The organism is Curvibacter lanceolatus ATCC 14669 (assembly GCF_000381265.1).
Lineage (GTDB): Bacteria > Pseudomonadota > Gammaproteobacteria > Burkholderiales > Burkholderiaceae_C > Curvibacter > Curvibacter lanceolatus.
This window is the reverse complement of record NZ_KB906259.1, coordinates 168,389-225,398: the sequence shown is the minus strand read 5'-3', so window position 1 is coordinate 225,398 and position 57,010 is coordinate 168,389. Positions and strand designations below refer to the sequence as shown.

49 protein-coding genes and 1 pseudogene (2 of these 50 cut by a window edge) are annotated in these 57,010 nt (G+C 67.4%); 38 read left to right on the top strand and 12 right to left on the bottom strand.

Annotated features, from left to right (window positions below; all coding sequences use genetic code 11):
• A protein-coding gene (locus F624_RS0114650) for an ATP-binding protein (RefSeq protein WP_019575068.1) crosses the window boundary here: on the top strand, positions 1-1,105 show its 3' portion. The gene continues 254 nt to the left of window position 1, outside the view; only the last 1,105 of its 1,359 coding nucleotides appear in the window; the start codon falls outside the window, past its left edge; the stop codon is at positions 1,103-1,105.
• Between the two features lie 17 nt (positions 1,106-1,122).
• Here the strand turns inward: F624_RS0114650 and F624_RS0114645 are convergent, their stop codons facing one another.
• Entirely contained in the window at positions 1,123-2,004 is an 882-nt protein-coding gene (locus F624_RS0114645) for an alpha/beta fold hydrolase (RefSeq protein ID WP_019575067.1), read from the bottom strand.
• 264 nt (positions 2,005-2,268) lie between these two features.
• Between F624_RS0114645 and F624_RS0114640 the strand changes: the two genes are divergently transcribed.
• The 3 genes and pseudogenes from F624_RS0114640 (at position 2,269) to pbpC (ending at position 12,297) form a co-directional block, all read left to right on the top strand.
• On the top strand, positions 2,269-3,783 hold the full coding sequence (locus F624_RS0114640) for a DegQ family serine endoprotease (RefSeq protein ID WP_019575066.1): 1,515 nt from the start codon (positions 2,269-2,271) through the stop codon (positions 3,781-3,783).
• A gap of 141 nt (positions 3,784-3,924) precedes the next feature.
• The gene (locus F624_RS0114635; RefSeq protein ID WP_019575065.1) at positions 3,925-9,900 is read left to right on the top strand and encodes an alpha-2-macroglobulin family protein; all 5,976 of its coding nucleotides are present in this window, start codon (positions 3,925-3,927) and stop codon (positions 9,898-9,900) included.
• Positions 9,901-9,908: 8 nt separating this feature from the next.
• Positions 9,909-12,297, top strand: a pseudogene (gene pbpC / locus F624_RS32535) (penicillin-binding protein 1C).
• A 2-nt stretch (positions 12,298-12,299) separates the two neighbouring features.
• Here pbpC and F624_RS0114625 read toward each other — a convergent pair.
• A complete protein-coding gene (locus F624_RS0114625) occupies positions 12,300-12,692 on the bottom strand; it encodes a hypothetical protein (RefSeq protein WP_169426601.1) in 393 nt (130 codons plus the stop codon).
• Between the two features lie 521 nt (positions 12,693-13,213).
• On the opposite strand from F624_RS0114625, the gene F624_RS0114620 reads away from it, so the two are divergent.
• The gene (locus tag F624_RS0114620; protein ID WP_019575063.1) at positions 13,214-14,350 is read left to right on the top strand and encodes a LysR family transcriptional regulator; all 1,137 of its coding nucleotides are present in this window, start codon (positions 13,214-13,216) and stop codon (positions 14,348-14,350) included.
• 9 nt (positions 14,351-14,359) lie between these two features.
• Here F624_RS0114620 and F624_RS0114615 read toward each other — a convergent pair whose 3' ends face one another.
• Entirely contained in the window at positions 14,360-15,727 is a 1,368-nt protein-coding gene (locus tag F624_RS0114615) for an MFS transporter (protein WP_019575062.1), read from the bottom strand.
• Positions 15,728-16,014: 287 nt separating this feature from the next.
• A complete protein-coding gene (locus F624_RS0114610; RefSeq protein ID WP_019575061.1) occupies positions 16,015-16,635 on the bottom strand; it encodes a phenylacetic acid degradation protein PaaY in 621 nt (206 codons plus the stop codon).
• A gap of 204 nt (positions 16,636-16,839) precedes the next feature.
• Here F624_RS0114610 and F624_RS0114605 point away from each other — a divergent pair, with 204 nt between their 5' ends.
• The 18 genes from F624_RS0114605 (at position 16,840) to F624_RS0114520 (ending at position 34,023) form a co-directional block, all read left to right on the top strand.
• A complete protein-coding gene (locus F624_RS0114605; RefSeq protein ID WP_019575060.1) occupies positions 16,840-17,643 on the top strand; it encodes an enoyl-CoA hydratase-related protein in 804 nt (267 codons plus the stop codon).
• Between the two features lie 8 nt (positions 17,644-17,651).
• The gene (gene paaI / locus F624_RS0114600; protein ID WP_019575059.1) at positions 17,652-18,089 is read left to right on the top strand and encodes a hydroxyphenylacetyl-CoA thioesterase PaaI; all 438 of its coding nucleotides are present in this window, start codon (positions 17,652-17,654) and stop codon (positions 18,087-18,089) included.
• A 19-nt stretch (positions 18,090-18,108) separates the two neighbouring features.
• Positions 18,109-19,425, top strand: coding sequence for a phenylacetate--CoA ligase PaaK (gene paaK, locus F624_RS0114595; protein ID WP_019575058.1), 1,317 nt, complete (start codon positions 18,109-18,111; stop codon positions 19,423-19,425).
• 27 nt (positions 19,426-19,452) lie between these two features.
• On the top strand, positions 19,453-20,463 hold the full coding sequence (gene paaA, locus F624_RS0114590) for a 1,2-phenylacetyl-CoA epoxidase subunit PaaA (RefSeq protein WP_031255065.1): 1,011 nt from the start codon (positions 19,453-19,455) through the stop codon (positions 20,461-20,463).
• A gap of 24 nt (positions 20,464-20,487) precedes the next feature.
• The gene (gene paaB / locus F624_RS0114585) at positions 20,488-20,778 is read left to right on the top strand and encodes a 1,2-phenylacetyl-CoA epoxidase subunit PaaB (RefSeq protein WP_019575056.1); all 291 of its coding nucleotides are present in this window, start codon (positions 20,488-20,490) and stop codon (positions 20,776-20,778) included.
• Positions 20,779-20,786: 8 nt separating this feature from the next.
• On the top strand, positions 20,787-21,560 hold the full coding sequence (gene paaC / locus F624_RS0114580; protein ID WP_031255063.1) for a 1,2-phenylacetyl-CoA epoxidase subunit PaaC: 774 nt from the start codon (positions 20,787-20,789) through the stop codon (positions 21,558-21,560).
• Positions 21,554-22,096, top strand: coding sequence for a 1,2-phenylacetyl-CoA epoxidase subunit PaaD (paaD, locus tag F624_RS0114575; protein ID WP_019575054.1), 543 nt, complete (start codon positions 21,554-21,556; stop codon positions 22,094-22,096). Before paaC ends, paaD begins: the two co-directional genes overlap by 7 nt.
• 45 nt (positions 22,097-22,141) lie before the next feature.
• A complete protein-coding gene (gene paaE / locus F624_RS0114570) occupies positions 22,142-23,224 on the top strand; it encodes a 1,2-phenylacetyl-CoA epoxidase subunit PaaE (RefSeq protein WP_019575053.1) in 1,083 nt (360 codons plus the stop codon).
• Positions 23,225-23,250: 26 nt separating this feature from the next.
• On the top strand, positions 23,251-23,868 hold the full coding sequence (locus F624_RS0114565) for a TetR/AcrR family transcriptional regulator (RefSeq protein ID WP_019575052.1): 618 nt from the start codon (positions 23,251-23,253) through the stop codon (positions 23,866-23,868).
• Positions 23,869-23,938: 70 nt separating this feature from the next.
• Positions 23,939-25,084, top strand: coding sequence for an ABC transporter substrate-binding protein (locus tag F624_RS0114560; protein ID WP_019575051.1), 1,146 nt, complete (start codon positions 23,939-23,941; stop codon positions 25,082-25,084).
• A 104-nt stretch (positions 25,085-25,188) separates the two neighbouring features.
• On the top strand, positions 25,189-26,217 hold the full coding sequence (locus tag F624_RS0114555) for a branched-chain amino acid ABC transporter permease (protein WP_019575050.1): 1,029 nt from the start codon (positions 25,189-25,191) through the stop codon (positions 26,215-26,217).
• Positions 26,214-28,037, top strand: coding sequence for a branched-chain amino acid ABC transporter ATP-binding protein/permease (locus F624_RS0114550; protein WP_019575049.1), 1,824 nt, complete (start codon positions 26,214-26,216; stop codon positions 28,035-28,037). Before F624_RS0114555 ends, F624_RS0114550 begins: the two co-directional genes overlap by 4 nt.
• 11 nt (positions 28,038-28,048) lie before the next feature.
• Entirely contained in the window at positions 28,049-28,780 is a 732-nt protein-coding gene (locus tag F624_RS0114545; protein WP_043426037.1) for an ABC transporter ATP-binding protein, read from the top strand.
• 39 nt (positions 28,781-28,819) lie between these two features.
• Positions 28,820-30,862 carry a phenylacetic acid degradation bifunctional protein PaaZ gene (paaZ, locus tag F624_RS0114540; RefSeq protein ID WP_019575047.1) on the top strand — a complete coding sequence of 681 codons (2,043 nt, stop codon included), beginning with the start codon at positions 28,820-28,822 and terminating at the stop codon, positions 30,860-30,862.
• Positions 30,863-30,948: 86 nt separating this feature from the next.
• Positions 30,949-31,365, top strand: a complete 417-nt coding sequence (gene mntA / locus F624_RS0114535; RefSeq protein WP_019575046.1) for a type VII toxin-antitoxin system MntA family adenylyltransferase antitoxin — start codon at positions 30,949-30,951, stop codon at positions 31,363-31,365.
• On the top strand, positions 31,355-31,783 hold the full coding sequence (gene hepT / locus F624_RS0114530; protein WP_019575045.1) for a type VII toxin-antitoxin system HepT family RNase toxin: 429 nt from the start codon (positions 31,355-31,357) through the stop codon (positions 31,781-31,783). The genes mntA and hepT overlap by 11 nt, the downstream gene beginning before the upstream one ends.
• A 226-nt stretch (positions 31,784-32,009) precedes the next feature.
• On the top strand, positions 32,010-32,768 hold the full coding sequence (locus F624_RS0114525) for a hypothetical protein (RefSeq protein ID WP_019575044.1): 759 nt from the start codon (positions 32,010-32,012) through the stop codon (positions 32,766-32,768).
• Positions 32,769-32,865: 97 nt separating this feature from the next.
• On the top strand, positions 32,866-34,023 hold the full coding sequence (locus F624_RS0114520) for an alpha-hydroxy acid oxidase (protein ID WP_019575043.1): 1,158 nt from the start codon (positions 32,866-32,868) through the stop codon (positions 34,021-34,023).
• On the opposite strand, the gene F624_RS34885 is transcribed toward F624_RS0114520, so the two are convergent.
• Entirely contained in the window at positions 34,017-35,054 is a 1,038-nt protein-coding gene (locus tag F624_RS34885; protein ID WP_019575042.1) for a BLUF domain-containing protein, read from the bottom strand. The two genes, F624_RS0114520 and F624_RS34885, sit on opposite strands and share 7 nt — an antisense overlap.
• Before the next feature lie 127 nt (positions 35,055-35,181).
• On the opposite strand from F624_RS34885, the gene dinB reads away from it, so the two are divergent.
• The 3 genes from dinB to F624_RS0114500 all read left to right on the top strand — a co-directional run bounded on the left by dinB (position 35,182) and on the right by F624_RS0114500 (position 39,170).
• Entirely contained in the window at positions 35,182-36,417 is a 1,236-nt protein-coding gene (dinB, locus tag F624_RS0114510; protein ID WP_019575041.1) for a DNA polymerase IV, read from the top strand.
• 121 nt (positions 36,418-36,538) lie between these two features.
• Positions 36,539-37,372, top strand: coding sequence for an enoyl-CoA hydratase-related protein (locus tag F624_RS0114505; RefSeq protein WP_019575040.1), 834 nt, complete (start codon positions 36,539-36,541; stop codon positions 37,370-37,372).
• Between the two features lie 238 nt (positions 37,373-37,610).
• On the top strand, positions 37,611-39,170 hold the full coding sequence (locus tag F624_RS0114500) for a methyl-accepting chemotaxis protein (protein ID WP_031255056.1): 1,560 nt from the start codon (positions 37,611-37,613) through the stop codon (positions 39,168-39,170).
• Positions 39,171-39,194: 24 nt separating this feature from the next.
• Here the strand turns inward: F624_RS0114500 and queF are convergent, their stop codons facing one another.
• From queF to F624_RS0114475, 5 genes are all read right to left on the bottom strand, one after another.
• The gene (gene queF, locus F624_RS0114495) at positions 39,195-40,043 is read right to left on the bottom strand and encodes an NADPH-dependent 7-cyano-7-deazaguanine reductase QueF (RefSeq protein ID WP_019575038.1); all 849 of its coding nucleotides are present in this window, start codon (positions 40,041-40,043) and stop codon (positions 39,195-39,197) included.
• Positions 40,044-40,048: 5 nt separating this feature from the next.
• Complete coding sequence (locus tag F624_RS0114490) at positions 40,049-40,921, bottom strand: 2OG-Fe(II) oxygenase (RefSeq protein ID WP_019575037.1); 873 nt, start codon at positions 40,919-40,921, stop codon at positions 40,049-40,051.
• Between the two features lie 66 nt (positions 40,922-40,987).
• Positions 40,988-41,770, bottom strand: coding sequence for a carbonic anhydrase (locus F624_RS0114485; protein WP_019575036.1), 783 nt, complete (start codon positions 41,768-41,770; stop codon positions 40,988-40,990).
• A gap of 121 nt (positions 41,771-41,891) precedes the next feature.
• Positions 41,892-42,668, bottom strand: coding sequence for a peroxide stress protein YaaA (gene yaaA, locus F624_RS0114480; protein WP_031255052.1), 777 nt, complete (start codon positions 42,666-42,668; stop codon positions 41,892-41,894).
• A 205-nt stretch (positions 42,669-42,873) separates the two neighbouring features.
• Positions 42,874-45,936, bottom strand: a complete 3,063-nt coding sequence (locus F624_RS0114475; protein WP_031255050.1) for an Rne/Rng family ribonuclease — start codon at positions 45,934-45,936, stop codon at positions 42,874-42,876.
• A 540-nt stretch (positions 45,937-46,476) separates the two neighbouring features.
• On the opposite strand from F624_RS0114475, the gene F624_RS0114470 reads away from it, so the two are divergent.
• From F624_RS0114470 to F624_RS0114455, 4 genes are read left to right on the top strand one after another with little or no spacing between them, the layout of a single operon-like run.
• A complete protein-coding gene (locus F624_RS0114470) occupies positions 46,477-47,502 on the top strand; it encodes an RluA family pseudouridine synthase (RefSeq protein WP_051107405.1) in 1,026 nt (341 codons plus the stop codon).
• Positions 47,499-48,170: an HAD family hydrolase gene (locus tag F624_RS0114465; RefSeq protein ID WP_019575032.1), complete on the top strand. Its 672-nt coding sequence runs from the start codon at positions 47,499-47,501 to the stop codon at positions 48,168-48,170. Before F624_RS0114470 ends, F624_RS0114465 begins: the two co-directional genes overlap by 4 nt.
• A gap of 41 nt (positions 48,171-48,211) precedes the next feature.
• Positions 48,212-48,577, top strand: coding sequence for a Rieske (2Fe-2S) protein (locus tag F624_RS0114460; protein WP_031255048.1), 366 nt, complete (start codon positions 48,212-48,214; stop codon positions 48,575-48,577).
• A 1-nt stretch (position 48,578) separates the two neighbouring features.
• On the top strand, positions 48,579-49,625 hold the full coding sequence (locus F624_RS0114455; protein ID WP_031255046.1) for a S49 family peptidase: 1,047 nt from the start codon (positions 48,579-48,581) through the stop codon (positions 49,623-49,625).
• 46 nt (positions 49,626-49,671) lie between these two features.
• On the opposite strand, the gene F624_RS0114450 is transcribed toward F624_RS0114455, so the two are convergent.
• Together F624_RS0114450 and F624_RS0114445 are read right to left on the bottom strand one after the other, a co-directional pair.
• Complete coding sequence (locus F624_RS0114450) at positions 49,672-50,484, bottom strand: SAM-dependent methyltransferase (protein WP_031255045.1); 813 nt, start codon at positions 50,482-50,484, stop codon at positions 49,672-49,674.
• Positions 50,481-51,095, bottom strand: coding sequence for a Maf family protein (locus tag F624_RS0114445; protein ID WP_019575028.1), 615 nt, complete (start codon positions 51,093-51,095; stop codon positions 50,481-50,483). The genes F624_RS0114450 and F624_RS0114445 overlap by 4 nt, the downstream gene beginning before the upstream one ends.
• A 26-nt stretch (positions 51,096-51,121) precedes the next feature.
• Between F624_RS0114445 and F624_RS0114440 the strand changes: the two genes are divergently transcribed.
• The 8 genes from F624_RS0114440 to fabF form a co-directional block, all read left to right on the top strand.
• A complete protein-coding gene (locus F624_RS0114440) occupies positions 51,122-51,664 on the top strand; it encodes a YceD family protein (protein WP_019575027.1) in 543 nt (180 codons plus the stop codon).
• 187 nt (positions 51,665-51,851) lie between these two features.
• On the top strand, positions 51,852-52,034 hold the full coding sequence (gene rpmF / locus F624_RS0114435; RefSeq protein WP_019575026.1) for a 50S ribosomal protein L32: 183 nt from the start codon (positions 51,852-51,854) through the stop codon (positions 52,032-52,034).
• A 107-nt stretch (positions 52,035-52,141) separates the two neighbouring features.
• The gene (gene plsX, locus F624_RS0114430) at positions 52,142-53,197 is read left to right on the top strand and encodes a phosphate acyltransferase PlsX (RefSeq protein WP_019575025.1); all 1,056 of its coding nucleotides are present in this window, start codon (positions 52,142-52,144) and stop codon (positions 53,195-53,197) included.
• Positions 53,194-54,171, top strand: a complete 978-nt coding sequence (locus tag F624_RS0114425) for a beta-ketoacyl-ACP synthase III (RefSeq protein WP_031255043.1) — start codon at positions 53,194-53,196, stop codon at positions 54,169-54,171. The genes plsX and F624_RS0114425 overlap by 4 nt, the downstream gene beginning before the upstream one ends.
• Positions 54,172-54,315: 144 nt before the next feature.
• Positions 54,316-55,266 carry an ACP S-malonyltransferase gene (fabD, locus tag F624_RS0114420; protein WP_031255041.1) on the top strand — a complete coding sequence of 317 codons (951 nt, stop codon included), beginning with the start codon at positions 54,316-54,318 and terminating at the stop codon, positions 55,264-55,266.
• Positions 55,263-56,006: a 3-oxoacyl-ACP reductase FabG gene (fabG, locus tag F624_RS0114415; RefSeq protein ID WP_019575022.1), complete on the top strand. Its 744-nt coding sequence runs from the start codon at positions 55,263-55,265 to the stop codon at positions 56,004-56,006. Before fabD ends, fabG begins: the two co-directional genes overlap by 4 nt.
• A 104-nt stretch (positions 56,007-56,110) precedes the next feature.
• Positions 56,111-56,350 carry an acyl carrier protein gene (gene acpP / locus F624_RS0114410; protein WP_019575021.1) on the top strand — a complete coding sequence of 80 codons (240 nt, stop codon included), beginning with the start codon at positions 56,111-56,113 and terminating at the stop codon, positions 56,348-56,350.
• A 116-nt stretch (positions 56,351-56,466) separates the two neighbouring features.
• Positions 56,467-57,010, top strand: partial view of a beta-ketoacyl-ACP synthase II gene (gene fabF / locus F624_RS0114405; RefSeq protein WP_031255039.1) — the 5' portion only. The gene runs 704 nt beyond the window's last position; only the first 544 of its 1,248 coding nucleotides appear in the window; it begins with the start codon at positions 56,467-56,469; its stop codon lies off the right edge, out of view.

The window sequence follows — 57,010 nt, the reverse complement described above, 5'->3', positions numbered from 1 at the left end:
GGCTGACGGCTTTCCGCTGTTCCGCTCACCGCGCTCGGTGCTGCCGGGCCGCGCCGTGCTGGGTTTTTCGGACCTCCAGAGCGGGGGCGTGCGCTACCGCGTCTACACCCTGCAGACCGCCTTGCAGACGGTGCAGATCGCGCAGGACATGAGCGCGCGCGATGCGCGGGCCCGGGCCCTGGCCTTCCGGGCCGTGCTGCCGCTGCTGGGCATCACTCCCATGCTGATGCTGGTGGTGGGCTGGATCATCGGCCGGGCCCTGCGCCCGGTGCAGCGCATGCAGCGCCAGGTGGCCCGGCGCAGCGCCGACGACCTGTCGCCCCTGCCCGAGCAGGGCCTGCCCGACGAGGTGCGCCCGCTGGTGGGTGAGCTCAACGCGCTGTTCGCACGCGTGCAGAGCACGCTGCAGGCGCAGCGCCACTTTGTGGCCGATGCCGCACACGAACTGCGCTCCCCCCTGACGGCGCTGCGCCTGCAGATGCAGGCCCTGCAGCGCGCGGCCGACGAGCCGGCGCGTGAGCTGGCGGCCCAGCGCCTGCGCCAGGGCATCGAGCGGGCCATTGACCTGGTCGGGCAGTTGCTGTTGCTGGCGCGTCAGGAATCGGCCCCCGAGGCCCAGGCTCAGCCGGTCGATCTGCTGGCCCTGACCCGCGAGGTGATGGCCGATTGCCTGCCGCTGGCGGGCGCGCGCGGCCTGGATCTGGGCGTGGATCAGGCCGATGCGCTGAGCGTGCCGGGTCAGGCCGAGGCCTTGCGGGTGCTGCTGCGCAACTTGGTGGACAACGCCATCAAGTACACCCCGGGCCCAGGCACCATCGATGTCTCGCTGCTGCGCCAGGCGGATGGCACGGCGGCCTGGGTGGTCGAGGACAGCGGCCCCGGCATCCCACTGGCTGAGCGGGCCCGCGTGTTCGACCGCTTCAAGCGCGGCGAGGGGGTGGCCGAGGTGCCGGGCAGCGGCCTGGGCCTGGCCATCGTGGAGGCGGTGGCGCGCCAGCACGGCGCCCGGGTCAGCCTGGGCGACTCGGAACGCCTGGGCGGGCTCAAGGTGACGGTGGCCTTCGAGGCAAAAATCGGAGCCACGACCGGAGCCACGACCGCCTGAGCACTTTCTGACCGCGCTCAGTGCATCTTCAGGTGCGGCAGCAGGGCCGCCAGCAGGGCCTGCACCACGCCGGGCGGCAGGTCGTGGCCCATGCCTTCGATGGTGAGCAGCCTGGCCCCCGGAATGCGCCGGGCGGTGTCTTCGCCGCAGGCCACCGGCAGCAGGGGGTCTTGGCGACCGTGCACCACCAGGGTGGGCACTTGCAACTGCGCCAGGGCGGCGGCGCGCTGGGTGTCGGCCAGCACGGCGGCCAGTTGCCGCACCACGCCCTCGGGGTAGACGGCCCGGTGGATGCCGGCCAGCAGCCGTTTGCGCTGGTCTTCCAGGTCTTGCGGAAAGCACGGGCTGCGCAACAGGTGGAACAAGGCCTGCTGATGGGCCAGCAGGCTGGCGGTGTCGACGCCCGCAGGCTCGCGCAGCAGGGCGGCGCGCACGGCGCGCCCGGGGCCGGGCAGGTGGCGGGCCCCGCTGCTGCTCATCACGCTGCACAGGCTGCGCACCCGGGCGGGTTCCATCAAGGCCATGTGCTGGCCGATCATGCCGCCCAGGTCCACCCCCAGCACATGGGCGCTGGCGATGTCGAGTGCGTCCAGCAGCGACAGGGTGTCGCGGGCCATGTCCTGCAGCGAGTAGGGGGGGCGGATGGGCAGGCCCACCGCATGGCGCAGCCAGGCCCAGGGCAGGTTGGGCACGCCCAGCTCCGGATAGCGCTGCGACAGGCCCGCGTCGCGGTTGTCGAAGCGGATCACCCGGTAGCCCGCGGCCAGCAAGGTGTCGACCAGGCGCGAGGGCCAGGAGATCAGTTGCATGCCCAGGCCCATGATCAACAGCACCACCGGGGCCTTGGCGGGCCCCTGGTCACGGATTTCAAGGTCGATCAGGCGGGTCTGGAGTTTCATGTCATGCAGGGCGGGCGGTGGGGCTGGGTGGGGGATGTCCGGCAATCCGGCGCGAATGTACCGGCTGGACGTGGCGAAACGGCAGCCAGAAGGCCTTTCTGAAACCATTGATGACGGGGCTTACAACACCTGTTGCGCTTGCATCGATTGGCAGCAGTTTGGGCACAGGCGGTCGCCGCCGCTGGGGCGACGGGTTTAAGACAGCGCTAAGACTGGGCGGGCACATTGCTTTCATCGCAACACCGTTTTGGTCAGGAGTCTTCGATGAAAAACACCCTTCAATGGCCCGCATCCCGTCTGGTCATGGCCCTGTTGGCGGCGGGTGCCCTGGGGGGCGCCGGCGTGTCGGCTGTGCACCTGGGCCTGGCCCACGCCCAGACCCCACCGGCCCTGGTCGCAGCCGCCAGCCCCGCCGCCAGCGCCCCGGTCGGTGGTGTGCAGGCGCCCGATTTCTCGGCGATCACCGAGCGCTACGGTCCGGCCGTGGTCAACATCAGCGTGGTGGGCACCACCCGCGTGAGCAACGAGTCCAACGACGACGATGACGACGCCGACGCCGGTGCCCAAGAGATGCCGCCGGCCATCGCCGAGTTCTTCCGCCGCTTCGGCGGCCCCATGCCCGGCCAGCGCCAGGGGCCGCGGGCTCAGGAGACCCCCACCCGGGGCCAGGGCTCGGGTTTCATCGTCAGTGCAGACGGCGTGATCCTCACCAACGCCCACGTGGTCAAGGGCGCCAAGGAGGTCACGGTCAAGCTGACCGACCGGCGCGAACTGCGCGCCAAGGTGCTGGGCTCGGACCCGCGCACCGACGTGGCCGTGATCAAGGTCGAGGCCAAGAACCTGCCCGTGGTCAAGTTCGGCCGCATGGCTGACCTCAAGGTGGGTGAGTGGGTGCTGGCCATCGGCTCGCCCTTCGGCTTTGAGAACACCGTGACGGCCGGCGTGGTCAGCGCCAAGGGCCGCACCCTGCCGGACGACAGTGCGGTGCCCTTCATCCAGACCGATGTGGCCATCAACCCCGGCAACTCGGGTGGGCCGCTGTTCAATGGTCGCGGCGAGGTGGTGGGCATCAACTCGCAGATCTACAGCCGCACCGGGGGCTACCAGGGGGTGTCGTTTGCCATTCCCGTGGACGTGGCGATCCGCATCCGCGACCAGATCGTGGCCACCGGCAAGGTCGAGCATGCCCGCCTGGGCGTGGTGGTGCAGGAGGTCAACCAGACCCTGGCCGACTCCTTCAAGCTCGACCGGCCTGAAGGGGCGCTGGTGTCCAGCGTCGAGAAGGGCGGCCCGGCCGAGCGCGCCGGCCTGCAGCCCGGTGACGTGATCCGTCAGGTCAATGGCCAGCGCATCGTGTCCTCGGGCGACCTGCCCGCCCTGATCGCCCTGGCCTCGCCAGGCGACAAGATCAGCATCGACGTCTGGCGCAAGGGCAGTTCCGAGACGCTGCAGGCCCAGTTGGTCAAGGTGGGCGACAAGTCGGCCAAGGCCGAAGGCGACAAGCCCGCGGATCAGGGCAAGCTCGGTCTGGCCTTGCGGCCCCTGCAGCCGCAGGAGCGCGAGCAGATCGGCGCCGAAAGCGGCCTGCTGGTGCAGGACGCCCGGGGCGCCGCGGCCCGGGCCGGCGTGCAGCAGGGCGACGTGCTGCTGGCCGTCAACGGCACCAACGTGCGCTCGGTGGACCAGGTGCGCGAGGCGGTGGCCAAATCCGACAAGTCGGTGGCCTTGCTGATCCAGCGTGGTGATCAGCGCATCTTTGTGCCGATCCGACTGGGTTGACCCGCGAGGGGGCTGTGCGCCCCAGGCCTTGAACATAAGCCCCCGCATTGCGGGGGCTTGTCGCATTTTTCTCATACGATGCCATCCGGAGCCCGCCTGGTGAACACTTTTGTTCCCCCAGAGCCGGTTGAGGAGGTGCGTATGAACAAGAATGTCCCGTTCCAGAAGGCCCTGCGACGCTGGCGAGTTGGCCTGTGGGCCAGCATCGGCCTGTTCGCCACCGCCGCCCAGGCGCTGCAGATCAGCACCTTGTCGCCCCAGGGCGAGGTGGCCCAGGTGCGCCAGGTGCTGGCGCGTTTTGACGAGCCTGCCGTCACCTTTGGCGACCCGGCTGCCCCCGCCCCGCTGAGCCTGGTGTGTGACGACGCCAGCGCCAGCCGGGGCAGTGGCCGCTGGCTCAGCGACCGTGAGTGGGCCTTTGATTTCGAGCGTGACCTGCCGCCCGGCGTGGCCTGCGAGCTGCAGGCCCGCACGGGCTTCACCTCGCCCAAGGGCGTGGCCCTGAGCGGGCGCAACCGTTTCCGCTTCAACACCGGCGGGCCCTTTGTTCAGAACATCCGGCCCGGGCATTACGCGCCCATCGATGAGGGGCAGTTCTTCGTGCTGCAGTTCAACGGCCCAGCCACGGCGACCAGTGTGCAGGCCCGGGTGGCCTGCGAGCTGCAGGGCCTGGGCGAGCGCATGCCCGTGAAGCCGCTGGAGCCCGCAGATCGCACGGCCTTGCTGCAGGCCCTGGGCCTGGGCAAGGCCGCCGCCGCCGAGCCCCTGCGCTACCACACGGTGCGCTGCCCGCGCCAGTTGGCGCCGGGCTCGGAGCTGGACCTGGTGGTGGGCAAAGGGGTGGCCACCCCGAGCGGTGTGCTCAGCAACCAGGACAAGCGCTGGCGCTACCAGGTGCGCGAAGCCTTTGCCGCCAGTTTCAGCTGCGAGCGCGAAAACGCCCAGGCCGCCTGCCTGCCGATCCGGCCCATGACGCTGCACTTCAACGCCGCGGTGCCGCGGCGCCTGGCCGAAGGCGTGCGCCTGCAGCACGACGGCGGCAGCCTGGCCCCCAGCCTGGACGCGGCCGACGAAGGCACGGAGGGCGCGGTGACCTCGCTCAGCTTCAAGGGGGTGTTTCCCGAGCGCAAGGCCTACCGCCTGACCCTGCCTTCGGGCTTTGCCGATGTGTCGGGCCGACCCCTGAGCAATGCCGCCACCTTTCCGCTGGCCGTGGCCACCGGGGCCATGCCACCACTGGCCAAGTTTGCCGCCGCCCCGTTTGGCGTGATCGAGCGCCTGGCCGAGCCGGGGGGCCCCGCCTTGCTGCCCGTCACGCTGCGCCAGGTCGAGCCGGCCCTGCAGGTGAAGGGCCTGAGCCCCGGCCAGGTGCGCGACCTGCAGCCCAAAGACGACGCCGACATCATCGCCTGGTACCGCAAGGTGCAGGCCTATGACGCCTTCTGGGTGCCGCGCAGCCGGGCCGCCCGCGACGTGAAGGGCCCGCTGCCCAGAGAGGTGCTGCCCGACACCCGGGGCCTGGTCGAATCGCGCATGCTGTCGCTGATCGACGGCCTGCCGGGCGTGAAGGCCCTGGACCTGCCCAAGACCGACAGCCCCGATCCACGCCCCTTCGAGGTGGTGGGCATTCCGCTGAGCCCGGGCTTCCACGTGGTCGAGATCCAGTCGCGTCGCCTGGGCGAAAAACTGCTGGCCGAAGGCTACGGGCCCGGGCGCAGCATGGTGGTGCGCACCTCGGCCCTGGTCACCAACCTGGGGGTGCATTTCAAGCTCGGCCGTGAGAACGCCCAGGCCTGGGTCACCACCCTGGACAAGGGCACGGTGGTGGCCGGTGCCCTGGTGCGCGTGTCGGACTGCGCGGGCCGCGAGTTGGCCCAGGGCCGCACCAATGCCCAGGGCCTGGTCGAATTTGGCAATCTGGCACCCAACCCGCCGGCCTGCCCGCAAAGCGGTGCCCGGCCTCGGGCCGGCGAAGACGCCGACGATGCCGACTATCGCCAAGCCTATTTCGTCAGCGCCCGCGCCAAGGGCCCCGATGGGGTGGAAGACCTGGCCTTCACCTGGAGCGACTGGAACCGCGGCATCGAATCCTGGCGCTTCAATGTGCCCACCAGCCAGGAGGCCCGCCCCGATGTGCGGGCCCACACCGTGTTCGACCGCATGCTGCTGCGCGCCGGCGAGACCGTGGCCATGAAGCACTTCCTGCGCACCGAAACCCGCCAGGGCCTGGGCCTGCCGCCCAAGGGCCCGGCCACCGTGCTCATCACCCACGAGGGCAGTGGCCAGCAGTTCAGCCTGCCCTTGCGCTGGCGCCAGACCGCCAGCGGCGGCTTCAGCGCCGAGAGCGAGTTCGCCATCCCGCCCGCGGCCAAGCTGGGCGTCTACAACGTGAGCCTGGACGGCCGGCAAAGCGGGCTGTTCCGGGTGGAAGAGTTCCGGCTGCCGGTGTTGCAGGGCCAGATCGGTCCGGTGGGCAAGGGCCCCCTGGTCCACCTGAGCAGCCTGCCGACCCAGGTGCAGGTCAGCTACGTGTCGGGCGGGCCAGCGGCCCAGTTGCCGGTGCGGGTGTCGGCCCTGGTGCGCCCGCACACCACCGCCTTTGCCGATCACGACGATTTCAGCTTCAACCCGCCCCGTGGGCCGCAGGCGGCGAGCGAGCAGGCCGACGAAGAGCAACCCCAGGCCGCGCAGGACCAGCGGGTGGTGGCCGACAAGCTGCCGCTGCTGCTGGACCGCCAGGGCAGCGGGCGGCTGACCCTGCCCGAGCTGCCCCAGTCGCGCCAGCCCCAGGACCTGTTGCTGGAGGCGCGCTACGCCGACCCCAATGGCGAGGTGCAGACCCTGCGCAGCCAGCAGGTGCTGTGGCCGGCGGCGGTGGTGCCGGGCCTCAAGACCGAGGGTTGGGTGGCCAGTGGCCAGACCCTGCGCTTCCAGGCCCTGGCGCTGAGCACGGACGGCCGGGCTCAGGCCGATGTGCCGCTGGAGGTGCGCGCCGTGGCCCGCCGCACCACCACCAGCCGCAAGCGCATGGTGGGCGGCTTTTATGCCTACGACAACCAGAGCAGTCGCCAGGAGCTGGGCACCGTGTGCAGCGGGCGCAGCGACAGCCGCGGCCTGCTGCTGTGCGAGACCACGCTGCGCGAAGCCGGCGAGGTCGAGCTGGTGGTGACCGCCAAGGACGCTCAGGGCCATGAGGCCCAGGCCGCCGGCACGGTGTGGATCACGCGCCAGGGTGAGCTGTGGTTTGGCGGTGACAACCACGACCGCATCGATGTGCTGCCCGAAAAGAAGAGCTACCAGCCCGGTGAAACCGCCCGGCTGCAGGTGCGCATGCCCTTCCGCTACGCCACGGCCCTGGTGTCGGTCGAGCGCGAGGGGGTGTTGCACTCCGAGGTGGTGCAGCTCAACGGGCAGGACCCCACGGTGCAGCTCAAGGTGCAGCCCGGCTGGGGCCCCAATGTGTATGTCAGCGTGCTGGCGCTGCGCGGGCGCCTGCGCGAGGTGCCCTGGTACAGCTTGTTCACCTGGGGCTACAAGGCCCCACGCGAGTGGTGGACCGCGTTCTGGTTCGAGGGGCGCGAGTACGTGGCCCCCTCGGCCCTGGTCGACCTCAGCAAGCCCGCCTTCCGCCTGGGCCTGGCCGAGCTGCGGGTGGGCACGGCAGCGCACCGCATCGAGGTGAAGGTGAGCACCGACAAGCCCGGCTACGGGGTGCGGGGCCAGGCGCAGGTGACGCTGCAGGCCCGGTTGCCCGACGGCCGTCCTGCCGCCAATGCCGAAGTGGCCGTGGCCGTGGTCGACCAGGCCTTGCTGGAGCTGATGCCCAACACCAGTTGGAATGTGCTGGACGCCATGCTGCAACGCCGCGCCTGGGGCGTGGAGACCTCGACCGCCCAGATGGAGATCGTGGGGCGGCGCCACTACGGCCGCAAGGCCGTGCCTGCGGGCGGCGGCGGGGGCCGCAGCAACACCCGTGAGCTGCTGGACACCCTGCTGCTGTGGCAGCCGCGGGTGCAGCTCGATGCCCAGGGCCAGGCCACGCTCAAGGTGCCTCTGAACGACGCCATCACCACCTTCCAGGTGGTGGCGGTGGCCGACGTGGGGGCCGGCCTGTTCGGCACCGGGCAGGCCGCGATCCGCGTCACGCAGGACCTGCAGATCATCAGCGGCCTGCCGCCGCTGGTGCGCGAGGACGACCAGTACCGCGCCCAGTTCACCTTGCGCAACACCACCGCCAAGCCCATGAAGGTGCAGGTCAGCGCGCGTGCCACGCTGCTGGCCCCGCCGCCGCAGACGCTGGACATCCCGCCCGGCGAGGCGCGCGAAGTGGCCTGGACGGTGACCGCACCCGCCCAACTGGGCCAGACCCGCGCCCAGGCCCTGCTGTGGGAGGTCGAGGCCAAAGACAGCCTGAGCGGCGCCCGCGACGCCCTGAAGGCCAGCCAGCGCCTGATCCCGCTCACACCGCTGACGGTGCGCCAGGCCACCCTGGTGCAGCTCGACGGGCCCTTCAGCCTCGATGTGGCCGCCCCGGCGGGGGCCTTGCCCGGTCGCGGCGGCCTGAAGCTGGCCCTGCAGCCGCGCCTGGCCGATGGCCTGCCCGGTGTGCGCGACTGGTTTGCCAACTACCCCTTTGCCTGCCTGGAGCAGAAGACCAGCAAGGCCGTGGGCCTGCGCGATGCCCGCCTGTGGCAGACCGTGCTGGCCCAGATGCCCACCTACCTCGACAGCGACGGCCTGGCCAGCTACTTTCCGCCGCGCGATGGCGACGCCCAGCGGGGCAGCGATGTGCTGAGCGCCTACCTGCTGGCCGCCACCGACGAGGCCGCCGGCCTGAACCCGGCCTTCGCCTTGCCCGATGCGCTGCGCGACCCCCTGGCGCGCGGCCTGACGGCCTTTGTCGAAGGGCGCATCAGCCGTGACTTCTGGAGCCCGCGCAAGGACCTGGACATGCGCAAGATCGCGGCCATCGAGGCCTTGTCGCGCTACGGCCTGGCCCCGGCGCGCCTGCTGGGCAGCGTGAGCGTGGCGCCCAACCAGTGGCCCACCCACACCGTGATCGACTGGTTCAACATCCTGCGCCGCGTGAAGGACGTGCCGCAGCGAGAGCAGCGCCTGGCCGAGGCCAGCCAGGTCTTGCGGGCGCGCCTGTCCTACCAGGGCAGCAAGCTGGTGTTCAGCACCGAGGCCGACGACGCCTGGTGGTGGATGATGCAGAACGGCGACGTGAATGCCGCCCGGCTGTTGCTGGCCGTGCAGGACGACCCGGCCTGGAAGGACGATCTGGGCCGCCTGGCCGCCGGTTTCATCGGCCGCCAGCAAAACGGGGCCTGGCACACCACCACGGCCAATCTGTGGGGCGGTCTGGCGCTGGAGAAGTTCTCGGCCCGCTTCGAGGCCACACCGGTCACCGGCAGCACCCGGGCCAGCCTGGGCGCCGTCAGTGGCAGTGTGGACTGGGCCCGGGTCGAGCGGGCCAAGCCTGCCGACAGCCAGGGTGTGGCCCATCAGACCACCTGGTTTGGCGCGCCTGCGGCGCCGGGCGGCTGGCGCAACAACACGCTGAACCTGCCCTGGCCGGCCGAGGGGGCCAAGGCCCCCCTGGTGCTCAGCCAGACGGGCAGCGGCAAGCCCTGGCTCACGCTGCAGGCGCTGGCTGCGGTGCCGCTCCAGGCCCCGGTCAACGCCGGCTACCAGATCCGCAAGACCGTCACGGCGCTGGAGCAGGCCGTCAAGGGCCGCTACAGCCGGGGCGATGTGCTGCGCGTCAGCCTGGAGGTGAATGCCAGCGCCGACATGAGCTGGGTGGTGCTGAGCGACCCGGTGCCGGCCGGGGCCACCGTGCTGGGCAGCGGCCTGGGGCGTGATTCAGAGATCGCCACCCAGGGCGAGCGGCGGCAAGGCAATGCCTGGCCGGCCTTTGAAGAGCGCAGCTTCGAGGCCTTCCGCAGCTACTACGAGTACTTGCCCAAGGGCACGATCAAGCTCGAGTACACGCTGCGCCTGAACAACGTGGGCCGCTTCGCCCTGCCGCCCAGCCGGGTGGAGGCGATGTACGCCCCCGAGATGTTTGGCGAAGCCCCGAACGAGGTGGTGAAGGTGGACGCCGCCCCATGACACGACCCATGACCCGCACCGTGAGCGCTCGGCTGCGCTGGGCGTCGTCGGCCCTGGCCGGGCTGATGCTCCAGCTGGCGGCGCCTGCGGTGCAGGCCTTGCCCAGCTTTGAAGAGGTGCGCCGCGAGCACCGCCCCAGCGATACCCAGGTGCTGGACCGCGACGGCGAGTGGTTGCAGACCGTGCGCACCGACCCTGCCGTGCGCCGGGGCCCCTGGGTGGCGCTGGAAGACGTGTCGCCCGCCCTGCGCACGGCCTTGTTGCTCAGCGAGGACAAGCGCTTTTACGAGCACAGCGGGGTGGACTGGCCGGCGGTATCGGCGGCGGCCTGGGGCCAGCTGTGGCATGGCCGCACCCGGGGCGCGTCCACCGTGACCATGCAGCTGGCCGGCCTGCTCGACGGCGATTGGCGTCAGCGCAGCGGCGGGCGCAACGTGGTGCAGAAGCTGGGCCAGACGGTGGCGGCCCAGGTGCTGGAGCGGCGCTGGCGCAAGGATCAAATCCTCGAGGCCTACCTGAACCTGTTGCCGTTTCGCGGTGAACTGGTGGGCATCGACGCGCTGTCGCGCACCCTGTTCGGCAAGGCGGCGCAGGGCCTGGACCTGCGCGAGGCGGCCATCGCCACCGCCCTGGTGCGGGCCCCCAATGCGCCCGAGGCCCAGGTGGCGCGCCGCGCCTGCGGGGTGTTGGGGGCGGTGCAGGCCCAGACCCAGACCCAGCCCCCGTTCGACAAGCCGACCCAGCCGACCCAGCCGGATTGCGAGGCCCTGGATTTGCTGGTGGCCGGGGCCTTGCAGCGCCGCTCCCTGGAGGGCAGCAGCGGCGTGGCCCCGCACTGGGCGCGCCAGGTGCTCAAACGCCTGCCCGAGGGCGGGCGCGGGCTGGCCAGCGTGCGCAGCACCGTGCGGGCCCCCTTGCAGCGCTTTGCGGTGCAGACCCTGCAACGCCACCTGAACGAGCTGGCCGGGCGCCATGTGGAAGACGGCGCCCTGGTGGTGCTGGACAACGCCAGTGGCGAGGTGCTGGCCTGGGTGGGCTCGTCGGGGCCCCTGAGCCGGGCCCGTGAGGTGGATGGCGTGCTGGCGCGGCGCCAGGTGGGCTCGACCCTGAAGCCCTTTTTGTACGCGCAAGCCCTGGCCGAACGGCGCCTGACCGCCGCCTCGCTGCTCGACGATTCGCCGGCCCACATCCCCACGCCGGGCGGCTTGTACATCCCGCAGAACTACGACCACCACTTCAAGGGCTGGGTCTCGGCGCGTGGCGCGCTGGCCTCGTCGCTCAATGTGCCGGCGGTGCGTGTGCTGGCCCTGGTGTCGCCCGATGCCCTGCACCGCCAACTGCGCGCCGCAGGCCTGCCGCTGCGCGAAAGCGGCGATTACTACGGCTACAGCCTGGCCCTGGGCAGCCCCGAGCTGCCCTTGCTGGACCTGAGCAATGCCTACCGCACCCTGGCCAATGCCGGCCAGGCCAGCGAGTGGGCGCCCCCGCTGTTGCCCGGGCCGGGCGCGGCGCCCAGCCCCAGGCCTTGGCGCCGCGCCCTGGACCCTGCGGCCGCCTGGCTGGTGGGCGACATCCTGAGCGACCCCAACGCCCGGGCCCGCACCTTTGGCACCGACAGCGTGCTGGCCACCCGTTTCTGGAGCGCGGTGAAGACCGGCACCAGCAAGGACATGCGCGACAACTGGGCCGTGGGCTGGTCACAGCGCTACACCGTGGGGGTGTGGGTGGGCAACGCCAGCGGCAAGCCCATGCACGATGTCAGTGGCACCACCGGCGCCGCGCCCGTGTGGGCGGAACTGATGAACTTCCTGCACGCCCGCCAGCCCAGCCTGCAGGCCCCGCCGCCACCAGGGCTGGTGCAGGTGGAGGTGCGCTTTGCCCAGGCCCCGGCCGGCGCGGGCGATGAGGGGGGCCGGGGGGGGCTTGTCGGCCTGGCTGGAGGCACCGCGGCGCGAGTGGTTTCTGGCCGGCACCGAGCAGGCCGTGTTCGAGGCGCGCGCGCCTTCGGTGGTGGCGCTGCCCGGCGCGAACGCTGGCGCCACGGCCAGGCGACGTGGCAGCCCCGCGGGGGCGGCCCGTGTTCTGGAGGCCCGCATTGCCGAGCCGGCCCCAGGCACCATCGTGGCCCTGGACCCGGACATTCCGCCGGCCCATCAAAGACTGAATTTCCGCGCCACGGCGGTGGCACCCCCGGACAGCGCTGAAACCGGGCTGCGCTGGCGCCTGGACGGCCTGGAGGTGGGGCGCGGCCCCGTCTGGCCCTGGATGCCCTGGCCGGGGCGGCACCGCATGCAGCTCACCAATGCCCAGGGCCGGGTGCTCGATGAGATCCGGCTGGAGGTGCGGGGTGCCGGGCTGCGGTCGCGCACCGCGGCGGCGCAGGCCCTGCGGCCTTGATTTCAGCGGCCGCGCTGGCGCTGGCGGCGGGCGCCAAGCAGCAACAAACCGATCAGTGCGCCCAAGCCCGTGGTGCCCAGGGTCGGCACGGGGGTCAGCGGGTCGGCCGGCGAGGGTGGGGCGTTGAGCAGGGCCAAAGGCGTGACGATGCGCGCCGTGGCGCCGTTCAACTCGAAGCTGAGCGCGGGGTTCAGACCGAGCTCGCCAGCCCCCAGTCCGGCCGTGCCCTGGCAGGTGGCTTGGCCATCGTTGCCGACCTGGCACAGGCCCTGGGCGAGCGTGGCCACGCTGCCTGCAGGCACATCGCTGCAGTGGATGATGACCGGGGTGCCGCTGCGCGCCGGCAAAGCCCCGCGCCGAGCTGGCGCTGCATTGGGGGGCCGTGAAGCGGGCACTCACGGTGCAATCGCTGCTCAGCAGCGCTGTGCTGACCGTGCCCGGTTCGCTGAGGCCCAGCGGACTGCAGCGGTCCGTCGGGGCCCGCCACGATTTCTTGGAGCAGGGTGTCGGGGCCCAGCGGGTAGCGCGTGAGCCCGGTGATCTGGGCCGCGACGCAGCTTGAAAACAGGCACAGCAGCCAGAGCAGACGATGGGCAGCGCCATGCCTCGGTGGGCGGGCACTGGCGTGGGGGCGAGGGTTGTGGGGGGTGGGGCAAGCCGCCGCAGACCTCAAGGCGGAGTTGCGCTGAGGATGGGGCATGGTGGTGGCGTGGAGCGATCGGATAAAGTGATATTTATTATCAAATTAATGATAAAAAAAGAAACAAATCAGATTCAAATCCGCTCACATGTAAGTTTTCTTGCTGTCCCTGCCGCTTGCCAGGCCTTGGGAACCGGCGGCCATGCCATTCAAATCGCCTACTATCAGCGCCTCACAAAAAAACGACGCATTGCACACATGGATCGATTTCAGAGCATGGCTGTCTTTGTTGCCACGGTGGAGACCGGCAGCATGGCGGCCGCTGCACGAGCCCTTGAGCTCCAGCCGGCCTTGATCGGCCAACAGATCCAGTCCTTGGAAGAACAACTGGGCACGCCCCTGTTCGAGCGCCACGGCCGTTGGCAGCGCCTGACCGCGGCGGGGGCTGCCTACCACCAGCAATGCCGCAGCATCCTTGAAATGGTGCGGGGGGCCGAAACGGGCCTCCAGGCCACGGCCCAGCAGGCCAGCGGGTCTGTGCGCGTTCACGCGCCGGTGCTGTTCGGTACCCGCGACCTGGCGCCGGCCCTGGCCGCCTTCCTGCAGGCCTACCCGAAGGTTCAACTGTCGCTGGTCTTGGACGATCGTGCCGCCAATCCGGTGGACGACGACTTCGATCTGGTCTTTCACCGCGGCGAGCCCCTGGACCACCCCGGTATCGAATGCTTACCCCTGTGTGAGGAGGCACTCACCATGGTGGCCTCTGCGGCCTACCTGGAGCGTCAGGGGAGCCCGCAGCGCGCCGAGGAGTTGGTGCGCCACCAGTGCCTGGGTTTCATGGCACCCGACGAGCTCAATGAAGACGAGCGGGACGACGGAGCCTGGTCTGAGGAGGCTGACTGGGGGGCGGATCACGAGGACGAGGACTGGGAAGGCCCCTGTGGCGGGCATGACGAGTGCTTCGGGGTCGAGGATGACGCCGATGCCGAGGCACCGTTGGCGCCGCGCGTGGTGGTTCAGGCCAACAATGCGCTGGCCTTGCATGCGCTGGCCTTGCACGGGGCCGGCATTGCGGTGCTGCCTCGGGCGTTGGTGGCCGATGACCTGGCGGCCGGCCGTTTGGTGGCGCTGCTGCCCGGCCTGAGCCTGGGGGTGGAGCCGCTGGGCCTGCTGCTGCGCAGTGACGAGGCCGAATCGCCCGCCCTGGCCGCGCTGGTGGATTGGGCGCTGGAGCGTTTCAGGCCCCAGACCGCAGCTGCAACGCTTGCTGCTCCCTCTGTTCCCTCTGCTCCCGAGGCTCCTGCTGTGGCAGCCCCGGCCGAGCCCGAGCCGGTGGCCCCGTCCCAGGTCACGGCCGACGAACCGGCCTGCGGGCCGGTCTGCCAGTGCCAACACGCTGACGTGCTGGTCTGAGGTTCTGCCTCAGGCCGTGGCCGGGACCGGCGCCTTGGCGCCGCGCGCGCGCAGGGTCAGCATCAGCAGCACCCCCGAGGCCAGCCAGCTCAGGACCACGAAATACAGGCTCTGGGTCATGCCCCCGGATTGGGCGTTGAGGTAAGCCATCACGCTGGGGCTGGCGGCCGGGCCCAGGTTGCCCAGGCTGCTGATCAGCGCAATGCCGCCGGCGGCCACCGATTTGGGCAGGTACTCGGTCACGCTGGTGAAGAACAGCGGCGTGGCACCGGCAATGCCGATGTAGCTGACGGCCATCACCGACACCTTGAGCAGGGCCGAGCCCTCGACCAGGGTGCTCAGCCCCACGCCCAGCATGGCCAGGGCAATGCAGAAGGCGTAGTGCCAGCGCCGCTCGCCATGGCGGTCGCTGTGGCCGCCGATCACGATCATGCCCACCAGGCCCAGCAGATTGGGCAGGCCGGTGTACCAGCCGATCTCGACCAGGTCTTGCACGCCCCAGGAGCGGATCAGCGACGGCGCCATGAAGGTCAGGCCCATGGTGCTGGCCAGCAGGCAGGCGTAGGCCAGTGACAGCAGGTAGATGCGCGGGTCGGCCAGCATGTGGCGCAGCGAGCCGTGGGCGGCACTGCCCACGGTGCTGGGCGAGCGGGCCATGGCTTCGCGCACGCAGCGCTTTTCGGCCTCGTTGAGCCAGGGCGCCTGCTCAGGGCTGTCGCGCAGCACCACAAAGGCCACCACCCCGAGCACGGCGGCGGGCAGGCCTTCGATCAGGAACAGCCATTGCCAGCCGGCCAGCCCCCCGTAGCCGTTGAAGTATTTCATGATGGCGCCGCTCAAGGGGCCGGCACTGAGGGCGGCCAGCGTGGTGGCGCACATGAAGATGGCGATCATGCGGGCGCGGCGATCGGCCGGGTACCAGTAGGTGAGGTACAGGATGATGCCGGGGAAGAAGCCGGCCTCGAACGCTCCCAGCAGAAAGCGCGCCACATAGAACTGCGTCGGCGTGCTGACAAAAGCCATGGCCGCTGCCACCAGGCCCCAGCACAGCATGATGCGCAACAGGGTCTTGCGGGCGCCGATCTTTTCGAGCATCAGGTTGCTGGGCACCTCGAACAACAGGTAGCCGATGAAGAAGATGCCGGCGCCCAGGCCGTACACCGCATCGCTGAAGTCGAGTGTCTGTCGCATCTGCAACTGGGCGTAGCCGATGTTGATGCGGTCGAGGTAGGCCACGGCATAGCAGATCAGCAGCAGCGGCATGAGGCGCCAGTTGATTTTGCGGAACACCGCCTGGGTGAAGGCCGCCGAGGCGGCTGATGGCTCCGGGGCAGCGGCGGCGCCAGTCCGGGGCGCCTGGGTGGGGGCAGGGGTCATGCTTGTCTCCTTGTTGTGATGTCTTGGGGGGGCTGGCCTGAGCCCCAACGGTGGGGACTCGGGGCTGAGCGTCGCCAAGCATCACGGGAGCGGTGCAGACGGGTCTGTAAGTGTTTGCAAGCCGCTGTCGCGGGCTTGTCAGGCGCCATTCGGCGCCTGGTGGCACAGGTTTGGATGGTCGGTTGTTAACGTTGGTCAGGCGGTATCCATCTGGCCGTTCGGTCGGCCATTGGCGCCACCGGAGGCGCTGATGGCCGTTGGCGCCAGCGGGCCCGAGCGGCTCGTCGTCAGACGGCCGGTGTCGTCTCCTGGCGCCGGGTGGCGATCAGCGAGTGCACCTCGGTGGCCGGCAGGCGAGGGCGCTGGGCCTCGGGTTCGGTCAGGGGGCTGACCTCGACCATCGAGGCCAGGCAGCGCCGGGTCAGCGCCTGGTAAGTGCGGGTGCCTTCGAGTTTCCAGGCGATCTCTTCGTCGCGCAACAGGCGCAAGGCCTTGGCCGGCACCCCCGCCATCAGGGTGCGCGGCGGCACCTTGGTGCCGGCCGGCACAAAGGCGCTGGCCGCCACGATGGCCTGCTCGCCCACCTCGGCCTCGTCCATCACCACCGCGTTCATGCCCACCAGGGCGTCGCGCCGCACCACGCAGCTGTGCAGCACCGCGCCGTGGCCGATGTGGCCGTTTTCCTCGACCACCGTGTCCTGGTTGGGGAAGCCATGCACCACGCAGGTGTCCTGCACATTGGCGCCGCGGTGCAGCACGATGCGCCCGAAGTCGCCGCGCAGCGCGGCACAGGGCCCGACATAGCAGTCGGGGCCCACGATCACGTCGCCGATCAGCACGGCCGTGGGGTGCACATAGGCACTGGGGTGGATGACGGGCACAACACCATCGATCGCGTAGCAGGGCATGAGTGGGTCTCCTTGGAATCTGGGCGGCCTGTCTGGATCCGGCCTAGGGTTTTCACTGGGGGCTTTGACTTGCGTCAGAAAGAGTCTCGATAGTATTATCGACCGACTGGACGGTTAAACATAGATTTGCGCCAGCGCAAAGACGGTCTGGGGCAGTTGCCGCCCCACGCCGCCTGAAGCACCTGACCCACTCAAGGAGACACGATGAGCGACGACCTGATCCAGACCCGCCAGAACGGCGCGGTCCGGACCCTGACGCTGAACCGCCCGCAGGCCCTGAACAGCTTCACCGGCGAGATGCACGCCCAGCTGCTGGCCGCCCTCGATGCCGTGGCCGCCGATGCCAGCGTGCGTTGCGTGGTGCTGACCGGGGCCGGGCGCGGCTTCTGCGCCGGGCAGGACCTGGCCGACCCCAGCGTGGCCCCTGACACCACGCCCGGTGCGGCACCGAAAGACCTGGGTCAGGTGATCGAACGCTTCTATCGCCCCCTGGTGCAGCGCCTGCGCAGCCTGCCGGTGCCGGTGGTGGCGGCCGTCAATGGCGTGGCGGCGGGTGCCGGCGCCAACCTGGCGCTGAACTGCGATCTGGTGCTGGCCGCGCGCTCGGCCAGCTTCATCCAGGCCTTCAGCAAGATCGGCCTGGTGCCCGACACCGGCGGCACCTGGTTGCTGCCGCGCCTGGTGGGCCGGGGCAAGGCCCTGGGCCTGACCCTGCTGGGCGACAAGCTGCCGGCCGCCGAGGCCGAGCAGATGGGCCTGATCTGGCGCTGCGTCGACGACGACACGCTGGCCGCTGAGGCCGCCGCCCTGGCCGAGCGTCTGGCCGCCCAGCCCTCGCGCGCCCTGGTGGCCACCCGCCAGGCGCTGGATGAGGCGCAGGGCCTGTCGCTCGACGGCGCCCTGGCCCTGGAGGCGCGCCTGCAAAGCCAGCTGGGCGCCGCCCACGACTACCAGGAAGGTGTGGCCGCCTTCGGCCAGCGCCGCGCCCCCGTCTTCACCGATCGCTGAGCCCCGCCATGTCTGAACTCACCCCCCAACAAACCGCTGATCTGGTGCGCGTCGGCATGCTGGCCAACGACAACGTCACCCTGGGCTTCGGCATGCAGATCCATGAAGTGACGCCCGGCGGCGCCGTGCTCAGCATGACCGTGCGCGAGGACATGCTCAACGGCCACAAGACCTGCCATGGCGGGCTCATCTCCACCCTGGCCGACTCGACCTTCGCGTTTGCCTGCAACTCGTACAACGAACTCACCGTGGCCTCGGGCTTCAGCGTCGATTTCATGGCCCCGGCCCGCGCCGGCGACGTGCTGACCGCGCGCGCCACCGAGGTCTCCAAGGCCGGCCGCACCGGCGTGTACGACGTGGAGGTGAGCAACCAGAACGGCGAGCGCATCGCGGTGTTCCGTGGGCGCTCCTACACCCTCAAAGGCAAGCCGGCGGTGGCCGGCTGAAGTATCAGGAGAGACCCACATGACCGCCAAGACCCCCGCCCCCGGAGAGCTCGATCCGATCGAGACCGCCAGCCGCGACGAGATCGCCGCCCTGCAACTGAGCCGCCTGCGCACCACGCTGCAGCGCGCCTACGACAACGTGCCGCACTACAAGAAGGCCTTCGATGCCAAGGGCGTGCACCCCGACGACCTGAAGCAGCTCAGCGACCTGAGCAAGTTCCCCTTCACGGTCAAGACCGACCTGCGCGACAACTACCCCTTCGGCCTGTTTGCCGTGCCCCGTGAGCAGGTGGCGCGCATCCATGCCTCGTCGGGCACCACCGGCAAGCCGACCGTGGTGGGCTACACCCAGAACGACATCAACACCTGGGCCGATCTGGTGGCGCGTTCGATCCGCGCGGCCGGCGGGCGCCGCGGCGACACGGTGCACGTGGCCTATGGCTATGGCTTGTTCACCGGCGGCCTGGGCGCCCATTACGGCGCCGAGCGCCTGGGTTGCACAGTGATCCCCATGTCGGGTGGCCAGACCGAGAAGCAGGTGCAGCTGATCACCGACTTCAAGCCCGACATCATCATGGTCACCCCCAGCTACATGCAGGTGATCATCGAAGAGTTTGCACGCCAGGGGCTGGACGCCGCGGCCAGCTCGCTCAAGGTGGGCATCTTCGGGGCCGAGCCCTGGACCGAGGCCATGCGCCGCGACATCGAGACCAAGGCCGGCATCGACGCGGTCGACATCTATGGCCTGTCCGAAGTGATGGGCCCCGGCGTGGCCTGCGAATGCATCGAGAGCAAGGACGGCCCGGTGATCTGGGAAGACCACTTCTACCCCGAGATCATCGACCCCCTCACCGGTGAGGTGCTGCCCGACGGTGCCGAGGGCGAACTGGTGTTCACCTCGCTGAGCAAAGAGGCCCTGCCCATCATCCGCTACCGCACCCGCGACCTGACCCGCCTGCTGCCGCCCACCTCCCGCGCCTTCCGCCGCATGGGCAAGATCGTCGGCCGCAGCGACGACATGCTGATCATCCGCGGCGTGAACGTGTTCCCGACCCAGATCGAAGAGATCGTGCTGCAGCACGCCAAGCTCTCCGGCCAGTACCAGATCCTGGTCAAGCGCGACGGCAACCTCGATGAGGTCGAGGTGCGCTGCGAACTGCAGCCGGCCGCCGGCCCGCTCGGTGCGGCCGAGGTCAAGGAGATCGGCGACTGGCTCAAGCACCGCATCAAGACCCTGGTCGGCATCTCGACCCGCGTCCAGGTGCAGGAACCCGAAACCATCGAACGCACGCTGACCGGCAAGGCCCGGCGCGTGATCGACACCCGGCCCCGTTGAGGCCACTTTCAGAAAAGGAACTCCACCATGTACACCCAAGCAATGGACACCATGGCCCGCGAGCCCGGCGACGGCCCCAAAGCGGTCCGCTCGGCCGAGGAGGCCCTGCTCGAAGAGCGCTTCGAGGCCCGCATCGATGATGGCGACTTCATCGAGGCCAAGGACTGGATGCCCGAGCACTACCGCAAGACCCTGGTGCGCCAGATCAGCCAGCACGCCCACTCCGAGATCGTCGGCATGCTGCCCGAGGGCAACTGGGTCACCCGGGCCCCCACGCTCAAGCGCAAGGCCATCCTGCTGGCCAAGATCCAGGACGAGGGCGGCCACGGCCTGTACCTGTATGCCGCCGCCGAAACCCTGGGCACCTCGCGCGATCAGTTGCTCGACGCCCTGCACACCGGCAAGGCCAAGTACAGCTCGATCTTCAACTACCCCACGCTGAACTGGGCCGACATGGGCACCATCGGCTGGCTGGTGGACGGCGCGGCCATCATGAACCAGGTGCCGATCTGCCGCTGCTCCTTCGCCCCCTATGCCCGCGCCATGATCCGCATCTGCCGCGAGGAGAGCTTTCACCAGCGCCAGGGCTACGACGCCCTGCTGACCATGATGCAACACGGCACCGAGGCCCAGCGCGCCATGGTGCAGGACTCGGTCAACCGCTGGTGGTGGCCTTGCCTGATGATGTTCGGCCCACCCGACGACCAGTCGCCCAACAGCGCGCAGTCGATGCGCTGGGGCATCAAGCGCGTCAGCAACGACGAGCTGCGCCAGAAGTTTGTCGACGCCACCGTCGAGCAGGCCAAGGTGCTGGGCGTGACCCTGCCCGACCCCGATCTGAAGTGGAACGAAGCCCGCCAGCACTACGACTTCGGCGCCATCGACTGGAGCGAGTTCTGGCGCGTGGTGGGCGGTGACGGCCCCTGCAACCAGGAACGCCTGGGCGCCCGCGTCAAGGCCTGGGAAGACGGTGCCTGGGTGCGCGAAGCCGCGCTGGCCCATGCCGCCAAAAACACCCCGCAGCAACAGGCTGCCTGATTCAAGCAAGACAAGGAGACCTCCATGACCACCCAGAACGAATGGCCCCTGTGGGAAGTGTTTGTCCGCGCCAAGGCCGGCCTGGACCACAAGCATTGCGGCAGCCTGCACGCCGCCGACAGCAAGATGGCCATCCAGCTGGCCCGTGACGTCTACACCCGGCGCCAGGAAGGCACCAGCGTGTGGGTGGTGCGCTCGGACCAGATCGTGGCCAGCGACCCGGGCGACAAGGGCATGTTCTTCGACCCGATGGAAGACAAGGTGTACCGCCACCCCACCTTCTACCAACTGCCCGAATCCGTGAACCACATGTGAGCCGCGCCATGCAAGCCTCCATCCAACCTGGCCGCGACGCGGCCACCCAGTACGTACTGCGCCTGGGCGACACCTGCCTGATCCTGGGCCAGCGCATCGCCGAATGGTGCGGCCACGCCCCCGTGCTGGAAGAAGACATCGCGCTGACCAACATGTCGCTCGACCTGATCGGCCAGGCCCGTGCGCTGCTGACCCATGCGGGCCAGATCAGCGGCCTGGGCCATGACGAAGACCAACTGGCCTTCTTGCGTGACGAGCGCGACTACCTCAACCCCACCCTGGTCGAGCTGCCGCGCGGCGACTTTGCCTTCACCGTGCTGCGCAACGCCATGGTGGCCACCTTTCTGAAGCTGATGTGGCAGCGCCTGTCGGCCTCCAGCGATGCCGAGCTGGCCGCCATCGCTGGCAAGGCCCTGAAGGAATCGCGCTACCACCAGCAGCACGCCTGCGACTGGGTGGTGCGCCTGGGCGACGGCACCGACGAGTCGGCGCGCCGCCTGAAGGCCGCCCTGGCCCAGCTGTGGCGCTACAGCGCCGAGCTGTTCGAGGACGACGCCATCGACGAGCAGGCCGCCGCCAGCGGCCTGGGCCCGAAGTGGTCTGAACTGCAGGCCGACTGGCGTGCCGAGATGGCCGCCCTGCTGGCCGCCGTGAAGCTGCCGGTGCCGGCCGATTCGGTGTACCGCAGCACCGGCCGGCGCGGCGTGCATTCCGAGCACATGGGCTTCATCCTGGCCGAGATGCAGTATCTGCAGCGCGCCTTCCCCGGGGGCGTGTGGTGAACCAGGCCGCCGTGGTCCCCACCAGCGGCGCAAGCGGTGCTTTGGCACCGGTCTGGCAGGTGCTGGGCACCGTGCTCGACCCCGAGGTGCCTGCGCTGTCGGTGGTCGACCTGGGCCTGGTGCGCGAGGTGCTGGCCCACGACGACGGGCTGGAGATCGTGCTCACGCCCACCTACTCGGGCTGCCCCGCCACCGAGCTGATCGAACAGAACGTGCTGGCCGCGGTGGCGGAGGCTGGCCTGGGCCCGGCACGCGTCACGATGCGCCGCGCCCCGGCCTGGACCACCGACTGGATCAGCGCCGAAGGGCGCCAGAAGCTGCTCGACTACGGCATTGCCCCGCCGGGCCCGGTGGACCTCAGCGAAGGCGTGCCCATGCACTTCGTGGGGCGCACCCCCTCGGGCCGGCGCCTGGCCTGCCCGCGCTGCGGCAGCCTGCAGACCGAGCGCCTGAGTGCCTTTGGCTCCACCGCCTGCAAATCGCTGTACCGCTGCATGAGCTGCCGCGAACCGTTTGAGCACTTCAAGCCGATCTGAACCCATCGACTCTTCCTACAACAACCAGATTCAAGCGAGACCGCCATGAGCGTCATGTTCCATCCCCTGCCGGTCAAGGCCATCGAGGCGGACACGCCCGAGTCCCTGATCGTTTCCTTCTCCGTGCCCGACAGCCTGCGCGAGGCCTTCGGCTTCACCCAGGGCCAGTACCTGACCCTGCGCAGCACCATCGATGGCAAGGACCTGCGCCGCTCGTACTCGATCTGCGCCGGCGTGGACGACGGCGAGCTGCGCGTGGCGGTGCGCCGCGTCAACGGCGGCGCCTTCTCGACCTGGATCCACCAGCACCTCAAGGTGGGCGACACCGTGCAGGTGATGGCCCCGCAAGGCCGTTTCTTCGTGCCCATCGAGCCCGCCTCGCGCCGCCACCATGTGGGCATCGCCGGCGGCAGCGGCATCACGCCCATACTGTCCATCATGAAGACCGTGCTGGCACGCGAGCCGCACAGTCAGTTCACCCTGATCTACAGCAACCGCACCCCGGCCTCGACCATGTTCAAGGAAGAGATCGAGGACCTGAAGAACCGCTACATGGCGCGCCTGTCGCTGCACCATGTGTTCACCCAGGAGCATGTCGATGCGCCTCTGTACGCCGGTCGCCTGGACAGCGACAAGCTCGGCACCTTCCTGGGCAAGGTGCTCGATCCGGCCGGCATCGACCACGTCTATGTGTGCGGCCCCTTCCAGATGAATGACGAGGCCGAGCTGGCCCTGAAGGCCGCCGGCGTGCCCGAAGAGCGCATCCACATCGAACGCTTTGGCGTGGCCAGTGCCGGCCCGGCCGCCGGGGCCGTGCTGCACCAGCCCCAGGCGGGTGATGCCGAGACCGCCCGCGTGGTCATCGTGCGCGACGGCCTGCACCGCGAGATCGGCTTCAGCAAAGACCAGCCCAGCATCCTCGACGCGGCGTCGGCGGCCGGCCTGGAAGTGCCGTTCTCCTGCACCTCGGGCGTGTGCGCCACCTGCCGCTGCAAGGTGCTCGAAGGCGAGGTGCGCATGGAGCGCAATTTCGCCCTCGACAAGGCCGAGGTCGAGGCCGGCTTTGTGCTGGCCTGCCAAGCCCATCCGTTGACCCCGCGGGTCGTCCTATCATTTGACGAACGTTGAACTGAACTAGACACAAGGACACACCGATGGGCCGAGGACGGGCTGCTGGTTACAACGACCAGCGCGAGATGATTCTGGAGCAGGCCGCGCACCTGTTTGCGCGGCGGGGCTACCCCTCGACCTCGATGAACCAGGTGGCCGAGGCCTGTGGCCTGTCCAAGGCCACGCTCTACCACTACTACAAAGACAAATACAGCCTGCTGGTCAGCATTGCCGAAGGCCATGTGTCGCGCCTGCAGGCGCTGGTGGTCGAGGTGGAGGCCGAGGCCCTGGCGCCTGAGCAGCGCCTGCGCGAACTGATCCGCCGCATCGTCGAGGAATACGCCGATGCCCAGGACGCCCACCGCGTGCTGACCGAAGACGTGAAGTTCCTCGACGAGGCCGATCGCGAGCGCGTTCTGGACCACGAACGCGACGTGGTCAGCGGCTTTGCCCGGGCCGTGGCCGAGGTGCGCGGCGAGTCGCTGCAGGCCGAACTCAGCAAGCCATTGACCATGCTCTTGTTCGGCATGATCAACTGGATGTTTACCTGGATGAAGCCCGAAGGGGAACTCGACTACGATGCCATGGCTCCGATCGTGGCGGATCTGTTCATGGGTGGGTTGACTGCTGTCAAGCCGCCAAAGGCCCGTACGTCGGACTAACCCATCGCTGGTCTGAAACTGACCGATCAAGCGGGGCAAAACCGCCCCTAGAAACTGAAGGAGACAAACCGTGAAACTGCTCAAACCCGTGGCCCTGGCCACCGCCTTGCTGGCCAGCCTGCTGGCCCATGCCGACATCAATGTGGGCGTCACCGTGTCGGCCACCGGGCCGGCGGCCTCGCTGGGCATCCCCGAGAAAAACACCATGGCCCTGCTGCCCAAGACCATGGGGGGCCAGAAGGTCAATTACATCGTGCTCGACGATGCCTCCGACACCACCGCGGCCGTCAGCAACGCCAAGAAGCTGATCGCCGAGAGCAAGGTCGACGTCGTGATCGGCTCCAGCACCACGCCCAACTCGCTGGCCATGATCGACGCCGTGTCCGAGGCCCAGACCCCGATGATCACCCTGGCCGCCTCGGCCGCGCTGATCGAGCCGCAGGACGCCAAGAAGCGCTGGGTCTTCAAGACCCCGCAGAACGACATCATGATGTCGCTGGCCGTGGCTGAGCACATGGCCAACCATGGGGTGAAGACCGTGGCCTTCATCGGTTTCTCGGATGCCTACGGCGAAGGTTGGTACAAGGAGTTCGTCAAGGCGGCCGAGCTCAAGAAGCTGCAGATCATCAGCAATGAGCGCTTCTCGCGCACCGACACCTCGGTGACCGGCCAGGCGCTGAAGATCATGGCCGCCAAGCCCGACGCGGTGCTGATCGCCGGCTCGGGCACCCCGGCCGCGCTGCCGCAGAAGACGCTCAAGGAGCGCGGCTTCACCGGCAAGTTCTACCAGACCCACGGCGTGGCCAATGCCGATTTCCTGCGCGTGGGCGGCAAGGATGTGGAGGGCACCTTCCTGCCCGCCGGCCCGGTGCTGGTGGCTGATCAGCTGCCCGCCGACCACCCGGTGCGCAAGTCGGCTCTGGCCTATGTGAGCGCCTATGCCGGCGCCTACGGCCAGGCCAATGTGTCGACCTTCGGCGGCCACGCGTGGGATGCCGGCCTGGTGCTCAATGCTGCCGTGCCCGGCGCCCTCAAGAAGGGCCAGCCCGGCACGCCGGCCTTCCGTGCGGCACTGCGCGACGAACTCGAGAAGGTCAAGGAAGTGGCCGGTGCCCACGGGGTGTTCAACACCTCGGCCGCCGACCACCTGGGCCTGGACCAGCGCGGCCGCGTGATGGTCAAGATCGAGAACGGCGCCTGGAAATTCCAGCCCTGAACCCAGCCTGAGCAGGCTGTTTTGACGCCCGGGGGGATGACCCCTGGGGCGCCAGCCTGCCTTTTTGTTGCTGACCTTGGGTCGGCCTGAACGGGATTTTCAACATGGATCTTCAGATCGCCCTGATCCTGGGGCAGGACGGCGTCGTCAATGGCGCGGTGTACGGACTGATTGCGCTGGCCCTGGTGCTGGTGTTTTCGGTCACGCGGGTGATCTTCATCCCGCAAGGCGAGTTTGTGGCTTTCGGCGCCCTGTCGATGGCCATGATGCAGGCCGGCAAGGTGCCGGCCACGCTGTGGCTGCTGATCGCGCTGGCTGTGGCCACCCTGGTGGTCGAGGCCTGGCGTCACCAGCGCGGCCAGCCGGTCGAGTGGGCCGCCACGGCGGTCTGGACGCTGGCCCTGCCGGCCCTGGCCGCAGCCCTGGTGCTGCTGGTCAAGCCGCAGTCGCTGCTGCTGCAGTCGGTGGCCACGCTGGCCCTGATCGTGCCCCTGGGCCCGCTGCTGTACCGCCTGGCCTACCGCCCGCTGGCGCATGCCACGGTGCTGATCCTGTTGATTGTCTCGGTGGCCTTGCACGGGGTGCTGGTGGGCCTGGGCCTGCTGTTCTTCGGTGCCGAGGGTTACCGCACGCCGGCCTTTTCGGAGGCGCGTTTCGACCTCGGCGGCATTCCCGTCACCGGCCAGTCGCTGGTGGTGGTGGCCATGGCCGCGGTGCTCGTGGTGGCCATGTTTGTGTTCTTTGAGCGCTCCATCATCGGCAAGGCGCTGCGCGCCACCGCCATGAACCGGGTCGGGGCCCGCCTGATGGGCATCCCGACCGAGCTGTCGGGTGACCTGAGCTTTGCCCTGGCCGGCCTGATTGGCGCCGTGTCGGGCCTGCTGATCGCACCCCTGACCACGGTGTATTACGACACCGGCTTCCTGATCGGCCTGAAAGGCTTTGTCGCCGCCATCGTGGGCGGCCTGGGCAGCTACCCGCTGGCCCTGGCCGGTGCGGTGATGGTGGGCCAGCTGGAGGCGTTTTCATCGTTCTGGGCCAGTGCCTTCAAGGAGGTGCTGGTGTTCACCCTGATCATTCCCGTGCTGTGGTGGCGCTCACTGAACAGCCGCCATGTGGAGGACGAAGAATGAGCGCGCGTCAACTGACCCTGGCCTGCATCGCCGCACTGGCGCTGGCCTGGGGTTTCCTGCCTGAATTCACGCTCACCGTGATGAGCTACATCGGCCTGTATGCCCTGGTGGCCGCCGGCCTGGTGATGCTGACCGGCGTGGGCGGCATGACCTCCTTCGGACAGGCCGCCTTTGTGGGCCTGGGAGCCTACGCCACGGCCTGGGTGTGCACCTCGCCCCTGGCCGCAGCCTGGCTGCCGGCTGGCATTCCGCCGGGCTTGCTGCCCTTTGTCGGCCTGGCGCTGGGCCTGCTGGCCACCTATGCCGTGGCCCGCTTTCTGGGCGCGGTCACGCTGCGCCTGTCCGGCCACTACTTGCCGCTGGGCACGATTGCCTGGGGCCTGAGCCTGTACTACGTGTTCGGCAACCTCGATGTGCTGGGCGGCTTCACCGGCATGTCCGGCCTGCCGCCGCTGACGGTGGCGGGCTTCTCGCTGGCCTCGCCGCTGTACCTGGGGCCGCTGATCTGGGCCGTGCTGCTGTTTTGCCTGTGGGCCTTGCACAACCTGCTGGACTCGCGTGAAGGCCGGGCCATCCGGGCGCTCAAGGGCGGCCGGGTGATGGCCGAGTCGATGGGCGTGGACACGGCGCACTACCGCATCAAGCTGTTTGTGCTGGCGGCCTTGCTGGCGGCCATCTCGGGTTGGCTGTATGCCCACCTGCAGCGTTTTGTGAACCCCACGCCCTTCAACATCAACATCGGCATCGAGTACCTGTTCATGGCCGTGGTCGGCGGTGCCGGCCACCTGTGGGGCGCGGTGCTGGGCGCGGCCCTGATCACCCTGCTCAAGGAGCAACTGCAGGATTGGCTGCCCAAGTTGCTGGGCGCCAGTGGCAATTTCGAGGTGATCGTCTTCGGCCTGCTGATGCTGTTCGTGCTGCAGCGCTTTGCCGACGGTCTGTGGCCCCGCCTGCAGGCCGCCTCGGGGCGCTGGCTCAAGCCCGAGGTGCGCCGCGTCGGGGCCGCCGCGGCCGTCACGCTGCAGCAGCGCGTGCTGCCGCCCGCCGGCCAGGTGCTGCTGGATGCACGCCAGGTGAGCCGCCGCTTTGGCGGCCTGCTGGCCAACAACAACGTCAACATGAGCCTGAAGGCGCATGAGGTGCATGCCCTGATCGGCCCCAACGGCGCCGGCAAGAGCACCTTCTTCAACATGATCTCGGGTGTGGACGAGCCCACCTCGGGCGAGGTGCGCCTGATGGAGCAGCCCATGCAGGGCCGGCCTTCGCGTGAGTTTGCCGCGCTGGGCCTGGGCCGCACCTTCCAGCATGTGCGCCTGCTGGGGCAGCGCAGCGTGCTCGAGAACGTGGCCCTGGGCGCGCACCGCCGTGGCCGCAAGGGCTGGATCGCCAGCATGCTGCGCCTGGACCGCGCCGAGGAGGCCGCCATCCTGGCCGAGGCCCGGCGCCAGATCGAGCGCTGCGGCCTGGCCGAGTACATCGATCGCCCGGCCGCCTCGCTGGCCCTGGGCCAGCAGCGCGTGGTCGAGATCGCCCGCGCCCTGGCCGGGCAACCGGCCGCCCTGCTGCTGGACGAGCCGGCCGCCGGCCTGCGCCACCTGGAGAAGCAGGCCCTGGCCACCTTGCTGGACCAGTTGCGCTCCGAAGGCCTGGGCATCCTGGTGGTCGAGCACGACATGGAATTCGTGATGAACCTGGCCGACCGCATCACGGTGTTGGAGTTCGGCGAGGTGATCGCCGAAGGCACCCCCGCCGAAGTGCAGGCCAACCCCCGCGTGCTTGAGGCCTACCTCGGCGGCGAACTCAATGGAGGTGGCCTGTGAGCAGCGCGACCGTGAAACCCACGCTGCTTGATCTGCAGCAGTTCAGCGTCTCGTATGGGCAGGTCGAGGCCGTGCACCAGGTCCACCTGACGGTGGGCGAGGGCGAGATCGTCACCGTCATCGGCCCCAACGGGGCGGGCAAGACCACGCTGCTGTCGGCGGCCATGGGCTTGCTGCCAGCCCAGGGCGTGCTGACCCTGGCGGGCGAGCGCATCGACCGTCTCAGTGTCGAGGCCATGGTGGCGCGGGGTGTGGCCCTGGTGCCCGAAAAGCGCGAGCTGTTCGGTGAAATGTCGGTGGAGGACAACCTGTTGCTGGGCGGCTTCTCGCGTTGGCGCAAGGGCCTGAAAGACCAGAAGCAGCGCATGGAAGAGGTGTTTGCCATCTTCCCGCGCCTGAAAGAGCGGCGTGCCCAGTTGTCGGCCACGCTGTCGGGCGGCGAGCGCCAGATGCTGGCCATCGGCCGCGCCCTGATGGCACGCCCGCGCCTGCTGATGCTGGACGAGCCCTCGCTGGGCCTGGCGCCACTGATCGTGCGCGAGGTGCTGCAGGTGGTGTCCTCATTGCGCGATCTGGGCGTGTCGGTGCTGCTGGTCGAGCAGAACGCCCGTGCCGCGCTGCAGGTGGCCGACCGCGCCTATGTGCTCGAAATGGGCGCCGTGGCCTTGAGCGGCGCTGCCGCCGACCTGCTGCACGACCGCCGGATCATCGACACCTACCTGGGCCTGGGCGGCAAGCACTGAGCCTGCGACTAGCCTTTCACTTATCGGGAGTTCTCCATCATGACCCTTCAAAGCTTCATCGGCGGCCGCTGGATCGGCCAGCAGGCGGCGCAAGCCCTGCACAGCGCCGTCAACGGCGCCACCGTGGCCCACACCCATGCCGAGGCGCTGGATTTTGGCGAGGCCCTGCACTTTGCCCGCCGCACCGGCCTGCCGGCCCTGATGGCGCTCGACTTTCAAGAGCGCGCCGCGCGCCTGAAGGCGCTGGCCAAGTACCTCAACGAGCACAAGGAGTCGCTCTACGCGATCTCGGCCCACACCGGGGCCACCCGCGCCGACAGCTGGGTGGACATCGAAGGCGGCACAGGCACCCTGTTTGCTTACGCCTCGATGGGCAGCGGCGAGTTGCCCAGCGGCAACCTGATCCACGAAGGCCCGGCCCTGCCGCTGGGCAAGAAGGGCAGCTTTGCCGGCACCCACATCCTGGTGCCGCGCGGCGGCGTGGCGGTGCACATCAATGCCTTCAACTTCCCCATCTGGGGGCTGCTGGAGAAGTTTGCGCCCAGCTTCCTGGCCGGCATGCCCTGCATCGGCAAGCCCGCCACCGCCACCAGCTACCTCACCGAGGCGGCGGTGCGCCTGATCGACCAGTCGGGCATCCTGCCGCCGGGCGCGCTGCAACTGGTGATCGGGGGCACGGGCGACCTGCTGGACCGCCTGGAGGGCCCTGATTTCGTCACCTTCACCGGCTCGGCCGACACCGCGGCCCGGCTGCGGGTGAATGCCAACCTGGTGCGCCACAGCATCCCCTTCAATGCCGAGGCCGACTCGCTGAACTGCTGCATCCTGGCGCCCGATGTGACGCCTGACGACGAAGAGTTCGACCTGTTCATCAAAGAGGTGGCTCGCGAGATGACGGTCAAGGCGGGGCAGAAATGCACGGCGATCCGCCGCGCCATCGTGCCGCGCCAGCACCTGGACGCGGTGGCCGAGCGCCTGAAGGCCCGCCTGGCCAAGACCGTGGTCGGCGACCCGGCGCTGGAGGCCGTGCGCATGGGCGCCCTGGCCTCCCAGGCCCAACAGGCCGATGTGGCCGAGCGTGTGGCCCTGCTGCGCCAGGGGGCCGAGCTGGTCTTTGGCGGCGGCACGGCCGACTTCGCCCCGCTGGGCGAGGGCACGGCCCAGGGCGCGTTCTTCCAGCCCACGCTGCTGCTGAGCCGCCAGCCCCTGAGCCACGATGCCGTGCACGATGTGGAGGCCTTCGGCCCGGTCAGCACCCTGATGCCTTACGACGGCCTGGACGAGGCCCTGCAACTGGCCGCCCGGGGCAAGGGCAGCCTGGTGGGCTCGCTGGTCACCAAAGACCCGGCCACGGCCGCCCGGGTGATCCCGGTGGCCGCAGCCCACCACGGCCGCCTGCTGGTGCTGGACCGCGAGGCCGCGGCCGAGAGCACCGGCCACGGCTCGCCCCTGCCCATGCTCAAGCACGGCGGCCCCGGCCGTGCCGGCGGCGGTGAAGAGCTGGGCGGCATCCGCGCCGTCAAGCACTACCTGCAGCGTGCTGCGGTGCAGGGCTCGCCCAGCATGCTGGCCGCCGTCACCGGCGAGTACGTGCGTGGCGCCCGCCGCATCGAAACCGAGGTGCACCCCTTCCGCCGCCACTTCGAAGACCTGCAGATCGGCGAGTCGCTGCTCACGCACCGCCGCACGGTGGGCGAGGCCGACATCGTCGCCTTTGGCGGCCTGTCGGGCGACTACTTCTACATGCACTTCGACGAGATCGCCGCCAAGGACAGCCCCTTCGGCAAGCGCATCGCGCACGGCTACTTCGTGCTGTCGGCTGCGGCCGGCCTGTTTGTCTCGCCAGCCCCGGGCCCGGTGCTGGCCAACTATGGGCTGGACACGCTTCGCTTCGTCAAGCCGGTGGGCATCGGCGACACCATCCGCGCCCGCCTGACCGCCAAGCGCAAGATCGACCGCCAGAAGAAAGACGCCAATGGCGTCGGCCAGGGCGTGGTGGCCTGGGACGTGGAGGTCACCAACCAGCACGACGAGCTGGTGGCCAGCTACGACATCCTGACCCTGGTGGCCAAGCGCGCTTGAGTGGGGAGGAGGGGACGGCGGGCATTTGAATTAGCATGGCAGGGTTCCTGCGCCCGCTTGGCGCGGGTCTTGCCACTATTTCATCCATGTCGGCCGAACTCAACGCCCAACTTTCTGCCCAGGTCGTGCCCTTGCTGCGGGCTGGTTTGCCCAAGCTGCTGTCTGTCTACGCTTTTGGCAGCCGCATCTCAGGCCAAGCCCGACCGGACAGTGACCTTGATCTGGCGGTTCTGGTGGCCGGCTATGCCGATGGGGTGGCCTTGTGGCATCTGGCCAGCGAGGTGGCCGAATGCGTGGGTTGCGATGTCGATCTGCTCGACATGCGTGCTGCTTCGACGGTCTTGCAGTACCAGATCCTGACACAGGGCCAGCGCCTGTGGGTCGCTGACCCCCTGGTGGGCGCCTGGGAGGCCGCCGTCTTGAGCGACAAGCTGGATCTTGATGTGGCGCGTGCCGGGTATGTGCAGGACATTCTGCGCGCGGGGCGTGTGCATGGCCGATGACGTACTGATGAACAAGGCCTCCACCGTCGAGCGCTGTGTGGCGCGAGTCCGGCAGGAGTACGACAAGGGCCCCGCCACGTTCGGGGCCGATTTCACGCGTCAGGATGCGGCCATCCTCAACCTTCAACGCGCCTGTGAGGCTTGCCTGGACATGGGGCAGTACCTGCTTCGACGCGAGCGTCTGGGCCTGCCTCAGAGTGCCCGGGATGTGTTTGGCTTGTTGGCCCAGGCGGGCTGGATTGAGCCGGCGCAGGCCGATGTGATGAAGCGCATGGTGGGCTTCAGGAACATCGCGGTTCATGACTATCAAGCCCTGCAGTTGCCGATCACGCTCAACATCATCGAGCACCATCTGGGCGACTTCCTGGCTTATACCCAGCGACTCCTGCAGCACGACAGCGGCCAGGCACCTCGATAAAAATCGTAAGACCTGCATGCAGGTTTGCAGGCGCTGGGGGCTCAAGGCGCCCGCTGCTTGGCGGGCCCGGGGCGCCACCTGGCTTGGCTGGCGCCGCTTGGCGGCTACCACCGCCCGCTTTGTCGCCTGGTTTGCCGCGAACATCTGATTTCGCTTCGCTCATCTCCTTCGCTGGCGGCGCGTCAGCATCGCATCGGCCAATGACGGCCTGATGCGGAGATCGCCCATGTTGACCCTGCCGAGCCCTTCTTCAGTCTGGGGCCCTCATCACCACCTGTGGCCGCCGCGCTGCCACGATCTGCTGCAGCTGGCGCCTGCCGCTTGCGCCAGGCTGGCGCGCAGCGGGCCGGGCTGGCTGGCGGCGGCCCTGCAGGCCCGGCCCTGGGGGCTGGTGCGCCAGGGGCCCAGGCCGGCCGGGGCGGTGCCGATCGAGTTGCAGGGCCTGGGCCCGGCCCAGCGCCATGCCGACTGGGTGGAGGCGCCTCAGGTGCAGGCCTGCCTGCAGCCGGCCCAACTGCTGCAGCGCTGGTGCGCCGGTGCTGCGCGCGGCAGTGCGGCTTGGCCAGAGGGCCTGCAGGCCACGGGGCAGCGGCTGCACTCGGTCTTGTCGACCCTGGGCCTGGGCGATGCTGGCCCAACAGGGGCCTGGGCACTGGCACTGGCCAGCGGCGCTCCATGCCCTGCCGATGCCCAGGCGGGGCGCTCGCTGGGCCTGGTGATCCGTCCCGCGGCCTTGCCGGCGCCGGCAGAGGCAGCGCAATGGCTGCACACGCTGGCGCTGGCTGCTGCGCCCTGGCCTTTGGGCGTGACCCTGGACAGCCCGGCGGGTGCGCTGGCGCTGGCCGAGTTGTCCCGCCTGGCGCAGGACCTGTGCCAATTGCACGGGCCGGTGCGCATCGGGGTGCGAGATGCCCGGGGCGAGCAGCAGCTGTCTTGGGCGGAATTGCAGGCGCGTTGCCGCCCGACGGAGCAGACGCCGGCCTGAGCGAGCAGGTTGAGAGAAATTGAGGCGCGGATCAAAAATCTTCACGTGCGCCGCCGGGGCAAATCGCTACCATTTCGCATCCCAAGGAGAACGCCTCGTGACCGATCTGTCCAAAATCACCTGCATCGAAGATTTGCGCCGTGTGGCCCAGCGGCGGGTGCCGCGCATGTTCTACGACTACGCCGATTCGGGCGCCTGGACCGAAGGCACCTACCGGTCCAATGAGAGCGATTTCCAGGGCATCAAGCTGCGCCAGCGCGTGGCTGTGAACATGGATGGGCGCAGCACCCGCAGCACCATGATCGGCCAGGACGTGGCCATGCCCGTGGCCATCGCCCCCACCGGCCTGACCGGCATGCAGCATGCCGATGGTGAGATTCTGGGCGCGCGGGCGGCCAAGGCCTTCGGCATCCCGTTCACGCTGTCGACCATGAGCATCTGCTCGATCGAGGACATCGCCCAACACACCCAGGGCCACCCGTTCTGGTTCCAGCTGTACGTGATGAAGGACCGCGATTTCATCGAGCGCCTGATCGACCGCGCCAAGGCCGCCAACTGCTCGGCCCTGCAACTCACGCTCGACCTGCAGATCCTGGGCCAGCGGCACAAGGACATCAAGAATGGCCTGTCGGCACCGCCCAAGCCCACGATCCGCAACCTGATCAACCTGGCCACCAAGCCGCGCTGGTGCCTGGGCATGCTGGGCACGCCCCGCCGCTCCTTCGGCAACATCGTGGGCCATGCCAAGGGCGTGGGCGACCTGTCCTCGCTGTCGTCGTGGACGGCCGAGCAGTTCGACCCTTGCCTGAACTGGGGCGACGTGGAGTGGATCAAGAAGCGCTGGGGCGGCAAGCTGATTCTGAAAGGCATCATGGATGCCGAAGACGCCCGTCTGGCCGCCAACAGCGGCGCCGATGCGCTGGTGGTGTCCAACCACGGGGGCCGCCAGTTGGACGGCGCACCCTCATCCATCAAGGCTTTGCCCGCGATCGCCGAGGCCGTGGGCAAGGACATCGAGGTGTGGATGGACGGCGGCATCCGCAGCGGTCAGGACGTGCTCAAGGCCCGTGCCCTGGGCGCCCGCGGCACCCTCATCGGACGCAGCTTTCTGTACGGCCTGGGCGCCTATGGCGAAGCCGGCGTGACCCGCGCCCTGCAGATCATCCACAAGGAACTGGACGTGACCATGGCCTTCTGCGGCCACACGAAGATCGACACCGTGGACAAGGGCATCCTGCTGCCGGGGACTTACTGAGCGGTGGGCGAGGGGCTCTGCCCCTCATCCTGAGTCCGTGGCGCTGGCACTTGCTTGAATAGCCCTTCCAAGTTGGGCCACAGCCCTGACCAGCTGTTGTCTGCGGCATCGGAGCCTTGTTCGCCAAGGGTGCGCAAGCCCAGCCCGGCTTGTTGGGCCAGGGCGCTCAGTTCGCCCTCCAGACTGGGGGCGAGGCCCAGGCCGATCAGGCCGGGGCGCTGTGGACGTTCCAGCCGGGTGAGGCAGCGCAGGGCGTCGTGCATCAAGAGGCGGTCGTGCGTGGCATCGCCCTCGAACAGCAACAGCAGGTGGCCGTAGTCGGCCAGCAAGGCCTGCACGATGCCCAGTTCCAGGCCGGACTGGGGCAGGGCCACCACGCGCCGGGGCTGGCCCTGTTGCCCGAAATCGACATAGCGGATCGACAGGCTGGGGGCCTCTCCACCCGTGAAGCGGCCGTGTCCCACCTTGCGCCGGTGCTTTCTGGCCAGCCAATGCACCAGGCTGGTGGCGTGCTCGTTTTGCCGGGCGCAGACCATCAGGCGCTGCAGAGGCTGTGGCGGCAGGAAGGGGTTGCCACCCGTGGCGGCCAGGGGGGTGGACAGCAGGCGCAGCAACTGGGCCGGTGCCAGCGCCAGCCGCTGGCGTCGGGCGTGGCGGAACTGGTCGATGCGGCGGCCCAGGCTGTCGGGGGTTTCGGGGCTTTCCATGACGGCGCTGGACCACGGCACCAGCAGCCGGCGCTCGGCGGGCTCGCGGTGCAGCAATCGCATGTGGCGGTGGCGGGCATCGCGGGCGATGCGGGTCAGCACCTGGTCGATGGCCGTGCCCGGGCCTTCCAGCCAGTGCACAAACCAGCCGCTCTGGTAGAGCAGGGTGGAGGCCACCCCCATGGCGGCGTTGCGGGCGGCGGCCGAGGCCCCAATGTGCCTGACCTGGGCCAGCGGGGTGCCCTCGAAGCAGGCGCGGCTGGCGTAGACCACCGAGTCAACTGTCTCGGAGCGGGGCAGCAGAAAGTCGTCTGGCGTGAGCATGGCCCCCAAGCATCTCAGGTTTGCCTCACCCGTCTGCGGGCCAGCCCTGCCATCTCTTCCAGCTTTTGCAAAGCGCCAGTCCTGCGGTTGGTTTGGGGTGATGTCTGGGGCGCTATGCTTGGCTCTCATGAACCCGCCGGCCTCATCGCCCCCTCCGCTGCGGCGCATCGCGCACCTCGACATGGACGCCTTCTACGCGTCGGTCGAATTGCTGCGCTATCCGCAGCTCAAGGGGCTGCCGGTGGTGATCGGCGGTGGGCGCCGCAAGGAGGACGCAGTGCTGGCCGCGGGGGCGGCCCTGCCGCTGGAGGCCTTCGCGCGCCTGTCGGGCTACACCGGCCGGGGCGTGATCACCACGGCCACCTACGCGGCGCGCCAGTTCGGTGTGGGTTCGGCCATGGGGCTGATGAAGGCGGCCCGGCTGTGCCCGCAGGCCATCCTGCTGCCGGTGGATTTTGACGAGTACCGCAAGTACTCGCGCCTGTTCAAGCAGGAGATCACGGAGATCGCCCCGCTGATGGAAGACCGTGGGGTGGACGAGGTGTACATCGATTTCACCGGGGTGCCCGGCGGTCAGCGCGAGGGCGGCCGCGTGCTGGCCCGCCTGATCCAGAAACGGATTTTTGATGTGACCGGCCTGACCTGCTCGGTGGGGGTGGCGCCCAACAAGCTGCTGGCCAAGATGGCCAGCGAGTTCAACAAGCCCAATGGCATCTCGGTGGTGCGCGAGGCTGATCTGCAGACGAAGATCTGGCCCCTGGCCTGCCGCAAGGTGAATGGCATTGGTCCCAAGGCCGAAGCCCGATTGGCGGCGCAGGGCATCCACACCATCGGCGATCTGGCCACCCGCGACCGGGCCTGGCTGGTGGCCCATTTTGGCCGCAGCTATGGCGCCTGGCTGCACGATGCGGCCTGGGGCCGCGATGAGCGCCCGGTGGTGACTGAAAGCGAGCCGGTGTCGGTGAGCCGTGAAACCACCTTTGAGCGCGATCTGCATGCGGTGCATGACAAGGCCGAACTGGGCGCGGTGTTCACCCACCTGTGCGAGCGCGTGGCGGCCGACCTGCAGCGCAAGGGCTATGTGGGGCGCACCATCGGCGTGAAGCTGCGCTATGACGATTTCAAGAGTGTCACCCGCGATCAGACCCTGACCCAAGCCACGGCGGATGCGGCCCAGATCCGGCGTGCGGCCGGCCAGTGCCTGAAGCGGGTGGACCTGACGCGGCGTTTTCGCCTGCTGGGCGTGCGTGTGGGCAGCTTGCAGCGCCTGGGGCCGGATGGTCGACCTGTGCCGTTGGAACTGCCAGCCTCCGACCCTGGCGGGCAGCGCAGCCTGGACCTGCTGACCGAGCCCTTGTTCTGAGCCAGGGCCGCTGGTCGCTGTCGCCCGTTTGCCAGCGGCTTGATCGGCGCTCACGTTAAATTGAAACGTTCGGCTGCGAGCGGTTTTGCGGCCCGCCCCACCTCGACAAGACGGAGACCCCATGAAGTGCTTTGCCCTGACCCAGACCGACCACATTGCCCACCTGGTGTTGAACCAGCCCGAGGCCTTGAACACCATGCACCCCACCTTCTGGCGCGAGCTCGATGAGGCGCTGGAGCAGTTGAACCGCGAGGGGCAGGCGCGTGCGCTGGTGATCTCGAGCACGGGCAAGCATTTCAGCGCGGGCATGTCGCTGGACACCTTTGCCGGCGCCATCAGCATGGACGACCAGAGCCCCGAGGGCCGAGCCGCGGTGTTTGACCTGCTGACCGATATGCAGGCCACCTTCACCCGCCTGGAGACCTTGCGCATGCCGGTGATCGTGGCCATCCAGGGCGGCTGCATCGGCGGTGCGGTGGACATGGTGACGGCCTGCTGCATCCGCTATGCCAGCGCTGACGCATTTTTCTGTGTGCAGGAGATCAACATCGGCATGGTGGCCGATGTGGGCACCCTGCAGCGCCTGCCCAAGCTGCTGCCGCAGGCCCTGGTCAAGGAACTGGCCTACACCGGTCGCCGCCTGAGCGCTGAACGGGCCCAGGCGCATGGGCTGGTCAACGAGGTGTTCGAGAGCGCCGAAGCCACGTTGGAGGCGGCCCTGCAATGCGCACGCGAAATCGCGGCCAAGCCGCCCGTGGCCATCTGGGGCACCAAGCAGGCCATCCACTACGCACGCGACCATTCGGTGGAGGATTCGTTGCGCCAGATGGGCTGGTTGCAGGGCGCCATCTGGAGCAATGCCCATGTGCGCGAGGCTGTGTTGGCCATGAAGCAAAAGCGCGCTGGTGCTTTTCCACCCTTGTCGGCACTGACGCCCTTCAAATCGCTGGGTTGATGAGCCCAGTGTTCGGTTGGCGGACGTTGCTTGTTTTTTTCTTGCCGCGAATCAACCGTTCGTAAGCGCTAAGCGCTACAGTCATTTATTACAAGAGTAGAGCCAAGGCGCCAATGATGCGGCTGGCTCAGGGGAGGTTGGCGTTCTGCTGCAGCATGTGCGGCACAGTCTGGTCACGGCTGACGAGCGCCAATCCTGTCGGTGCTGCTTTTTGAGTTGTTACTGGATGGGGGTCTACATGCGCGTCAATCTGCCGGTGTCTCAACACGAATACGTGTTCGACGACGACCAATTGTTGGTGTCCACCACCGACACCCGTGGCGTGATCACCCACTGCAACCCAGCCTTTGTGCAGGTCAGCGGGTTCACTTACGACGAACTGATCGGTCAGCCCCACAACCTGATACGCCACCCGGACATGCCGGCGGCGGCCTTCAAGGACATGTGGGCCACGATTGGCCGCGGGCGGCCCTGGACGGGCCTGGTGAAAAACCGGCGCCAGAACGGCGATCACTACTGGGTGTATGCCAACGTGACCCCGGTGATGTCCAACGGCAAACCCACAGGCTACATGTCGGTGCGCATCAAGCCCACCCGCCAGCAGGTGCAGGAGGCCGAGCGCCTGTATGAGCAGCTGCGCCGCGACGAAGAGCAAGGTCGTGCCACGGTGTTGCTGCGCAGCGGCAAGGTGATCAGCCGCGACTGGGGTTCCCGCCTGCTGGGGCTGACCCGCCTGGACTTGCCCAGCACCTTGGGGCTGTGGTTGTTTCTGATGGCCTGCGGGGTGATGCTGCCCGATGTGACGGGGGTGTCGACCAGCCTGGCGATGGGGATCCGTCTGGCCGTGATGTTGCTTGGCGGCGTCGGGGTGGTGGCCTGGTTCCATGCCCGCGTCAGCCGCAGCCTGGATGAGGCGGTGCGTTTTGCGGGCGATCTGTCGGGTTGCAATCTGTCCACCTCGGTGGCCGTCAATTACCCCGAGCCCCTGGGGGGCTTGATGCAGCGGCTGCAGCAGATCCAGGTCAACCTCAAGGCGGTGGTGGGCGATGTGCGCTTCGAGGTGGCGGGCTTCACCCAGGCGGCCAGCGAGATCGCCCAGGGCGCTGACGACCTGTCGGGCCGCACCGAGACCCAGGCCAGCAGCCTGCAGGAAACCGCAGCCTCCATGGAGGAGATCTCCAGCACCGTGCGCCAGACGGCCGACACCTCGGGCAAGGTGTCGCATGAAAGCGAGCAAAGCCTGGCGCTGGCCGAGAAGGGTGGCACCGCGATGCGCGAGGCCGCCGAGGCCATTGGCACCATCGAGCGCTCGTCGGCCAAGATGAGCGAGATCATCGGCGTGATCGAGGGCATCGCGTTTCAGACCAACATCCTGGCCCTCAACGCGGCGGTCGAGGCCGCCCGGGCGGGCGAGCAGGGGCGGGGCTTTGCGGTGGTGGCCTCCGAGGTGCGGGCCCTGGCCCAGCGCAGCGCCACGGCCGCCAAGGAGATCCGCGAGCTGATCGGCAACTCGGCCCAGCAAGTGGGCGATGGGGCCCGGCAGGTGCAGGGTGTGGGGCACACCATCGAAGAGGTGGTGGCCTCGGTGTCGCGGGTCAGCACCCTGGTGGCGCAGATCAGTGCGGCGGCGCGTGAGCAGTCGACCGGCCTGTCGCAAATCAACGAGGCGGTGACGCAACTGGACGTGACCACGCAGCAGAATGCCGCCCTGGTGGAAGAATCTGCCGCCGCGGCGCAGACCCTGAGCCAGAGTGCGCGCTCCTTGCAGCGCTCGGTCAGCGTGTTCCGGCTCAATTGAGGCGGGCTGTACCCGCCACTGGCCTCACTGGCGGGCGGTGCGGGTGTTGGCAGGCAGCGCCTGGGGGTGGCTGGTGCGGAAAGGGTTGATGTCCAGCCCGCCGCGCCGCGTGTAGCGCGCATACACCGACAGCTTGATCGGCTGGCAGCGGCGCCAGAGGTCCATGAAGATGCGTTCCACGCACTGCTCGTGAAACTCGTTGTGGTTGCGGAAGCTCACCAGGTAGGCCAGCAGGCCGGCCTGGTCGATCTGGGCACCGCTGTAGCGGATCTGCACGCTGCCCCAGTCGGGCTGGCCGGTGACCAGACAATTGCTTTTCAGCAGGTGGCTGGTCAGGGTTTCGGTGACCGGGGCCTCGCCCACCTGGGCGCTCAGCAGCTCGGGGGCCGGCGTGTAGTGCTGGCATTCGATGTCCAGCCGGTCCAGGTTCAAGCCGTCGAGCTCGTGCACCGGTTCGCGGTCGAAGACCTCGGGGGCGAGCAATTTGACGCCCACGCTGCCAGGGTGCGGGGCGCCGCGCCAGGCGGCCTCGCTCAGGTCGGCGCGCAGCCGGGCCTGCACCTCGCTGGCATCCGTGAAGCGCGTGTTGTTGAAGCTGTTGAGGTACAGCTTGAACGACTTGCTCTCGATGATGTTGGGGCTTTCGCAGGGTACTGTGACATGGGCGATGGCCACCTGCGGCTTGCCGCGCAGGTTGAGCCAGGACAGCTCGAAGGCGGTCCACAGGTCGGCACCGAAGAACGGCGGGCTGCCTGAGATGCCGATCTCTTCGCGCTTGCCCAGGCGCGGGATCGGGAACAGCAGGCTGGGCTGGTACTGGTCGACGTAGGCCGAGGCCTTGCCGAGCTGGGATTGTTCTGGGGTGTTGGTCATGGGGGTCAGTTGAATTCGCGTTCGCGCAGCCACTTGGTGGCGATCCATTTCTCGCCGGCGATCACCGGTGAGCCGCCGTGCAGGGTGCGGGTGCTGGGGTGGGGGCGCTCGTAGCTGAAGAACACCGCGTTGCCGCGCTGCGGGGCGACTTCGAGGTGCACGTCGGGGAAGGTGGTACCGCCGCCTTTTTCGGGCTCGTTGAGGTACATGACCAGGGTGCCCACGCGCTGGCCACCGCGTTGGAGGATGGTGGGGGTGCCCGGCTCGTTCGGGTCGAAGTAATCGTAGTGGGGCTTGTATTCGGCGCCCGGCTGGTAATGCAGCACCTGCAGCCCCTCGCCGTTTTCGACGGGCCAGTTCAGCAGCCGTGCGATGCGCTGCTCGATGCGCTGGATCAGCTGGCTCTCGCCGCGCGAGAAGAACATGCCGTTGCTGGTGCGGTCCACGCTGACTTCTTCGCCCCCGGTCTGGGTGGCCACGGTGCGCGAGCGTGCCAGGCGCGGGCTGGCCGCGGCAATCAGGGCATCGCACTCTTCATCTGACAGGAACTGCCCAAACACCACGACGCGCGGCTGCACCATGGCCAGCAGCACGGGCACCTGCCGGTCGCCGGCGTCCACGCGCAGGGGGGATTCGGCCAGCGCGGGCTCGGGCACCGGGCTGCGGGCCGGCAGACCCTGGCGCAGGGCCCGGGCTTCCAGGTGGTCGCCGAGGGTGATCTCCATGGCCTCGATGGCCACTTCTTCAGACCAGCCCGAGGCCAGCATGGCCTTGAGCACGCTGGGGGCGTCGTGGCCGGCTTCGGCCTGTTCGACGATCCACTGGCGCAGGGCGGGGGTGATGGCTTGCGTGGTGGTGCTGCTGGAGGTGTGGGTCATCGGGAGTCGGTGAGGGCTGGATGAGGCGCCAATGCTAACGCCAAGCCAGCCTTCCCGGCGCAAGCCCTAGTTGGCTTCGACCTTGCGGCCGTGCAGGGGCTGGATGGGCCTTGCGTTGAAGGGGTACAGGCGCTGAAAGGCCCGGATCTGCTGGGCCGAGGCGGTGATGGGCTGCTGCAGCACCTGCCAGCGCACGCCTTCGCTGCAGGGCGGGGTGGTCAGCGAGCCCCGGTAGCGGTAGTAACGCCGGGACGTGGGCAACCAGTCGCTGACCTGCAGAGGGCTGGTCAAGGTCTGTGTCTCTCCGGCCTTGGCGGGCAGGTGGTCGAACACGGCCTGCAGGCCGGTGTTGGCCGCCCCTTGATCGATGAAGACGGCCAGCACCGCCAGTTCCCCACTGGCGTTGCGGTGCACCAGGTGGGCTTCCAGGGGGTGCGATCGGCCATTGACCCGCTCTTCGCTGGGGGTGTGGAAGTGGAACTGCTGCAGCTCGAAGCGCTCGCCGTCCAGCAGCAGGGCGCCAGCCTGGCTCAGGTTGACCTGCAGGGTGTGGCCATTGTTGAGCACGGTGGCGGGGCTGGCACGGTAGTCCCATTCCAGCGGAGGCAGGTCGGCCTGGACGGCGTGGCGGATGTCGATGGGGGATTGCTGGTGGCCGGTCTTGCAGCCTTTGAAGTCGGGGTCGACCTCCGCCCAGTGCGCCGCATCGTGGGGGCCGCGGTAGGCCCAGTGGGCGTGGCCGGGCTCGTCGGCTTGCGCCAGGTGGGCGCAACCCAGGGTCAGTGCGATGGCGGCAGCGGTGCGGATCGTGGTCCGGCGCGGTGAGGACTGGGAGGAGGGTGGGGACATGGGCGTGCCTTTCAAAAATGAAAGGCACTCTAGGTTGCCCCGACGGTCGTGCGGCCAGACTTCAGGTGCCGGCCGGCGCAAAGGCGGTTCAGGCTGTCCGGGCGGACTGGCGCGAGACCGGTCAGCCCAGGCGGCGCCGGAAGACGAGGCGATCGGTTTCCGACGCGGCGGCCTGGAAGGCATAGCCGTCGAGGTCAAAGCCCTCGAGCTGGCTGGGCAGGTTGACCCGGTGGGTGATGGCGTAACGTGCCATCAGACCTCGGGCCCGCTTGGCATGGAAGCTGATGATTTTGTAGCGATCGTCTTTCCAGTCTTCAAACACGCATTCGATCACTCGGGCCTTGAGCACTTTTTGCTGCACGGCCTTGAAGTACTCCTGCGAGGCCAGGTTGACGATCACCGGTGAGGCGTCGGCCTGCAGGCGCTGGTTGAGGTGATCGGCAATCTGCGGGCCCCAGAACTGGTAGAGGTCTTTGCCGCCCGGGTTGGCCAGGCGGGTACCCATTTCGAGGCGGTAGGGCTGCAACTGGTCCAGGGGGCGCAGCACACCGTACAGGCCGCTCAGGATGGCCAGGTGTTGCTGGGCCCACTGCAGGTCTTCTGCCGAGAGGCTGCGCGCCTGCAGGCCGTCGTACACATCGCCATTGAAGGCCAGCACCGCCTGGCGGGAGTTGTCGGCGGTGAATTGGTCCGACCAGGCCTCGTAACGGGCCACATTGAGGCTGGCCAGCTTGTCGCTCAAGCTCATCAGGCTGGCGATGTCGGCCGGGGTCTTCTGGCGCAGCACCTCGATCAGTTGTCGGGACTGCGGCAGAAATTGGGGCAGGGTGTGCGGCAGCCCGGCAGGCACGGGCGTGTCGTAGTCGAGGGATTTGGCAGGAGAGATCAGGAACAGCATGGCGTGGGTGTCGAAGCGGGTAGGGCGGTGGGACATCGGGCAGCCGAATGCGCTACCCGGTGGGCCTGTCAGCGCCTGATTGTGCCCACAAGCCGGAGACCCGGCGGGGCACCCTGGATTGGGCCGAGCCCTATGAAAAAAGCCCGGCACCCCCAAGAGGGGCCGGGCTGGATCAGGGCTGCGGCCGGTTCAGACCGGCCGGGGCTCAGGCTTGCTGTTCGAAGGGCAGCTTGAGCTCGCTCAGATCGCGGCGGGTTTCCACCAGGATCAGCGGGCCTTCGTCGAGCACCACCAGCGGGGGGCGTTCGCGCGGCACGTGCACCGGCTTGGGCTCGGCAGCGATGGCGGCCTGAACGGCAGCCACCTTGTCGGCGTCCGAGTTGACCCATTCCAGGCCGGCGCTTTGCGCCAGTTCCACCAGCGTGGGGATCGGCAGCTCAAAGGCTTGCACCTTGGGCAGGCCGGCTTCCACCGGGCTGGCGGCCGGAGCCGCCACCGGAGCCACGAAAGGCGCGGGGGCAGCCACAGGCTCCACCATCTCAACAGCCACCTGGGCAACCGGCTCGGCTTGAGCTGGTGCCGGCGCTGCGGCCTCGACCGGGGCCACCCAGGCTTCGGCGGGGGCGGCGGCGGGTTCGGCTGGCGTCACGTTGCTGAAGTAGCTGGCGCGGGGTTCGAACTCGGCCTGCTCCTGGCCTTCACGGCCTTCCGGGTTGGCCTGGCCGTCACGCGGTGCGCGCTCGCCCTGGCGTTCACGGCGGTCACGGCCGTAACGGTCACGCGAACGGCGTTCACGGCGTTCCTCGCCGCCACCTTCCACCGGGGTGGTGCGACCCTGGCCTTCGACCTGGGCGTCATCAGCCGAGGCGTCGATCGGGTTGCTGCCTTCCGGGGCCTGGGGCGCATCGCCCTGGCCTTCTGTGCGCGGGGCACGGTCCTGGCGTGGGCCGCGTTCACGGCGCTCGCCACGTTCACCGCGTTCGCCACGTTCACGGCGCGGGCGTTCGGCGCGAGCCTCGGTGTTCACCGGATTGCCGGCTTCATCCAGGCCCAGGTTGGCCACGGCGGCTTCGGGGGCCGCTTCGTTCAGGCCGTTGCTGCGCAGCTCGGCCGGGGCGCCGTTGGCACCCTGGTTCTCGGGGCGGCGCTCACGCGGGGCGCGGTCCGGGCGGCCTTCGCGGCGCGGGGCCTCGCCCTCAGGGCGTTCGCCACGCGGGGCACGGGTTTCACCGTCACGTGGGGCGCGCGGCTCACCGCGCTCGCCGTTGCGGCCTTCGCCACGTTCACCACGTTCGCCATTGCGGCGCGGGCCGCGGCCTTCGCCACGTTCCGTGCGCTCGCCATTGCGGTTCTCGCGGCCTTCGCCCCGTTCGCCCCGTTCGCCACGGCGGCCACCACGGCCTTCGCCGTTGCGCGACTCGCCGCGTTCGCCGTTGCGGCCTTCACGCTTTTCGTCCTTCTTGGCCTCGGCGGCCACAGGCGCCGGAGCGGGCGCCGCCACGGGCTTCACGCCGAACAGGCCCTTGAGCCAGCCGAAGAAGCCGGTGTCTTCGGGCACTGCCGGGGCGGGCGCGGCAGCCGGTGCGGCTGGAGCGGCCTTGTCGGCCTGGCGGCCACGGGCGGCCGAGGGCGCACCCTCGGGCTTGGGCAGGGCCTGGGGCGCCGGGGCGTCCGGCAGCACGCCCTTGATCACCGGGGTTTGCTTGTTGGTGGGCTCTTGCGAGCGGCGGGTGACGGTGGTCGGGTCCTCGATCACTTCGGCCATCTTGTAGCTGGCTTCCATGTGGTCCAGGCGCGGGTCGTCGTGCTTGAGGCGCTCGAGCTTGTAGTGCGGGGTTTCCAGCGCCTTGTTGGGCACCAGCATCACGCTCAGGCGCTGCTTGACCTCGATCTTGGCGATCTCGGTGCGCTTTTCGTTGAGCAGGAACGAGGCCACCTCGACCGGCACTTGCACGTGCACGGCGGCGGTGTTGTCCTTCATGGACTCTTCCTGGATGATGCGCAGGATCTGCAGCGCCGAGCTTTCGGTGTCGCGGATGTGGCCCGAGCCACCGCAGCGCGGGCAGGGGATGGACGAGCCTTCCGACAGCGCCGGCTTGAGGCGTTGGCGGCTCATTTCCATCAGGCCGAACTTGCTGATGGTGCCGAACTGCACGCGGGCGCGGTCCTGGCGCAGCGCGTCGCGCAGGCGGTTTTCCACTTCGCGGCGGTTCTTCGACTCTTCCATGTCGATGAAGTCGATCACGATCAGGCCACCCAGATCGCGCAGACGCATCTGGCGGGCCACTTCGTCAGCGGCTTCCAGGTTGGTGCGGGTGGCGGTTTCCTCGATGTCGCCGCCCTTGATGGCGCGTGCCGAGTTGACGTCCACCGAGACCAGGGCTTCGGTGTGGTCGATCACGATGGCGCCGCCCGAGGGCAGGGTCACGGTGCGGGCATAGGCCGATTCGATCTGGTGTTCGATCTGGAAGCGGCTGAACAGCGGGGCATCGTCGCGGTAGCGCTTCACGCGGGCGGCATGCTCGGGCATGACGTGCGCCATGAACTGGTGCGCCTGCTCGTAGATGTCGTCGGTGTCGATCAGGATGTCGCCGATGTCGTGGTTGAAGTAGTCACGGATGGCGCGGATCACCAGGCTCGATTCCTGGTAGATCAGGTAGGCGCCCTTGCCGCCCTTGGCCGCGCCGTCGATGGCGGTCCAGAGCTTGAGCAGGTAGTTCAGGTCCCACTGCAGTTCAGGGGCGCTGCGGCCGATGCCGGCCGTGCGGGCGATGATGGACATGCCGTTGGGGTATTCCAACTGGTCCATGGCTTCTTTGAGCTCGGCCCGGTCTTCGCCTTCGATGCGGCGCGAGACGCCACCGCCGCGGGGGTTGTTGGGCATCAGCACCACGTAGCGGCCGGCCAGGCTCACGAAGGTGGTCAGGGCCGCGCCCTTGTTGCCGCGTTCTTCCTTTTCGACCTGGACCAGCAGTTCCTGGCCTTCACGGATCACGTCGTTGATGCGCGCCTGGCTGGGCGATACGCCCGGGGCAAAGTACTGGCGCGAAATTTCCTTGAAGGGCAGAAAGCCGTGGCGGTCTTCGCCGTAGTCGACAAAACAGGCTTCGAGGCTGGGCTCGACACGGGTGACGACGGCCTTGTAGATGTTGCCCTTGCGCTGTTCGCGCCCTTCGATTTCGATTTCGTAGTCGAGCAGTTTCTGCCCGTCCACGATGGCCAAACGGCGTTCTTCCGCCTGGGTGGCGTTGATCAGCATCCGCTTCATGATGCGTGTCCTTCCTGGACCCTCAGGTCCATGCAATCGTCAAATCTTCAACAGGCCCGAAATGAGCCAACGATGCCGGAACAGACGCTTTGAAACGAAGGGAATTGCCGTGGGTGCACAGACGCCTGAGCTGGTGGCTCAGGTATCGGGCGGGGGCGCGTGGATGGGGGCGAGTGAGTGTAGGGGCTGTGTGGCCGCAAAGGGTGCGGCGTCAGGTGACCGGTAGGCGGGCACCATGGGCGATTGCATGCCATTTGACGGTGGCATGAGCCACCGCAAGCAGGTCTGAATCAGCGCCATCAGCACAGGTTGTCTCGCTTTGATCCGCCCGAGACCCCGGCAATTTCAGCGGGCTCTCAGGCATGGGTATTCCGTATCGGTGTTTCAAAGTGCCGGCCCATCTGGCTTTGGGACACTGTCATCACGAACTCTGGTGCGTGATCTACAGCTCACAAGTCAGTCGGCATCGACCTTGCCAGCGCCGCGGAAGTGGGACTGGACTAAACTCCAGACGAATCAACCAGTTACAGCAAAGCGCTAGTGAAACACATTATAGAGGGCAAAGTCGGCCCTCAAATCAAGCCCGCCGCACCTGCAGCCAGCCTCTTGCTGGTGGACGAAGAATCCGCCGGCCAGCGCCTCGACAACTTCCTGATCCGGCACCTCAAAGGGGTGCCTAAAACGCACGTCTACCGCATCATCCGCAGTGGCGAAGTGCGCATCAACAAGGGGCGGGTGGCCGCCGATACCCGGGTTCAGACCGGGGATTCGGTGCGCGTGCCGCCCGTCCGTCTGTCTGAGCGCGCCGCCGAGAAGGCTGATGCCCCGGCGCCGGCGCGGGAATTTCCGATTCTTTTCGAGGACGATCATCTGCTGGCCATTGCCAAGCCCTCCGGTGTGGCGGTGCATGGCGGCAGCGGCGTGAGTTTTGGCGTGATCGAGCAATTGCGCCAGGCGCGACCGCAGGCGCGCTTTCTGGAGCTGGTGCACCGGCTGGACCGGGAGACCTCGGGCATCCTGCTGCTGGCCAAGAAGCGCTCGGCGCTGACGCACCTGCAAGACCAGTTCCGCGACCGGGAGACCGGCAAGACCTACCTGGCCCTGGCTACCGGGGCCTGGCCGGCCAACAAGAAGGTGATCGACTCGGCCCTGCACAAGTACCTGCTGCCGGACGGCGAGCGGCGCGTGAAGGTGGTCGATAAAGATCATCCGGATGCCATGCGCGCGGTCACCCTGGTGCGCGTGCGTTCGGGCTTGGCGCCGGTTCAATTGGCGGGATTGCCGGCGTTCTCGCTGCTGGAGGTGACCATCAAGACCGGCCGCACGCACCAGATCCGGGTGCACCTGGCCAGCAGCGGGCATGCGATCGCGGGGGACGACAAATATGGCGATTTCGAATTGAACAAGCGCCTGGTCAGGCAGGGCCTCAAGCGCATGTTCCTGCATGCCTGGCGGTTACAGTTCAAGCACCCCGCCAGCGGCGAGACCCTCCAGCTGGAATTGCCCCTGCCGCCCGAGTTGCAATCCTTCATCGACGCCCAACCTAGCCCCAGCTCCAGCCCATGACCGCCTCCAGCCGCCCCCGCCAGTTCGACCTGATCGCCTTCGATTGGGACGGCACCCTGTTTGATTCCACCCAGATCATCGTGCGCTGCATCCAGGCGGCGGTGGTGGATGTTGGCGGTGCACGCCCCAGCGATGAGGCGGCCTCCTATGTGATCGGCATGGCCTTGATGCAGGCCCTGGCCCATGCGGCGCCGGATGTGCCGCCTGAGAAATACCCTGAATTGGGCAACCGTTACCGCTTTCACTATCTGAAGCATCAGGACGACATCGCCCTGTTTGACGGCGTGCTGCCGTTGCTGGCCTCCTTGCGCGAGCGCCAGCACCTCATCACGGTGGCCACGGGCAAGAGCCGCCGCGGGCTGAACGAGGCCCTGCACTCGGTGGCCTTGCGTGGGGTGTTTGATGGATCGCGCACCGCCGACGAGACGGCCGGCAAGCCCGACCCGCGCATGCTGCACGAGTTGATGGCCGAGTTTGATGTGGCGCCTGAGCGCACCCTGATGATCGGCGACACCACCCATGATCTGCAGATGGCGCTGAACGCCGGCTGCGCCAGCGTGGGGGTGAGTTATGGTGCCCATGAGCCCGATGCCTTTGATGCCTTGCGACCGCGCCATGTGGCGCATTCGGTGGCTGATTTGCACCAGTGGCTGCTCAATAACGCTTGAACTGAAGGCCGCGCCAGGGCTTGCGCGGCCGGGGAGAGGTGATGGAAGCGATGATTCCGTTGTGTAACAGCAACGATCTGGTCGAGAGTGGGGACGGAGTGCCCTTCGATGTGGTCTACGCCGGGCAGACCTGCCGTGCCTTTGCCATACGCTATGAGGGTCGTGCCCACGCTTACCTGAACCGCTGCACCCACGTGGCCATGGAGATGGACTACCAGCCGAATCGTTTCTATGACGACTCGGGTCGGTGGTTGCTCTGTGCCACCCATGGTGCGGTCTACGCGCCCGACACCGGTCAGTGCCGAGGTGGCCCCTGCCGAAGTGGCTTGATCCGCATCGAGCTCTCGGAAATGGACGGCGTGGTGCACTGGCATACTGCCTACAACCTGCACCCTGTTGAATTCTGAGATGACGGATCCCCGCACGCCCGAACCCACCGATGAGCCCGTGTCGACGCCGGCTCCCGAGCCTGTTGCGCCGACGGTGTCTGCTGCGGCACCTTCTTCCCCCGCATCCGCTTCACCTCTGCCCTCCGGATGGGAGCGTGAAACGCTTGAAAAGCTGGCTTTTGCCTCGTTGCGTGAGCAGCAGGCAGCGAGGCGCTGGCGCAATGTCATCCGCCTGGCCTGGTTGGTGCTGCTGTCGGTCAGTGCCTGGATGCTGTTCAGCCGTGCAGCGCCGGTGACTGATAAAAGCATGCCCCACACGGCCGTGGTCGAAATCAAGGGCGAGATTGCTGCTGGAGCGGACGCCAGTGCCGAGTTTGTGGTGGCCGCCATGCGCAGCGCCTTCGAGGACGATGGCGCTCAGGCGGTGGTGCTGTTGATCAACTCGCCTGGCGGCAGCCCGGTTCAGGCCGGCATCATCAATGACGAGATCCGCCGCCTGAAGGCCAAGCATTCCAAGCCTGTGTATGTGGTGGTGGAGGAGTCGTGTGCCTCGGCGGCCTATTACATCGCGGCAGCGGCCGACCAGATCTTTGTCGACAAGGCCAGCATCGTGGGCAGCATTGGCGTGCTCATGGATGGGTTTGGCTTCACGGGCCTGATGGACAAGCTGGGCGTGGAGCGGCGCCTCATGACGGCCGGCGAAAACAAGGGCTTTCTGGACCCGTTCAGCCCGCAGACCGAGCGTCAGCGTGTGTTTGCCCAGGCCATGCTGGATCAGATCCACCAGCAGTTCATCAAGGCGGTGAAGGATGGGCGTGGCAAGCGCCTCAAGGAAACGCCCGAAATGTTCAGCGGTCTGTTCTGGACCGGCGAGCAAGCGGTTGAGATGGGCCTGGCCGATCAACTCGGCAACCTGGATTACGTGGCTCGTGAAGTGGTCAAGGCCGAAGACCTGGTGGATTACACCCGCCGCGACAACGTGGCAGAGCGCCTGGCCAAGCGCTTCGGTGCGGCCTTTGGTGAGGGTGCCGTGCGCGCCCTGCGCTCCGTGCCCGCTTTGCGCTGAGCGTGCGGGCCGGGTGAGCGGGCATCAGGGCGCTTTGCCTTGGCGCTCAGCGCCCGATGCCGAAGACCGCCGGCAGGTCATTGGGCGGGAAGTCTTTCGCTTTGCCTGGCGCCTTGGGGTCTTGATGGGCCTGTTGGCGCCAATCTTTCACCAGTTTGCTGCGGTTCTGCCCCTGCTCCAGCGTCAGGCCGTAGCTGATGGCCAGGCGGGTGTTGGGCTGCAGGCTTTGCAGCAGGCCCTGCCACAGGGCTTGATTGCGGTAGGGCGTTTCAATGAACAGCTGGGTCTGGCCTGTCTTGAGGGCCAGTGACTCGAGCTCGCGCAGGCGTTGGCTGCGTTCGCCATTGTCCTGAGGCAGGTAACCCACAAACGCAAAGTTCTGGCCATTCAGCCCGCTGGCGGCCAGGGTCAGCAGCAGCGAGACCGGTCCGGTCAGGGCCACCACTTCAATGCCCAGGTCATGGGCGGCGCGGACCACCGAAGAGCCTGGGTCAGCCACGGCGGGCATGCCGGCTTCGCTGATCAAGCCCATGTCATGGCCGGCCAGGGCGGGCGCCAGCAGGGGGCGGGCGTCAAATTGGCCGGCTTGGTGGTCGCCTTTCTTGTGCACGGCGCGCGGCAGTTCTTGCAACGCCTGCTCCTGAATCGGTGCCACCAGGGGGTGGTGCTCGCCAATGCGCTTGAGGTAGGCGCGTGTGCTCTTGGCGTTCTCGCACACCCAGTGGCGCAAGCCAGCGGCCGTGATCAGGGTTTTGCTCGGGATCACGTCGGTCACCGGCGCTTGCTGGCTGCAGCCGAAGTCCAGGGGGGCGGGGACCAGGAACAGGCGGCCCATGGGGTTTGAATTTGCCTTGCTCATGCCAGCACCTCGATGCCGGCGGCCTGGATCAGGCGGCAGGTGCGGATCAGCGGCAGGCCGATCAGGGCGGTGGGGTCGTCGTTCTCGATCGAAGACAGCAGGGCGATGCCCAGCCCTTCGCTTTTGGCACTGCCGGCGCAATCGTAGGGTTTTTCGCGTTGCAGATAGGTCTCGATCTCGGCATCGCTGAGATCTCGAAATTGCACCCGCACAGCGGCCAGATCGCTTTGGGCGAATCCGGTGGCCTGGCAGACCACGGCCACCGCGGTCTGGAAGACAACAGTCTGGCCGCGCATGCGACGCAACTGGGCTACGGCCCGTTCATGGGTGCCGGGTTTGCCCAGGGGTTCGCCGTGCAGGTCGGCCACCTGGTCGGAGCCAATGACGACCGCTGAGGGAAATTGCCGAGCCACAGCATGGGCCTTGGCGAGTGCCAGGCGTTGGGCCAGTACGGCCGGGGCTTCGCCGGCCAGTGGGGTTTCGTCCACCTCGGGCGAGGCCACTTCAAAGGGCAGGCCGAGCCGGTTCAGCAATTCTTTGCGATAGCGGGAGGTGGAGCCCAGCACCAGCGGGCGCGATGGGCTTGGGTGGTTGGGGGCGCTTGGGGTCATGCGGGCGATTCTCTTACACTGCGCGCATGAAGAAAGAGTATTTCGTGGAACGCCTCGACCTGAAATCGTTGGCGCAGGCTGGCGACACCCTGACTGGGCAGGCGCCCTTGCTGAGCTTTACCCGCTTGGCCGAAGAGGCTGTGCCGGCGGGCATCGATGAGCATGAGGTGCGCTGGTCGGCGCAAGGTGAGTCGCGGCCTGTGACGGGTGGCGCAGATCAGGTGTGGCTGCACCTGGAGGCGGAGGCCAGTCTGGTGCAGGTCTGTCAGCGCTGCCTGGGTCCGGTGGAGGTGTTGCTGGCGTGCCAGCGTTCCTTCCGCTTTGTGCGTGATGAGGCGACGGCGGAAGCCGAGGATGATGAATCCGAAGAAGATGTGTTGGTGATCAGCCGCGAGTTCAATCTGCACGAATTGATCGAAGATGAGCTGCTGATGGAGCTGCCCGTGGTGCCGCGTCATGAGGTCTGTCCTGAGGCGGTGCCCATGGCGGTTGAGGATGAGGAATTCAAGGCCGCTGAGGCTGCCAGGCCCAATCCTTTTGCGGCTTTGGCCAAGCTCAAGAAAGAGTGACTGGGCCTGGCTTTTGAGATGAGCTATAATCAAAGGCTTCGCGCGAATTCCTCGGCGTCTTTTTGATCTGGTTGCCGCGCTGATTGAGTTGATTTCTCACTGATTTCGCACAGAACTTGCCTGTGCTGGCGTGATTTTCTCGCTGGCCCCAGGCTCATGTAACAACCCTTTAGTCCAGGAGCCTGACATGGCCGTCCAGCAAAACAAAAAGTCCCCTTCCAAGCGCGGTATGCACCGCTCGCACAATGCCCTGAACGTGCCGGGTATCGCTGTGGAACCCACCACTGGTGAAATCCACCTGCGTCACCACATCAGCCCCAACGGTTTCTACCGTGGCCGTCAGGTTCTGAAGAACAAGTCCGAAGCCTGATCTGCTTCCGGAGCCATCGAAGCCCGATGCTACATTCCAAGTAGCGCGGGCTTTTCTTTTGTTGGCTATCCATTTCGAAGCCGCTTGGGCGGTTGATTGAGCTCTGAATGATCACACTGGCTGTTGACTGCATGGGGGGCGACCATGGTCCCCGCGTCACGCTGGCAGCATGCCGGCATTTTCTCGAGCAGCATGCTGATGCGCGGCTTTTGCTGGTTGGCAAGCCTGAGGCGCTGACGGCGCTGGTGCACGAGCGCGCCGAGGTTTTGGCGGCCTCCGAGGTCGTCAGCATGGATGACACGGTGGAGGTGGCGCTGCGCAAGAAGAAGGATTCTTCGATGCGTGTGGCCATCCAGCAGGTCAAGGATGGTCGTGCGGATGTGGCGGTTTCTGCTGGTAACACCGGCGCCTTGATGGCCATCGCCCGTTATTTGCTCAAAACCCTGGATGGCATTGATCGGCCTGCGATTGCGGCCTTGATGCCCAACATCAAAGGCCAAGCGACCACGGTGCTGGATCTGGGTGCCAATGTGGATTGCACAGCCGAGCATCTGCTTCAGTTTGCGGTGATGGGCTCGGCCCTGGTGTCCGTCTTGAAAGATGAGGCCCACCCCTCCGTGGGCTTGCTCAATATTGGTGAAGAAGTCATCAAGGGCAACGACACGATCAAAAAAGCCGGTGAGTTGCTGCGATCTGCGGGGAGTTCGGGAGACCTGAACTTTTTTGGCAATGTCGAAGGCAACGACATCTTCAAGGGCACGACCGAGATCGTGGTCTGTGATGGCTTTGTCGGCAACGTGGCGTTGAAGGCGACTGAGGGCTTGGCCTTCATGATCGTCGGCTTTTTGCGTGAAGAGTTTTCTCGCAGCATCTTTCGAAAAATTGCCGCCATCTGTGCCTATCCCGTTCTTTCTTCATTGAAGAAGCGCATGGATTACCGTCGCTACAACGGCGCGGCACTTTTGGGTCTGCGGGGCCTGGTGTTCAAGAGCCATGGCTCGGCCGACGAGTTCGCTTTCGAGCAGGCCTTGAACCGGGCGTATGATGCGGCCCGAAACAACCTGCTTGACCGCGTGAAGGTCCGGATTGCTCGCGCTGCGCCCTTGTTGGCGGCGGTGCCGGGTGATGTCGGGGCCGGCGCGGTGAGCTCCTCCGCACAATGAGACGTTATTCGCGCATAGCCGGTACCGGCAGTTATCTCCCCCCCCGCAGGCTGACGAATGCAGACTTGGCGGCCGAACTGGCTACCAAGGGTGTCGAAACTTCAGATGAGTGGATCGTTGAGCGCACCGGCATTCGCGCCCGACACTTTGCCGCGCCCGATGTGGGCAGCAGCGATCTCGCACTGAAGGCTTGCCAGCGAGCGCTGGAAGCGGCGGGTCTGGAGGCTTCTCAGATCGATCTGATCATCGTGGCCACTTCGACGCCTGACATGGTGTTCCCTTCCACGGCTTGCATTCTTCAGCACAAGCTCGGCAACGCCGGTGCGGCTGCCTTTGATGTGCAGGCTGTTTGCAGTGGGTTTGTCTATGCCCTGACTGTGGCGGATGCCATGATCCAGACGGGTGCTGCGCAACGTGCGTTGGTGGTTGGCGCGGAGGTGTTCTCGCGACTGCTCGATTTCACGGACCGCACGACTTGCGTGCTGTTTGGCGACGGCGCGGGGGCTGTGGTGCTCGAGGCCTCGGATGAGCCGGGCATCCTGGCCTCTGATCTGCACGCTGATGGTAAACATGTGGGCATTCTGTGTGTGCCGGGGCATGTTTCCGGTGGGCAGGTTTTGGGCGATCCTCTGCTCAAGATGGACGGCCAGGCGGTCTTCAAGCTGGCCGTGGGGGTGTTGGAAGATGCGGCGCGTGCCACCTTGGCCAAGGCGGGCAAGACGGATGCCGATATCGACTGGTTGATTCCGCACCAGGCCAACATCCGCATCATGCAAAGCACGGCGCGCAAGCTGAAGCTTCCCCTCGACAAGGTGGTGGTGACGGTGGATCAGCATGGCAACACGTCGGCGGCTTCCATTCCTTTGGCGCTGGACTCGGCGGTGCGTGCCGGTCAGGTCAAGCGCGGCCAGCACCTGATGTTGGAGGGTGTTGGCGGTGGATTTACCTGGGGTGCAGTCTTCCTGCGCTACTGATCGGCATTGTGGGTGGGCATCTGTGGGGCTGGCTTGTGGCTGGCCTGCATGGATCGCTCCCTGTCTGGGTGTTGCCGCCCCCGTGCTCTGTGGCAGCCGGGTGTTGTGGTGATGTGGTTCTAGTTTGTCCAGTCTCCAAAAAACATGACTCCATTTGCATTTGTATTTCCGGGCCAGGGCTCCCAGTCGGTGGGTATGCTCGATGCCTGGGGTGATCATCCTGAGGTGCGCAACACCTTGCGTGAGGCGTCTGACGCCATGGGTGAGGATGTCGCGGCGCTGATCCAGTCCGGTCCCAAAGAGGCGCTGGCGCTCACCACCAACACCCAGCCCGTGATGCTGGTTGCGGCGGTGGCGGCCTACCGGGCCTGGGTTGCCGAAACCGGTCTGTTGCCGTCGGTGGTGGCGGGGCACTCCTTGGGCGAGTATTCCGCGCTCGTCGCGTCGGGTGTGTTGACGCTGGCGCAGGCTGCGCCCCTGGTGCGTTTCCGTGCTGCTGCGATGCAGGAGGCGGTGCCTGTTGGGGTCGGGGCCATGGCGGCCATCCTCGGCATGCCCGCGGCGCAGGTCGTCGCTGGATGTCAGGCGGTCACTGCCGAATTTGGTGCGGGTTCGTCGGAAGTTGTTGAGGCGGTCAATTTCAATGACCCCATGCAGACCGTGATTGCTGGCAGCAAGGCGGGCGTTGAAAAGGCTTGTGAATACCTCAAGTCTCAAGGTGCCAAGCGGGCCTTGCCTTTGCCTGTGTCTGCGCCATTCCATTCGAGCCTGATGAAGCCTGCGGCTGAGAAGCTGCGCGAAAAATTGGCCACCCTGAGCTTGGGGGTGCCTCAGATAGCCGTGGTCAACAATGTGGATGTGCAGGTGGAGTCGGATCCTGAGCGCATTCGTGATGCGCTGTACCGCCAAGCCTTCCAGCCCGTCCGTTGGGTGGAGTGTGTGCAGGCGATCAAGGCGCGTGGTGTATCGCACGTCATTGAGTGTGGCCCCGGCAAGGTGTTGGCGGGCATGACCAAGCGCATCGATGCGGAGTTGCTCGGCGGTGTGGTGTTGGACCCCGCCACACTGGCAGAAACCAAAGGACTGTTGGCATGAGTGAAGTGAAATTTGAAGGCCAGGTGGCGTTGGTCACCGGTGCATCGCGTGGCATTGGTGCGGCCATTGCCCTTGAGTTGGCTCGGCGTGGCTTGAAGGTGATCGGGACGGCAACCACCGATGAGGGTGCTGATCGCATCTCGGCGACCCTGGCGTCTGTGGGTGGTCTGGGTGCCAAGCTGGACGTCAACGATGGCGCAGCTGTCGAGGCGTTGATTGATCGCATCGTGAAAGAGCAAGGTGCTCTGCAGGTGCTGGTGAACAATGCGGGTATCACGCGCGACATGCTGGCCATGCGCCTCAAGGATGCCGATTGGGATGCGGTGCTGGACACCAATCTGAAATCTGTGTTTCGCATGAGCCGTGCCGTGATGCGCCAGATGATGAAGCAGCGGTATGGTCGCATCATCAGCATCACCAGCGTGGTGGGTGCCTCGGGCAATCCGGGGCAGGCCAACTATGCTGCTGCCAAGGCAGGCGTTGCGGGCATGACCCGCGCACTGGCTCGTGAATTGGGCAGCCGAGGCATTACGGTGAACTGCGTGGCACCAGGTTTCATTGATACCGACATGACGGCTTCGCTGCCTGAAGAGCAGCAAAAAGCCTTGTTGACCCAGATCCCGCTGGGACATCTGGGGCAGCCTGCCGACATCGCTCATGCCGTCGCTTATCTGGCCTCTCCGCAGGCCTCGTATGTGACCGGGCAAGAGTTGCATGTCAATGGCGGCATGTACATGTAAATTAACAGCAAATCAAAGCCGAATGGTCCGTGCGGCAAATGCTTCGGGAATGTTCTCCGGGGCGGCTAAAATCACGGATCTTTTCACAACCCTCAGAGGGAACCATGAGCGATATCGAAGCACGTGTCAAAAAAATCATCGCCGAACAACTCGGCGTGGAAGAGTCTCAAGTCACTAACGAAAAGGCCTTTGTCGCTGACCTCGGCGCAGACTCTCTGGACACGGTGGAATTGGTGATGGCTCTGGAAGACGAGTTCGGCATTGAGATCCCGGACGAAGATGCCGAGAAGATCACCACGGTGCAAAACGCGATCGACTACGCCAACACGCACCACAAGGCCTGAGTCCCTGGCGGGACCGGTCCTACACTTTTGGAGTGCGGGCCGGCAGGGCCTTGCGGCTTTGCCTGGCTTGTCACAGACCGCCGGCGCTTTGCGTCCGGCCAAACTGAGATTTTCATATGTCCCGTCGTCGCGTTGTCGTCACTGGCCTGGGTTGTATCAGCCCCGTAGGCAATACGGTTGCCGAGTCCTGGAACAATTTGTTGGCCGGCCAATCAGGCATTGACCTGATCAAGTCGTTTGACGCCAGCGCTTTTGCCTGCAAGTTTGCAGGTGAAGTGAAGGGGTTTGACATCACCCAGTACATCCCTGAGAAAGAGGCGCGTCACATGGACCGCTTCATTCACCTCGGGATGGCCGCAGCCATGCAGGCTGTGGTCGATTCGGGTTTGCCAACCGGCGATGCGTTGAGCGAAGAGCAGGCAGTCCGCATCGGCTGCAACATCGGTTCCGGCATCGGCGGCCTGCCGATGATCGAGCAGACCCATGGCGAATACACGAATCGTGGGCCGAGAAGAATTTCACCGTTCTTCGTCCCGGCCTCGATCATCAACATGATCTCGGGTCATGTTTCCATTCAATACGGCTTCAAGGGCCCCAACGTTGCGGTGGTTACCGCTTGCACGACAGGTCTGCATGCCATTGGTTTGTCGGCTCGCATGA

Coding starts and splice junctions, on each gene's coding strand:
- F624_RS0114505 (WP_019575040.1), top strand. CDS start 36,539: ATGAAGTGCTTTGCCCTGACCCAGACCGACCACATTGCCCACCTGGTG.
- paaC (WP_031255063.1), top strand. CDS start 20,787: ATGCAAGCCTCCATCCAACCTGGCCGCGACGCGGCCACCCAGTACGTA.
- F624_RS0114555 (WP_019575050.1), top strand. CDS start 25,189: ATGGATCTTCAGATCGCCCTGATCCTGGGGCAGGACGGCGTCGTCAAT.
- F624_RS0114640 (WP_019575066.1), top strand. CDS start 2,269: ATGAAAAACACCCTTCAATGGCCCGCATCCCGTCTGGTCATGGCCCTG.
- paaA (WP_031255065.1), top strand. CDS start 19,453: ATGTACACCCAAGCAATGGACACCATGGCCCGCGAGCCCGGCGACGGC.
- F624_RS0114610 (WP_019575061.1), bottom strand. CDS start 16,635: ATGCCCTGCTACGCGATCGATGGTGTTGTGCCCGTCATCCACCCCAGT.
- F624_RS0114475 (WP_031255050.1), bottom strand. CDS start 45,936: ATGAAGCGGATGCTGATCAACGCCACCCAGGCGGAAGAACGCCGTTTG.
- F624_RS0114440 (WP_019575027.1), top strand. CDS start 51,122: ATGAAGAAAGAGTATTTCGTGGAACGCCTCGACCTGAAATCGTTGGCG.
- F624_RS0114620 (WP_019575063.1), top strand. CDS start 13,214: ATGGCTGTCTTTGTTGCCACGGTGGAGACCGGCAGCATGGCGGCCGCT.
- F624_RS0114455 (WP_031255046.1), top strand. CDS start 48,579: ATGACGGATCCCCGCACGCCCGAACCCACCGATGAGCCCGTGTCGACG.
- F624_RS0114500 (WP_031255056.1), top strand. CDS start 37,611: ATGCGCGTCAATCTGCCGGTGTCTCAACACGAATACGTGTTCGACGAC.
- F624_RS0114635 (WP_019575065.1), top strand. CDS start 3,925: ATGAACAAGAATGTCCCGTTCCAGAAGGCCCTGCGACGCTGGCGAGTT.
- acpP (WP_019575021.1), top strand. CDS start 56,111: ATGAGCGATATCGAAGCACGTGTCAAAAAAATCATCGCCGAACAACTC.
- F624_RS0114445 (WP_019575028.1), bottom strand. CDS start 51,095: ATGACCCCAAGCGCCCCCAACCACCCAAGCCCATCGCGCCCGCTGGTG.
- F624_RS0114550 (WP_019575049.1), top strand. CDS start 26,214: ATGAGCGCGCGTCAACTGACCCTGGCCTGCATCGCCGCACTGGCGCTG.
- F624_RS0114425 (WP_031255043.1), top strand. CDS start 53,194: ATGAGACGTTATTCGCGCATAGCCGGTACCGGCAGTTATCTCCCCCCC.
- fabG (WP_019575022.1), top strand. CDS start 55,263: ATGAGTGAAGTGAAATTTGAAGGCCAGGTGGCGTTGGTCACCGGTGCA.
- mntA (WP_019575046.1), top strand. CDS start 30,949: ATGTCGGCCGAACTCAACGCCCAACTTTCTGCCCAGGTCGTGCCCTTG.
- F624_RS0114460 (WP_031255048.1), top strand. CDS start 48,212: ATGGAAGCGATGATTCCGTTGTGTAACAGCAACGATCTGGTCGAGAGT.
- F624_RS0114565 (WP_019575052.1), top strand. CDS start 23,251: ATGGGCCGAGGACGGGCTGCTGGTTACAACGACCAGCGCGAGATGATT.
- F624_RS0114525 (WP_019575044.1), top strand. CDS start 32,010: ATGTTGACCCTGCCGAGCCCTTCTTCAGTCTGGGGCCCTCATCACCAC.
- F624_RS0114450 (WP_031255045.1), bottom strand. CDS start 50,484: ATGAGCAAGGCAAATTCAAACCCCATGGGCCGCCTGTTCCTGGTCCCC.
- paaI (WP_019575059.1), top strand. CDS start 17,652: ATGTCTGAACTCACCCCCCAACAAACCGCTGATCTGGTGCGCGTCGGC.
- paaZ (WP_019575047.1), top strand. CDS start 28,820: ATGACCCTTCAAAGCTTCATCGGCGGCCGCTGGATCGGCCAGCAGGCG.
- hepT (WP_019575045.1), top strand. CDS start 31,355: ATGGCCGATGACGTACTGATGAACAAGGCCTCCACCGTCGAGCGCTGT.
- paaB (WP_019575056.1), top strand. CDS start 20,488: ATGACCACCCAGAACGAATGGCCCCTGTGGGAAGTGTTTGTCCGCGCC.
- F624_RS0114490 (WP_019575037.1), bottom strand. CDS start 40,921: ATGACCCACACCTCCAGCAGCACCACCACGCAAGCCATCACCCCCGCC.
- yaaA (WP_031255052.1), bottom strand. CDS start 42,668: ATGCTGTTCCTGATCTCTCCTGCCAAATCCCTCGACTACGACACGCCC.
- queF (WP_019575038.1), bottom strand. CDS start 40,043: ATGACCAACACCCCAGAACAATCCCAGCTCGGCAAGGCCTCGGCCTAC.
- F624_RS0114645 (WP_019575067.1), bottom strand. CDS start 2,004: ATGAAACTCCAGACCCGCCTGATCGACCTTGAAATCCGTGACCAGGGG.
- F624_RS34885 (WP_019575042.1), bottom strand. CDS start 35,054: ATGCTCACGCCAGACGACTTTCTGCTGCCCCGCTCCGAGACAGTTGAC.
- paaK (WP_019575058.1), top strand. CDS start 18,109: ATGACCGCCAAGACCCCCGCCCCCGGAGAGCTCGATCCGATCGAGACC.
- rpmF (WP_019575026.1), top strand. CDS start 51,852: ATGGCCGTCCAGCAAAACAAAAAGTCCCCTTCCAAGCGCGGTATGCAC.
- plsX (WP_019575025.1), top strand. CDS start 52,142: ATGATCACACTGGCTGTTGACTGCATGGGGGGCGACCATGGTCCCCGC.
- paaE (WP_019575053.1), top strand. CDS start 22,142: ATGAGCGTCATGTTCCATCCCCTGCCGGTCAAGGCCATCGAGGCGGAC.
- fabD (WP_031255041.1), top strand. CDS start 54,316: ATGACTCCATTTGCATTTGTATTTCCGGGCCAGGGCTCCCAGTCGGTG.
- F624_RS0114605 (WP_019575060.1), top strand. CDS start 16,840: ATGAGCGACGACCTGATCCAGACCCGCCAGAACGGCGCGGTCCGGACC.
- F624_RS0114485 (WP_019575036.1), bottom strand. CDS start 41,770: ATGTCCCCACCCTCCTCCCAGTCCTCACCGCGCCGGACCACGATCCGC.
- F624_RS0114465 (WP_019575032.1), top strand. CDS start 47,499: ATGACCGCCTCCAGCCGCCCCCGCCAGTTCGACCTGATCGCCTTCGAT.
- dinB (WP_019575041.1), top strand. CDS start 35,182: ATGAACCCGCCGGCCTCATCGCCCCCTCCGCTGCGGCGCATCGCGCAC.
- F624_RS0114615 (WP_019575062.1), bottom strand. CDS start 15,727: ATGACCCCTGCCCCCACCCAGGCGCCCCGGACTGGCGCCGCCGCTGCC.